Genomic DNA, 57,671 nt, shown 5'->3' on the forward strand with positions numbered 1-57,671 from the left:
GTCGCTGCCCCGGTTGGCGTCGCCGTCGCGCGGCGGGAAGTAATTGGCCAAGCCATCGCTGTCGAGGTAGGTGGGCAACTGCGCCACCACGGTCTGCCACAGCGCGCCATCACGCAGGCCCACGGCCTTGCTGGTCTTTTGCTCCAGGCAGGCAAACGGGTAGCGCGCCCACCAGTCGCGCACGCCGGGCAGGCCTTCGGCCAGCTTGGGCTGCAGCGACATCTTGAGGCCGCCCCGGCCGGGCAATGCGTCGGCAGGTGGGTTCACATCGAGGTTGTAGCTACCGTCCACCTGCACCAGCGTGGCCTGCTGCACCGTGAGCGGCACCGCCTGCACGATGCGCTGGCGGGCCTTGAGGGCGTCGCGGGCACCACTGACCTGGTCCTTGGCTTCGATCTCCCACAGGATGGCCTCGGCGCGCGTCTGCGCCAGCTGCGCTGGGGCCGTCACGTCCCAGGCCACCTCACGCGCCTCTCCCGCCGGGATGTCGATGGTCTGCGGCTTCAGGTCCAGCAGCGTAGCGCGTGGTGCCACCTCCACCTTCATGGCGGCCTTGGTGGTGTTGCGCAGCGTGATCTGCGCGCGGAACTGGTCGTCCTCACGCACCAGCGGCGGCAGGCCGCTGATGATCTGCAGGTCCTGCGTGGCGCGGATGCTGGTGCTGCCGGTGCCAAACAGCCCAGTGGACGCATCGGCCACCGCCACGATCTTGAAGGTGGTCAGCGCATCGTTGAGCGGCACGGTGACCTTGGCCTGGCCGTTGGCGTCGAGCTTGAGTGCGGGCTCCCACAGCAGCAGGGTGTCCAGCAACTCGCGCGTGGGCGACTTGCCCCCACCACCCCCAGCGGGCACGGCCTTCTTGCCGTAGTGGCGCCGGCCGATGATTTCCATCTGCGCGGTGGATGTCTCCACGCCCCAGCTGCGGCGCTGCAGCATGGCTTCCAGCAGGTTCCAGCTGTTGTTGGGCATCAGCTCCAGCAGCGCCTGGTCCACGGCGGCCAGGGCCACTTCGGCATTGGCGGCGGGCTTGCCGCCGGGCAGCGTGGCGGTGATGGTGACCTGGGCCTTGCCGCGCACGGCGTAGCTCTCCTTGTCAGCCTGCACCTTCACATCGATCTGGTGGGCCTGCGTGCCCACGCGGATTTCGGCCACGCCCAGGCGGTATGCGGGCTTGGACAAGTCCACCAGCGCCGTGGGCGCCTGGTATTCCTTGCCTTCGTACCAGAACGAGGTCCACCACTCGCGCGGCGCCTTGAAGCCCCAGGTGAAGAAGCTGTACCACGGCACTTCGCGCAGGCGGCCCCGCAAGGCCAGCACGCTCACGTACACGTTGGGTCCCCAGTCGGGCTGCACCTTCAGGCTCACCGTGGGGTCCTGGCCGTTGAGCTGCACCACCTGCGTGTCGATGATGCCCTCACGCTCCACGGCCACCAGGGCCGTGGCAAAGCGGAACGGCATGCGCACCTGGAACTTGGCGGTCTCGCCGGGCTGGTAGCTCTTCTTCTCGGCCAGCAGATCGATGCGGTCATGGTCTTCGCCGCCAAACCACAGCTCTCCCTGGCGCGTGACCCACACCGACGAAGCGGCCACGCTGGTGTTGCCGTCCTTGTCCGTGGCCGTGACCACCAGCTCCACCTCGCCCGCCTCGTCGAGCTTGGCCTCGCAGAGCAACAGGCCTCGCGCGTCGCTTTTGCCGCTGCACAGCGTGCCCAGGTCCTTGGTATCGGTCTGGTTGTCGTAGCTGTAGAAGCCACCCACCATGCGCTTGCGCGTGGTGGTGGTGATGCGGGCCAGGGCCTGCACCTGCAGCGCGGTGTCGGCCGCCGGCTTGCCGTTGTGCTGCAGCGCCAGCGCCTGGAAGCGGATCTTCTGGCGCGCAGACACCCAGCCTTCGGTCTTGATGCCCGCCACCACACCGGCGGGCCACAGCATCTGCGTGCTGCGAAGGGTCTGCACCTCGCCATTGGGGTCGGCGTAGGTGGCCTCCAGCAGCAGTTCCTGCGGCTGGCGGGCCTGGGGGACATTGTCGATGGTGACCTTGCCCGCACCGTTCTTGTCGAGGGTGAGCGGCAGCTTGTCGGCAATCACGCGTGCATCCTGACTGGCGGTGGCCTCTTCGTCGTCGCTGTTGGCGCTGCTCTGCTCGCGCTTGCGGGGCGGGTTGAAGCGGAAGGTGTCGTAGTCGCTGAACTCCAGGGACTTGCCACGCACCAGGGCCGACACGCGCACCGGCAGGTTGGCCGCGCCGCCACCGGCCACGTAGTTGATCTGCACGTCGGTGGGCACCGAACGCACGCGCACCAGCGCCTTTTTCTCGACCGGGGCGATGCGGCCTTCCAGCACGGGCAGGCGGAACTCCTCCACGCGGAACGAGCCGGACGCGATGTTGCCGTTCATCGTGCCATTGCCCGCAAACTCGACCTGGTACACGCCCAGCTTGGCTGCTGGCGGAATGGCAAAGGTGCTTTGCGCGCTGAGCCCGCCCGTGGCCGTGCCGCGCCACACCAGGGGTTGGGTGAACTGCTGGCCGCTGCCCAGGTGCGTGATGACAAGGGTGTCGGGACGCGATGCCGACAGGGCAAAACCCTGGCGCGTTTCGGCGCGCAGCAGGTGCTTCATCGACACGGTTTCGCCCGCGCGGAACAGCGTGCGATCGAAGATGGTGTGGACGCGCTCGTCCGGCGAGGGTGCCCGGCTGGTGGGCACATTGAAGCGCCAGGGCTCGATGCCCCGCTGCCAGTCGCTCCAGGTGAAGGCCATGTCCTCCACGCCATCCACCCCCTTGTGGCGCGCGCTCACAAAGTACGACTGGCCGACCTCGTCCTCAGAATTGGAATTGCAGCCGGGCGGTTCGGACGAAAGGCCCTCCACACGGGCAATACCCTGTGCGTCGGTCACGGCCTGCGCCAGTTCGTTGCCTCGGCAGTCCGACACGCGCACCGTGGCGCCCTGCACGGGCTGGCCCTTGTCCAGCGTGGTGACCCAGGCCATGGCGTTTTCGCGGCCCAGCTTGAAATGCACCCCCAGGTTGGTCACCAGCGCCGAGGTGCGCACGTACATCGTGCGGCCTTCGCCATGGCGGTCGTCCAGCAGCGAGGCGCCGAGCTTTTGCGACGCGATCTCCACCACATGGAAGCCGGGTGTGAGCGGAATGCCCACCACCTCGAACGGGCGCGGGTCGTTGCTCGATGGCTTGGGCAGGTCCAGCGTCTTGACGCCGCCCTTGCCTGCCAGCAGCGACAGCATGCGCGACTGCACGTATTCCTTGTCGTCATCCAGCACCTTGGGCAGGGGGCCGGTCACGTCCTGGCGCGCCTGCTTGCGGTTGACCACGTAACTGTCATAGCGCTGCACCTTGCGAAACCAGGCAATGATGTCCGCGTCGGTGCGGGGCTTGAGCGTGCTCACCTTGCCCGCCGGTGCGGTGGCTGTCGCAACACCCGCTTGCAGGCCCTGCACGCGCAGGGCAGCCTCCACGTTGCGCAGCGTCACGGGCAACAGCGCAGGCGGGTTGTCCGACGCGGGGCCTTCGGCAAAACGCTCCACGATGCCAAATGGCGCCGCTGCAAACTTGGCCAGCGGCGGCATGCCGCCAGTGGACACCTTGAGCGGGAAGTTGTCCGCATTGCGCAGCGCGCGGCCCGAGGCGTCCTTGAAATCCTTGGGCAGCTCGATGGTGAAAGCGGTGTTCTCGGCCAGCGGCGCGTTGAACTGCAGGCTGTTGACCAGGGCATCGGCCTGGGCACCTTCTGCGCCGCCATCGATCTGGGGCTTGAGGGTTTCCTTGGCGGACTTGAGGCGAATGGCAGCCGCCAGCTTGCGCGGCACGGGCGCGTTGAACGACAGCATCATCGGCCGGATCGGCAGGCAGGCTGCCTGGGCGTTTTCGCGCTCGCAGCTGAACTCGGCCGAGAACGGCTCACGCACCTTGAAGTCAAAGCGTTTTTCCACCGTGTTGGCGACTCCGCTGGGGGTGGCCACCCCCTTGCCGAACACGATCTGCATGCGCGAGCCCGAGGTGAACCGGCGGTTGCAGGCCAGCGTGGCAAAGGACAGGGGCTCGCGTGCTGCGTCTTTCTCCAGACCCAAGCCCTTGAGGATTTCGGCGCGCTGCGCCCCCTCGATCAAACGCACGGGGATGCGCTCGCCTACGCCCTCAGCCGTGCACCACACGTTGCTCTGCACGCTGGCCGTGGTGGCAGGACCATTGAGGAACAGCACAAAGAACTGCTCTTCGTCGATCTGCTCGTAGGTGCTGGGGCGGAGGTTCTGCACAAATGGCCCGCCGCTATTGAACTGATAGCTCTTGGCGCCCGTCAGTTCTGCGCCAGCGGGCGATTTGAAGCCCGGCTTGACGCCGGCGGTGCAACGCACGCCTGGCGGCAGGTCGCGCTCGAAGTCAAACACCCACTCGCGCTCGCCAGTCCAGCGGCCCGTGCCCTTGGTCACACTGGCGTCGCTGCAGCTCAGGCTCAGGGGTGTGGCCGCCTTGGGGTCCCCAAAATTGACCGCAGCAGCGTCGAACTTGGCCACCACCTGGCGCACGCGCGCCACCTCGCCCTGGGGCGAGAAGCTGGTGATCTGCAGGGCCTGGGCCCCCCAGGCCACCAGAGACAGGCTGGCGGCCAACATCCATTTTTTTGCGTTCACGCTATCCCCTCCGAAGGAACCAGCAAGCGTAACAAAGTGCCATGTCGCCCGGGTGTGTGTTGCAAGCACTTACGTATCGGTCGGGCAAGCAGTCATCACGCGCGCCCGACGACGCGCCGATGGGGCCATGTCCTACCCGCTGGGAACGCTCAGCGCCCAAAGATGGTGGCTTCGTTTTACCCCACGCACCACCCAGGAGCGCCCATGGCACGACCCCCTACCTCGCGCAGCGCGGCCCACAAATCGCCGTCTGCCCTGCCTTCTTCCACCCAGTCCGATAACTTTCGCGGCAACGCGGGCGAGCTGCAGCAACAGGCGGGCGGCAAACACCCGGTGCTGACCACGCAGCAGGGTATTCCGGTTGCCGACAACCAGAACTCGCTGCGCACTGCGCCGCGCGGCCCCACGCTACTCGAAGACTTCATCCTGCGCGAGAAGATCACGCACTTTGACCATGAACGCATTCCCGAGCGCATCGTGCATGCACGGGGCACGGCAGCCCATGGTTTCTTTGAACTCACGCACTCGCTCAAGAAGTACACCACCGCCAAGGTGCTGACCGACATCGGTGTACAGACCCCTGTATTCACCCGCTTTTCGACCGTGGCCGGGGGCGCAGGCTCGGTGGACACGCCGCGCGATGTGCGCGGCTTTGCCGTCAAGTTCTACACGCCAGAAGGCAACTGGGACCTGGTGGGCAACAACATCCCCGTGTTCTTCATCCAGGACACGATGAAGTTCCCGGACCTGGTGCACGCCGTGAAGATGGAGCCCGACCGGGGCTTTCCGCAGGCGGCCAGCGCGCACGACACCTTCTGGGACTTTGTCTCGCTGATGCCCGAAACCCTGCACATGGTGATGTGGGCCATGAGCGACCGCACCATTCCCCGCAGCCTGCGCATGATGGAAGGTTTTGGCGTGCACAGCTTCCGCCTGCTGAACGCGGCGGGCGAGAGCACGTTTGTGAAGTTCCACTGGCGGCCCAAGCTGGGCATCCAGTCCACCGTGTGGGACGAGGCCGTCAAGCTGCAATCGGCCGACAACGACTACCACCGGCGCGACCTGTTCGAAGCCATCGAGGCGGGCGACTTTCCCGAGTGGGAGCTGTCCGTGCAGCTGTTCACTGAGCAGGATGCCGAACGCTTTCCGTTTGACCATCTCGACCCCACCAAACTCATCCCCGAAGAACTGGTACCCCTGCAGCCCATTGGCCGCATGGTGATCAACCGCTGGCCCGACAACTTTTTTGCCGAGACCGAGCAGGTGGCGTTCTGCCCCGCCAACGTGCCGCCCGGCATCGACTTCAGCAACGACCCCCTGCTGCAGGGCCGCCTGTTCTCGTACCTGGACACGCAGCTGTCCCGTCTGGGCGGGCCCAACTTTGCGCAGATCCCCATCAATGCCCCCAAGTGCCCGTTCCACAACATGCAGCGCGACGGCCACATGCAGATGCAGGTGCCCAAGGGCCGCGTCAACTACGAACCCAGCAGCCTGCAGCCTGACACGCCCCGCGCCTCGCTGGCACAAGGCTTTCGCCATTTCGCGCAGGCCGACGATGGCGTGAAGGGCCGCGTGCGGGCCGAGAGTTTTGCCGACCACTACAGCCAGGCGCGCATGTTCTACCGCAGCCAGAGCCCGCTGGAGCAGGCCCACATGGCCTCGGCGCTGGTGTTCGAGCTGTCCAAGGTCGGCACACCCCATGTGCGCGAAGCGGTGGTGGGCCATCTGCTGCATGTGGACGCAGACCTAGCCCAGCGCGTGGCCGACGGCCTGGGGCTGCCGGCACTGCCCCCTGCACCGGCCACCACCGAGCCGGTGCAGGACCTGCCCCTGTCGCCCGCCCTGCGCATCATCGACCGCATGAAGCCCACGCTGCAGGGCCGCTCCATCGGCATTCTGGTGGCCGACGGCTCCAACGGCGGCTCGGTGGCCAACCTGCGCAAGGCGCTGGAGAAAGTCGGCGCCACCGTGAAGATCGTGGCCCCCAAGGTGGGCGGTGCCGTGCTGAAAGACGGCACGCTGCTGCCCGCCGACGGGCAGCTGGCGGGCACACCATCAGTGGTGTTTGACGCCGTGGCCTCCATCCTGTCGCCCGACATGGGCGCACAGCTGGCCAAGGAGGCGGCGGCCGTGGACTGGTTCCGCGACGCGTTCGGCCACCTCAAGGCCATTGCCGCCTGCAAGGGCACCCGGGCCATCCTGCAGGCCGGTGGTATCGAGCCCGATGCAGGCGTGGTGGACCCGGCCGACGCCCAGGGCTTCATCGCCGCTGCCCAGACCCGCCAGTGGGAGCGTGAACCCAAAGTGCGCACCCTGGCCTGAAGCCCCACCTTTTCGTTCACCCCACCACCCCAAGGAGCCCCCATGCCCAAAAGCCACTACGACAGCCACCAACTCGACGACCTCGTCCTGCAGATGATGGAGACCGAACTCGGCGGCGAACAGGTGTACCGCACTGCCCTCACCTGCGCCATCAACCCCGACCTGAAGAAGGAATGGCAAGGTTATCTGGAAGAAACGCTGGCGCACCAGAACGTGGTGCGCGGCATCTGCGATGCGCTGGGCCTGGACCCCGACACGCAGTCGCCCACGCGGGCCGTGGTCAAGCACATTGGCACTTCCTTGGTGCAGGCGATGCAGCTGGCCAAAAAGTCTGGCAGCCCCGACGCCGCACAGCTGGTGGCCTGCGAATGTGTGGTGCACGCGGAGACCAAGGACCACGCCAACTGGGAGCTGCTGGGCCAGGTCGCCAAGGTGGCCACGGGCGATGTGGGCCACACCCTCAAGGTAGCGCACAAGGCCGTGGAAAAAGACGAGGACCACCACCTGTACCACACCAAAGGCTGGTGCCGCGAGCTGGCCATTCAGGCCCTGGGCATGCCCGCCGTGCTGCCCCCGCCCGAGGAGGTCAAGAACGTGGAGACCGCCATTGGCGCATCGCGCGCCGAGCAACAGCGCACGGCCATGCTGTGACCGGGTTGCGGGGCTGCACGACGACAGGCCCCGTGGCAGCAAACGCTCCTAAAAATATAGCTGCAAGCGCTTTATGTACTAGCGCCTGCAGCTATTTTTGCTTGATTTCCATGCAAAACATGCTTCTCAGGCCAAGGGCGGGGTCTCCTGTGGCAACTCTGCAGCGCCGGGGGCTTCGGCCAATGTGGCCAGCCCTTTGCCGCTGCGCTTGCTGGTGTACAGCGCCCGGTCCGCCCGGTCCATGAGCGCGGGCATGGATTCCACAGCAGGGCCCTGGAACAAGGCGACCCCAACGCTTGCGCCGGTCAGCACGTGTTGGCCACTGTCGAGTCCAATGGGTGCCACCAGCGCTGCCAGCACCTTGTGGGCCAGTTCCATGGCGGCCTCCGGGGACGCCACAGCGTTCAGCACCAGTGCAAATTCGTCGCCGCCCAGGCGAGCGGCGGTGTCATTGGCACGAGCCAGCCCGGCCAGACGCTGCGCCACACGCACCAGCACCTGATCGCCACTGCCGTGCCCCAGACTGTCATTGACCGCCTTGAAACCATCCAGGTCCACCAGCAACAACGCGCCAGCGCGGTGGTCACGGTAGGCCGTCAGCACCGCCTGCGACAAGCGGTCTTCAAACAGGCGCCGGTTGGGCAGCCCTGTCAGGCGGTCATGGCTGGCCAGCGCCAGCACCTGCTGGTGGGCGCGCACCAGCCGAGCGCTCAACAGCCCCAGCACCAGCGCGAACGCGTAGGCCAGCATCACCACCAGCGCGGGTGCACGGCCTGCAGCCCCCCACCCGCCCGTGGGGACCGCGCCCAGGATCCAGCTGCCGCCACCCGGCAAGGGCACATCGAGCGTGGCCGGCTCCTCGTCGAACAACTGAGGGCGGCCGATGAACACCGCGCCCTGCGCGCCCATGGCGTCCAGTCCACGTGCCGCCACCTGAAAACCCATCTGGTCCGAGTTCAGGCCCACGTCGGCGAACAGGGTGTCGGCATTGACGGTGAGCGACACGATGCCCCAGTAACGGGGCCCGCCCACAGGTGCGCGCCCCGGCGGATGTGCCAGAAACACCGGCGTGCGGCTGATGATGCCGAGCCCCCCTTGCACCAGCGGAATGGGACCTGCAACGACGGTGCGGCGGGTCTGGATGGCCCGCTCCACCGCACCACGCTGCTGCGGGTTGTCCAGGTACCGCAGGCCAATCGCTCGCTCATTGCCCACGCGCGGGTACACATCGCTGATGACGTTGTCGGGCGCCAGAGCCAGGTTGCGGATATTGCGCTGGTGCTCCAGCAGGCGGCCCACCACGGTGGCAAAGATGTCGGGCGACATGCTGCCTTGTGCGGCAATGAAGGCGGACACCGTTTCGGGCACCGACAGCGTGCTCTGCAATTGCCTGTCCAGGCGGTCGCGGATCTGCAGCAGGTGGCTTTGCGCCTGCGCAGCAATCTCAGCGCGTGCCTTGGTGTGTGAGATATCGATGACCACCCAGGCCAGCGAGGCGGCCAGCATGCTGCTGCACACGCCCACCGCGAGGGGCAGGTACCGGTGATGGATCCAGTTCGAAGGGAGGCGGCTGGTGGGCATGAATGAGGTCCGGGATGGGTGCCGGATGGTGCCATGGTCTGTGCAGACCGGCCAGCACCGACTGCGCAGGGGATGGCCGCTTTGGAGACACCCAGGCCGGTCGGTGAGACAGCCCCTTGTGGCCACAGCCCCACGGAACGTACCGCACGTACCATACGCACAGCAAACACCGCTGGTGATGCGAATGCGGAGGGGGGCTGGGGTCAGGCGGCTTCGCAGCAGCCCTCCCCGTCCTTTATTGCGCTACAAACCCGCTGGTCTTGATGATGCGCGTCCAGGCCTCGGTGTAGGCCTTCTCGCGCGTGGCCAGCTGCTGGGGCGACATGTAGCCCACCGTCAGGCCCATGGCGGTGAGGTGCTCGCGCACATCGGGCTGGGCCACCACCTTGGCCAGCGCGTTCGAGAAGTCGGTGATGAACTTTTGCGGCGTGCCCGTGGGTGCGTAGATGCCGTAGTACGGCAGGTCTTCAAAGCCCTTGAGACCCATCTCGTCGAACGTGGGCACGTCGGGCATGGAGGCCTGGCGCTTGGTGCCCAGCACGCCCACCACGCGCACCTTGCCGGCCTTGTGGTTTTCCATGAAGTCCTGCACCGAGGCCACGCCCGCGCTGATCTGGTTGCCCAGCATGTCAGCCATCATGGGGGCGCTGCCCCGGTACGGCGCCGAGACCAGGTCCAGCTGGTACTTTTGCCCCACCAGCTTGACCAGAAACTCTGGAGTGGAAGCTGGCGCAGGAATGCCCACCGCGCCCTTGCTGCCACCGGCCGTCTTGACCCACTGCACGTATTCGGTGAACGACTTGGCCGGCGTACCGCCCGACACGGCAAACGCATTCACAAACGTGGCAAAACCGCCCACCGCCACAAAGTCGCGCGCGGGTTCGTAGCCGGGGTTCTTCACCACCTGGGGCAGGATGGAGACGGTGTGGTCGTGCGTGAGGAACAGCGTGGTGCCGTCGGGCGCCGAGGCCTTGAGTGCCTGCGCGGCAATCTGGCCGCCCGCGCCGGGGCGGTTTTCGACCACCACGGGCTGGCCCAGCTCATCCTTGAGCTTCTCGGACAGCGTGCGCGCAATGGCGTCCGTACCGCCGCCGGGCGGAAAACCCACAAGCAGGCGGATGGGCTTGGCCTGCTGGGCGGACGCCAGGCCCACGGCCAGCGCGGCGCCCACAAAAGCACCCGTGCGCACAAGGCGGGACAGCAGGCTGCGGCGAGAAGTTGTCATGAAAAAGCTCCAGTTTTTGAGATGCGTTGGTTGGCGACACGCCCTTGAAACGAGCATGATCCCTGCCAGTGGCCGCCGCGTAAGGGCCGCCCCGCCACGCTGGCGGCGTCCCCCTTCCCGCATTGCGCAGCAATGCGAGAGAAGGGGTGAAGGCGCGCAGCGCCACAGGGGGTTGTCATTAGCCTTCAGGCCAGGCGGGCGCGGTGGCGCGCCAGTTGGGCACGCACCTGCGCCGGGGCCGTGCCGCCCAGCGTGTTGCGGGCGTTGAGCGAGCCGCGCAGGCTCAGGCACTCGTACACATCCTTCTCGATGGCGGGGTGAAAGCCCTGCAGCACGGTCAGGGGCAGCTCCGACAGGTCACACGCATGGGTGGTGGCCGCCTTCACGGCGTGGGCCACCGTCTCGTGCGCATCGCGGAAGGGCAGGCCCTTCTTGACCAGGTAGTCGGCCAGGTCGGTGGCCGTGGCATAGCCCTTGAGTGCGGCCTGCTCCATGGCCTGGGCGTTGACGGTGATGCCGCCCTCTTTCTTGCCCGTGGCGGGGTTCAACTGGCCGCCGACCATCTCGGCGAAGATGCGCAGCGTGTCCTTGAGCGTGTCCACGGTGTCGAACAGCGGTTCTTTGTCTTCCTGGTTATCCTTGTTGTAGGCCAGGGGCTGGCCCTTCATCAGAGTGATCAGGCCCATCAGGTGACCGACCACGCGGCCCGTCTTGCCGCGCGCGAGTTCGGGCACGTCGGGGTTTTTCTTCTGCGGCATGATCGACGAACCCGTGGTGAAGCGATCCGCAATCTTGATGAAGCCGAAGTTCTGGCTCATCCAGATGATGAGTTCTTCGGACAGGCGGCTCACGTGCACCATGCACAGGCTGGCGGCGGCGGTGAATTCGATGGCGAAGTCGCGGTCGCTCACGGCGTCCAGGCTGTTCTGGCACACCACGGGGGACCCGTTCGCATCCACCATGCCCAGCGTCTTGGCCACGCGCTCGCGGTCCAGCGGGTAGGTGGTGCCGGCCAGGGCCGCGCTGCCCAGCGGCAGCACATTGGTGCGGCGGCGCACGTCGGCCATGCGCTCGGCGTCGCGCTTGAACATCTCCACATAGGCCAGCATGTGGTGGCCAAAGCTCACGGGCTGCGCTACCTGCAGGTGGGTGAAGCCGGGCAGGATCACCTCGACGTTCTGCTCGGCCACATCGACCAGCGACACCTGCAGCTCTTTGAGCAGGTCGCCGATCAGGTCGATCTCGCCGCGCAGCCACAGGCGCACGTCGGTGGCCACCTGGTCGTTGCGGCTGCGGCCGGTGTGCAGGCGCTTGCCAGCGTCGCCCACCAGCTGGGTCAGGCGGGCTTCGATGTTCAGGTGCACGTCTTCCAGGTCCAGCTTCCACTCGAAGGCGCCGGACTCGATTTCCGACGTGATCTGGGCCATGCCGCGCTGGATGGAGGCGTGGTCGGAAGCAGAGATGATGCCTTGCGCGGCCAGCATTTCGGCGTGCGCCAGGCTGCCTGCAATGTCGGCCTGCCACAGGCGCTTGTCGAAGAAAACGCTGGAGGTGTAGCGCTTGACCAGGTCGCTCATGGGCTCGGAAAACAGCGCCGACCAGGCCTGGGCCTTGGTGTCGAGCTGGTTGTGGGACGGCGCAGAGTCGGCGCTGGTGGCTTGGGCTTTGGACATAAGGAGGGCAATAATCCGGTGGTTCAGACACCCGGACTGTCCGGATGCCGCAATGCAAAACACCCAAATTTTATCGACCCAGCCCCCGCCGCCGGATTCCGCCCTGCCAGACAGGCCAGCGCGCAGCGTGCGGGCCGCTGCGGGCGCCGGGCCGGGCGGGCAGCCGCCACGTGGGCGGGCCCTGGTGTTCGATGCCTGCCAGGTCGGTGTGGTGCTGCGGGCCGTGCTGTTTGTGGAGGTGGTGGTGGGCGTGGGTGCCATGTATGGCGCCAGCAGCCCCGTCGAATGGCTGGCCAGCCTGGCGCTGCTGACCGGCGGCGCGCTGCCGGCCACGCTGGTGTGGCTGATCACGGCCTGCAGCCTCAAGACGGTGCTACAGCGCCTGTCCACCGCGCAGCAATATGCCGCCGGGGTGCTGCTGGGGGCCGTGGCCGGTGCCTATGCCTGCGCCATGCTGGCGCTGGTGGGCCTGTCGGCATCGCCGCCCTGGCTGGCCAGCGCAGCGACAGGCGCGTTGCTGGCGGCCATGCTGGTGGCTGCGCTGGTGCTGCGCGCCCGGGGCCGCACCCCGGCCGCCACCACCGCGCGCCTGACCGAGCTGCAGTCGCGCATCCGCCCGCATTTTTTGTTCAACACACTCAACAGCGCCATTGCGCTGGTGCGTGAGGAGCCGGCCAAGGCCGAGTCGCTGCTCGAAGACCTGTCGGACCTGTTCCGCGTGGCCCTCATCGAGCAGGGAGAATCGACCACGCTGGCCGAGGAGATCACCCTGGCGCGCCGCTACCTGGGCATTGAGCAGGTGCGCTTTGGCAAGCGCCTGCAGGTGCAATGGAACCTGGACCCACGCACCGACAGCGCGCGCCTGCCGCCGCTGCTGCTGCAGCCGCTGGTGGAAAACGCCGTCAAACATGGCGTGGAGCCCAGTGCCCGGGGCGGCAAGCTGCGCGTGCTGACCGAGCTGCGCGGCACCCGCGTGGTGGTACGCATCACCAACACCCTGCCCCCCAAAGAGGGCAAAACCGGCAAACACGACGAGCCCAGCACGCGGGGCCATGGCATCGCACTGGCCAACGTGCGCGCGCGGCTGGCCTTGCTGCATGACGTGCAGGGCGAATTCACCGCTGGCGTGCAGGACGGGCTGTACCAGGTGCGCATCACCCTGCCCGCCGCCGACCCCACCCCTGCCGCCCGCCCGCGCACGCCCTTGCGCGGGCGTGGCGACCTGCGGGGCGGCTACCGCCGAGGCGCGGTGGCCCCGACCGAACCTACCCCCTCCAAACCCCATGAACATCCTGATCGTTGACGACGAAGCCCTGGCGCGCAGCCGCTTGCGCACCCTGCTGTCCGACTGCTCGGACATCCAGCGCTGCACGGTGGCAGAGGCCTCCAACGCCGCCGAGACCATGGCGCTGCTGGGCCCCACCGGGGGACGTGGGTACGACCTGGTGCTGCTGGACATCCACATGCCCGGCCAGGACGGCCTGGCACTGGCCCATGCACTGCAGGCCCTGCCCCAGCCCCCGGCCGTGGTGTTTGTGACGGCCCACGCCGACCACGCAGTGAGCGCGTTCGAGCTGGATGCCGTGGACTACCTGACCAAACCCGTGCGCCGCGAGCGCCTGCAGCAGGCCCTGGCCAAGGTGCAGCGCACCAGCCGCCCCGCAGGACCCAGTGCCGTGCCCAGCATGCCCGAGGGCGAGACCCTGCTGATCCAGGACCGGGGCCGCACCGAACGCCTGCCGCTGACCGAGGTGCTGTACTTCAAGGCCGAGCAGAAATACGTGACCGTGCGCACCACCACGCGCAGCTACATCATGGACGGCTCGCTGAGCGAGCTGGAAGCCAAGTTTGCACCGCGCTTCCTGCGCATCCACCGCAATGCGCTGGTGGCGCGCCGCGCCGTGCGCGCGCTGGAAAAGCACTACGACCCTGAGGAGGGCGAAGGCTGGGCGGTGCGGCTGCAAGGCTCGACCGAACTGCTGGCGGTGTCGCGGCGGCAGGTGGCGGCCGTGCGCGAGGAGCTGGCGCGCTAGCAGCAGGGCTGCACAGGCCTTTGAGGGCCTTGGAACACCCCTACAGATATTTTTTGAGCCATTTTGGCCGCTAGCGCTAGTTCCATATGCCCTAGCAGCTATCAATGAGATAGCAAATCTCCTGTGACTGCAGGCGGTGCGGCCGCCAGCCGCCCCAGCGCCTCCACGCCCACAGGCGGCTGCGCCAGCCAGGGCAGCACGTAGGTGCGCTGCGCCAGGCCGCTGGCGATGCGTGCGGCCTGCTGTTGCTCGCCCGCCAGCCGGGCCCGCAGCAAGGGGTCGCTGGTGCCGGTGGCCGCCACACTTTTGTTGATGACCCAGGCCCAGGGCTCGATGCGGGCGCGGCGCAGGTCGTCCTGCAGCGCGGCGGCTTGGCTCACGGGCGTGACCTCGGGCAGCGTGACGATGACCACATGGGTCATATCCGCGTCCTGCAGGCGCATCAGCGGCGTGATGATGTGCTTGGAATTCGCGCTTCCTTCGTACTGCTGCGTCATCTGCCGGTGGTAGGCGCCGGTGGCGTCCATCAGCAACAGGCTGTGGCCGGTGGGGGCCGTGTCCAGCACCACAAAGGCGCTGCGCGCCTCGTTCACCACGCGGCTGAAGGCGTGGAACACGGCCACCTCTTCGGTACAGGGCGATTGCAGGTCTTCCAGCAGCAGGGCGCGGCCCGCGTCGTCCAGCGCCTTGCCGCGTGTGGCCATGATCTTGTCGATGTAGGCATGGGTCTCGGCGTGCGGGTCGATGCGCCCCACCTTCAGGCCCGGCAGGCTGCCATCGAGCTGGCTTTGCACATGGGCCGCCGGGTCGGTGGTGGTGAGGTGCACGCTGTGCCCACGCTGCACCAGGCCCACGGCCAGCGCGGTGGCGATGGTGGTCTTGCCCACGCCGCCCTTGCCCATCACCATGATGAGGCCGTGGCCCTTGGCGGCCAGCGCGTCGGCCAGGGACGAGAGGGGTTCGGCCTGCAACGACGCGCCGACAACGGCAGAGGGCGCGCTCAATGGCACCGCGCCACCCGCCAGCAAGGCCCTCAGCGCAGGCAAACCCACGGTGTCGAAGGCGCGCAGCGGCACCTCGTCGCGGGGCAGGTGCGCCAGCGCATCGGGCATCTGGTCCATGGCCTGACGGCCCAGGGCCTCGATGGCATCGGCCACCGCGTCCTGCCCCGGCTGGCTGGCATGGAACACGCCGTTGATGGCCAGGCGCTGGTTGGCCAGGCCCAGGGCGCGCAGCTCCAGCGCGGTGCGCGCGGCCTCTTGCATGGGGCGGGGGTCGGGGCGGGTGACCAGCACCACGGTGGTCAGGGCCGGGTCGCTCAGCGCAGCCAGGGCGGCGTTGAAGCGCGCCTCCTGCATCTTGAGCCCCGAGTGCGGCCCCAGGCACGACGCCCCCCGGTCGTTGCCCGCAAGGAATCCGGTCCAGGCCTTGGGCAGGCTCAGCAGACGCAGCGTGTGGCCGGTGGGGGCCGTGTCGAACACCACGTGGTCGAACACGTGGCCGGTGTCATTGCCCTCGCTGGCCAGCAGCGCGGCAAATTCGTCAAATGCAGCGATCTCGGTGGTGCAGGCGCCCGAGAGTTGCTCGCGCACTGTCGCGCGCTCATCGCTGCTGGCGGTGGCCTCCAGCTGCGCCAGCACACGCTGGCGGTAGGCCTCGGCGGCGGTATCGGGGTCGATGTTGAGCATGTGCAGCCCCGGCACCCCGGGCACGGCCACTGGCTGGTTGGACAGCGGCACGCCCAGCATTTCATCGAGGTTGGAGGCAGCATCGGTGCTGACCAGCAGCACCTGCCGACCAGCATCCGCCAGGGCAATGGCAGCAGCCGTGGACAGCGATGTCTTGCCCACCCCGCCCTTGCCCGTGAAGAAAAGGAAACGCGTGGGCTGGGCGAGCAGCCCGAGGGAGATGGGGGTAGCGTGTGGGGCAGTCATGGGCCCAGCATGGCAGAACCGTCCGGCACGGCCTTGAGCCAGGTCAAGTGCGTCAGTGCGCGTGCGCCGCCCCGCTCACCAGCGTGACCACCGCCATGCCGGCAATCAGCCAGGCAATCTGCAACACGGTTTCGCGCGCGGTCAGGCGTTTTTGCAGCTGGGGGATCAGGTCGGCGAGCGCCACGTACACAAAACTGCTCGACGCCACGGCCAGGAAGTACGGCAAAAAGTCTTGCAACTGCCCCACCAGGAAGTAGCCCACCACCCCGCCCAGCGCCGTCACGGCCCCCGCCAGCGACACCTTCACCAGCGCCATGCGGCGGTTGGGGCTGGTCTGGCGCAGCACCACCAGGTCGCCCATGTGGTGCGGCACCTCGTGCGCCAGCACCGACACGGCGGCAATCACCCCCAGGCGAATGTCGGCCATGAAGGCCGAGGCAATCAGGATGCCGTCGCCAAAACAATGCACGCTGTCGCCCGTGAGCACCGCCCAGCCTCCCGAGCGCGGGCCGTGATGGTGGTGCGCATGGCCGTGGTCATGGCCGGTTTCATGGCCATGGTCATGGTGGGCATGGCTATGGGCAGCGGTCTCTGCGTGGCTGTGCTCATGCCCGTGGTGCCACAGTTCGGCCTTGTCCAGCAAAAAGAAGAACACCACACCCACCAGCAGGGTGGCAAACAGGTCATGGGCGCCCGCCTGGCTCTCGAACGCCTCGGGCAACAGGTGCATGAAGGCCGTGGCCAGCAAGGCACCCGCGGCCAGGCTGAGCAGGTGCTGCGGCCCCACGCTGTCGCTCCGCCCACCCAGGCCCAGCCGCATAAGCAAGGCGGCCAGCCACACGCTGCCGATACCAGCGGCCAGCGTGGCCAGAATGATTGCTACCAAAGTCATAGCTTGTTGCGCTTTATCTTTAAGCCTTGGCTCATTTTTTATTCAGAATCTGCACGCCCGATGCAAGATGAAAAAAGCCGCCCCGGGTGTGGGGCGGCTGCGGGTGGCCTGGTGGGCCGGGGGTTTGTGCATCAAACCACACCGTGCGTCTTGAACCAGGCCAGCGTACGCTTCCAGCCGTCTTCGGCCGCTTCCTTGCGGTAGCTGGCGCGGTAGTCGGCATGGAAGGCATGCGGTGCATCGGGGTACACCACAAATTCCGACGCCTTGGCCTGTGGCGAGCCACTGGACAAGGCCGCTTTCATCTTATCAACCGTGTCAAGAGGGATGCCGGTGTCTTTTTCGCCATACAGGCCCAGCACCGGCGCCTTGAGGATGGGGGCCAGGTCCACAGGGTGCTTGGGGGTGAGCTCGCTCGCTTGCCCCACCAGCCGCCCGTACCATGCCACGCCGGCCTTGACGGGGCCGTGTGCGGCATACAGCCAGGTGATGCGGCCACCCCAGCAAAAGCCGGTGATCCCCACCCGGGCGCCATCGCCCCCGTTGGCTGCGGCCCATGCCACAGCGCCGTCCAGGTCGGCCATCACCTGGGCGTCGGGCACCTTGGACACCACTTCGGCCATCAGCTTGGCAATGTCGGTGTAGGCAGAGGCGTCGCCCTGGCGCGCGTACAGCTGGGGCGCAATGGCCAGGTAACCCGCCTTGGCAAAACGGCGGCAGGTGTCGGCGATGTACTCGTGCACACCAAAAATCTCCTGGATCACCAGCACCACGGGCAGGCCGGTCTTGCCTGCGGGCGCCGCGCGGTAGGCGGGCACCTTGAAACCGTTGACCGTGAAGCTCACCTCCCCCACCGTCAGGCCGTCTGCCGGCGTGGCAATGGCCGTCTGCGCCATGATGGGCGCGGCTGCGGCCGCATAACCCAGGCCCAGCGCTGCCTGCAGCGCAGTGCGGCGCGTGGCGCCCGCTTCGGTGGTGCGGCCGGGCAACAGCGCCTGGGCGTCGGCATGGAGGTCGTCATTGAACATCGGTTTTCTCCAAAAGAAGGGATGGGCAGGGGGTGAAAAGTGCCAGCCCCGGAGTCTATGGGGTTTGCACCGCCTCCGCATTTTCGGATACCGGAAAACGGGGAGCGCTGCTAGACTTTCTGCGAGCACCGTCGTCAGGGGCCTGCGTCCACGGACCGCCACCACCCAGACGTTTGCTCGCCCATCCCTTTATTGTTGATTTTTTCTCACCCCCACCCGCCCGACCACTTTCCGCAGACCCTCGCAACGGCCCCAGCGCATGCCCCCTCACCCCACCCCCCTCCCCCTGCGCGGACAGCTGCTGGTCCGGCTGGTCGCTGGGATTTGCGGCGCCGGGGGCATGGGGCTGCTGACCTGGGCCCTGGCCCGCCAGAGCATGGACCCCGCCATGCGCCTGGCCAGCGTGGGTGCCGGGCTGGGGCTGGTGGCCAGCGCCGTGTTGTGCTGGTGGCTCAGCCTGCGGCTGGTGGCCCTGCATGCCACCGCCAGGGCCGCCCAGGATGCTGCGCAGCGGGCCACCAACCAGCTGTGCGCCACGCTGGACATCCTGCCCGACGGGCTGGCCATCTACGACGCTGACGACCGCTTGGTGCTGTGCAATCCCCGGTACCGGGAAGTCAGCCCCGGCACCACCATGGCCGTCGATTACGGCACCCGCTTTGAAGACGTGCTGCGCCGCGCTGCCGAATCCGGCCACATCGTGGCTGCGCGGCAGGACACCAATGCCTGGCTGGCCGACCGCATGGCCCGCCATCGCTCGCCCGGCCAGCCCGAGGTGCAGGAGGTCGAGGGCGACCGCTGGATGCTCATCACCGAGCGACTGCAAGAGGGGGGCGGCATGGTGGTGCTGCGCGCCGACATCACGGACGCAGTGCACAAGGAACGCGCACTCAAGCAGGCCCTGCACGACGCCGAACGTGCCGAACGCAGCCTGCGCGAGGCCGTCAATGCCATGCCCGCCGGGCTGGACATCTATGACGAGCAAGACCGGCTGGTGCTGTGCAATGACCAGATGGCGCGCCTGCGTCCGCACCTGCCCGTGGCGGAGTCCCTGGGCAAGACGTATGAGGAACTGCTGCGCGAGGGCCTGCGCTACGGCATCCCCGAGGAGGCCAAAAACCAGGAAGAGCTCTGGCTGGCGCATGAGCTGGCCATCCGGGGCCATCGGCCCGGCCCCGAAGTGCGCCACTACCCCAACGGCACGTGGATGCACATGCACGAATGCCGCACCCCGTCCGGCATGACGGTGTGCGTGCGCCTGGACATCAGCGACCTGATCGAACAGCGCCAGAAGGTCGAGACCGCCCGACAGGAAAGCCAGCGCATGCGCCAGCTGCTAGAGCGCGCGGTGGAGGCCCTGCCCGTGGGCATCGAGATCTTCGACGAGCAGGACCGGCTGGTGCTCTACAACCAGCAGCTGTCCCGCATGTATCCGTACATCAACTATGCGGACCACCTGGGCAAGGGTTTTGTGGACATCCTGCGTTATTCGGTCTCGCGCGGCCTGATCCCTTCGGCCAAGGGGCGCGAGGAGGCATGGATCTCAGAGCGCCTGTCAGAGCACGGCAGCAGCACATCCACCCTGGTGCAGCGTCTGAGCGATGCCCGCTGGATCAACATCTACGAAACCCGCACCCCGGAGAACTACGTCGTGGCCGTGCGGCTGGACATCACCAACCTCATCGAGCAGCGCCAGGCCCTGGAGGCCGCGCAGCAAGCGGCGCAGCAGGCCCGCCAGCTGCTGCAAGACGCCGTGGAGTCCCTGCCAGAAGGCTTTGCCCTGTTCGATGCAGAAGACAAGCTGGTGGTGTGCAACGCCCAGTACCGGCGCCTGTACCCCATCTCGGCCCCCATGATCGTGCCCGGCAGCACGTTTGAACAGATCGCGCGCTACGGCGCCGAGCGCGGCCAGTACCCCGACGCCATTGGCAACGAAGAGGCCTGGCTCGCCCAGCGCATGGCCGACCACCGCGCGGCCAACCATGCCGTGCTGCAGCGCCTGCCCGAGGGCCGCTGGCTGCAGGCCGACGAGCGGCGCACCCCCCAGGGCGGCATCGCCGGTGTGCGCACCGACGTGACCCAACTGGTGCGCAAGGAGCAGGAACTGGCCGCCGCCAACGCCAAGCTGGCCCTTCTGTCCACCACCGACGGTGTGACGGGCATTGGCAACCGCCGGCGCTTTGACGAGCGGCTGGCCACCGAATGGATGCGCTGCGGGCGGCACCAGCTACCGCTGGCCGTGATCCTGATCGATATCGACCACTTCAAGCTCTACAACGACCACTACGGCCATCTGGCCGGTGACGAATGTCTGCGCCGAGTGGCGCAGCTACTGCAGGGCACCATCCGCCGGGCCGACGAGGTGGCCGCACGCTACGGCGGCGAGGAGTTTGTGCTGCTGCTGCCCGATGTGCCCCTGCCCGAGGCAGTGACGGTGGCAGAGCGCTGCATGGCCAGCCTGCGCGAGGCGGCCCTGGCCCACCCCCGCTCCCCCACGGCGCCCTACATCACGCTCAGCATGGGCATTGCCAGCCTGGTGCCACGCCCCGGCACCAGTTCTGACACACTTGTGCACGCGGCCGATGCGGCTCTGTACCGCGCCAAGTACGGCGGCCGCAACCGCTTCGAGGTCTTCACGCCTGCGCAGTGACGGTGTTGCCCTGCGGGGGTGGCGACGGCCTGAGCAGGTCCGCGCCGGGCCTTCCGGTTTTTGCACGCTTCACCTTCTTTGCAGGACGACGCTGATGAACATTTTGCTCACCGGCTCCACCGGTTTTGTGGGCCGCACCGTGGCTGCCGCACTCACCCGTGCAGGACACCAGGTGCACGGCGGCGTATCACCCCGGCACCGGTCACCCGGCGCCTTGCAGGTGCCCATGGACTTTGCGCGCGACACCTCGGCCCAGGCCTGGCTGCCGCGTCTGGCGGGTATCGATGCCGTGGTGAATGCTGTGGGGGTGCTGCGCGACAGCCGTGCGCGCCCCATCGACGCCGTGCACCAGCACACGCCCGTCGCGCTGTTTGATGCCTGCGCCCAGGTGGGTGTGCGGCGCGTGGTGCATGTCTCGGCCTTGGGCATTGAAGGCAGTGCCACCCGCTATGCCACCACCAAACGCGCTGCAGACACGCACCTGCTGGCGTTGGCCCAACAAGGGGCATTGCACCCCGCCATCCTGCGCCCCAGTGTGGTGTTTGGCAAAGGCGGTGACAGCAGCGCGCTGTTCATGAACCTGGCGCGCCTGCCGGTGGCGCTGTTCCCCGGCCCCATGCTCACGGCGCGGGTGCAGCCCGTGTCGGTGCACGATCTGGCCGCCGCCATCGTTGCACTGCTGGGGCCCGCCATCTCCACCCAGGGTATCGTCGAGTGCGCTGGGCCGGAGGCCCTGACCATGGGCGATTTCATTGCCAGCCTGCGCCAGCAACTGGGCCATGGCAAAGCCCATGTGCTGCGCCTTCCCGACCCGCTCACCCAGCTGAGCGCTCGCCTCGGCGACGCAGTGCCCAGCGTGCCTTGGTGCACCGAAACCCTCACCATGCTGGGCAGCGACAACGTGGGCAACCCTGCGGTGTTCGAGCAGCTGCTGGGCCGCAAGGCGGTGCACTACAGCCAGCTGGTGGCGACCTCCTGGCGCTGACGCGTACCGTCTGTGCCCTCGTCACTGGGGCACGAAGTCCGACGGATACCGCAGCGAATCCACCAGCAGGTGCGACATGCGCATGCCCAGATTGATGCCATGTGGAGGAATGGGCTGGGTGAACCACTTGTCGTACAGGCGGTGCAGCTCCCGCGTCTGAATGAGCCGCCGCAGCTCCGCATCGACCACTGCCTTGAGCGCAGGGTCGTTGCGCTCGAACGCCACCGCATAGGGCTCGATGGTCATGGGCTTGCCAATCACCTTCAGGTCTTGCGGGCGGGCATGGCTGGCACGCAGGCCATAGAGCAGCACATCGTCCATCGCAAAGCCGTCCACCCTGCCATCCACCACCCAGCCAAAGCCCTCGGCATGGTCGCGGGCGGGCTCGATCCGCAGGCGCACTGATTTGTTGGCAGCCTCGCGCGCCAGCGAATCGATGTTGGTGGTGCCCACCGTCGAAGCCACTGTCTTGCCGTCCAGGTCTTCGATACGCTCGAAGGGGCGCTGGCTTTGCACCACGATGCGTGATGACGCAATGAAGTGCGCAATGGTGAAAGCCACCCGCTGCCTGCGCGCAGCCGTGTTGGTGGTGGAGCCGCATTCCAGGTCCACATCGCCGCGCTCGATGGCCTCAAAGCGGTTGCCCGACGTGACCTGACGGTAGTCCACCCGCAGATCGCGCCGCTGCAGATGGCGACCGACGGCCTGTGCGATCTGCAGGCACACGTCCACGCTGTAGCCCACGGGCACCCCATTGGCCACATAGGACATCGGCAGAGAAGATCCGCGGTGGCCGATGACCACTCTTCCCGTGGCCTGGATGCGCTGCAGCGTCTGGCCCGGAGGCTCCGCTGTGCGCGCCAAGGCGGGGCTTGGCACTTCCGCCTTCGCAGAGGTCGATAAACCCGCAGCGGTCCCCGTGTTCTGCGCGATGACTCCCGCCGTCGCACACGCAGCGCAGGCAGCAGCCAGCGCACGCACCATCCCAAACCTCGCGGGGTTCGCTTCACATGTCATGGCTTGCCTCTTCGAAGTTTTCGTGATGCCACCTGGGCAATGGCCTGTGCGCTGGCTGGCGTACCGGGGCGCAGCGGCACCAGGACTCTACAGCGCTATACCGCAGCCCGCGAAGCTGAAGGCCCAGTGGGGGGCAGGGCTTCCATGCCCGTGTTTCCGTACGCATGCCGCGCCAAGGCAGCCGCCAGCACCATGGACGGGTTGACCAGCGTCAGCCCCTCCAGCCGGGGGTGCTCTGACAGTGCGAGTGGAATTTCTGTGCAGCCCATGATGAGCGTGGAGACCCCATAGCGCTGCTGCAGCACCAGCGACACGGACTCGAACCTCTGGCGGGCCAGCGCGTAGTTGCCGGCCTTCACACCGTCGTAGATACCCTGCATCAGCTCATCGCGCTCACGGGGTTCGGGCACAAAGCAGTCGATGTCGCGGTGCTCCAGTTCGCGCTGGTACAAGCCCGCCTCGTAGGCACCCTGCGTGGCCAACAGGCCCACGCCATGCACCTTGTGCAGCGCCAGGTCTGCAGCGACCTCTTGCACACCATGCAGCACCATCAACTGCGGAAAGCGCTGCTGCAGCAGGCCATGCCAGGCATGCGCCGTGTTGCAGGCAATGGCCACCACGCGCGCGCCCAGGGCCGCCAGGCGGCCCGTGGCCTGCAGCATCGGGTCTGCAGGCTGGTGGGCCCCGGGGCGGGTGTCGTGCAAGGCCGCCGTGCGGTCGGGAATGGGCACCTGCGCCAGCCAATGCTCAGGGTAAGCCTGGTCGTGCACAGGGATGCCCAGCGCCGCCATGCGGTCAGTGCAGGCCTGCACAAACAGGCGCACAAAGTCGGCACCCGCAGCAGGCCCCATGCCCCCCAGAATGCCCACCACCTGCGGGGCCGGAGGGCGCGGGGTGGACGGCAACATGCTCACACCCATCACAGCGCAGGCTTGTCGCTCTGGGCCACAAGGTTGTCGCGCAGCTCCTTGCTCATGGGCAGGTTGAGGTTCTGGCCGCGCGGGGGCACTGGCGACATGAACCACTTGGTGTAGAGCTTGTCGAACTCGCCCGACTTCATCATCCCGCCGATCACGCCGTTGACCAGCGTCTGGAACTGCGGGTCGTCCTTGCGCAGCATGCAGGCATAGGGTTCGACCTGCAGCGAGTCGCCCACCACCACCCAGTCGGCGGGGTTGCGCGTGTTGCCCATCAATCCAAACAGCAGGATGTCGTCCATGGCGAAGGCCTCTGCACGGCCGGTGTCCACCAGCAGCAGCGAGTCCTCGTGGTCCTTGCCCAGCACGATGTCCATGTCCAGGTTGTTGTCGCGGTTGTACTTGCGGATCACCTGCGCGTTGGTGGTGCCCGACGTGCTGGCCACCTTTTTCTTGGCGAGGTCGGCGTAGTTCTTGACGCCCGAGGCCTTCTTGGTCAGCAGCCGGGTGCCGGTGTAGAAATAGTTGATGGCAAATTGCACATCCTTGCCGCGCGCCGTGTTGTTGGTGGTCGATCCGCACTCCAGGTCCACAGTGCCATTGGTCAGCAGCGGAATGCGGTTTTGCGAAGTCACGGCCTGCAGCTCCACCTTGATGGCAGGGTTGTTCAACCGTTTCTTCACCGCATCGACCACGGCGTTGGAGATGTCCACCGACATGCCCACCGGGTTGCCCGGGCCTGCCAGATAACTGAAGGGCACCGACGATTCGCGGTAGGCCAGCGTGATCTTGCCGGAGTCGGCAATCTTCTTGAGGGTGTCGGCACTGGCCACGGTACTGGCCAGCACACCGGCGACCACGAGGACAGCAGCGGTGACAGCGGAGAGCTTCATGGGAATCCCTTTGCAAAAAATCAGGTGAACAGACAGTCGGACAGACGAGAAAGCAAGATGCAGGGGCACTGTAAAAATTTGCGGCCGTCTTGAACAATTCATTTGCACGGGTCCACCATGATGAAAAGTTATGGCTCTGTTTCGGTGCACCTCCGCGCACCATCGTGGATCGTCCTGCCTTCTTTGCGGCCCTTGCATCGCGGCACCCCCGCCCCTCTCCCGCCGGACCATCCTGAAAACACCAGGTGCTGACCAGTGCATAACTTCCTGGCATGGCAAGGCACTGCTTTGGCATTGTTCAGCAGGTGCACTGCCGCCTACATTCGTTGTCATCTCCTCCAACCGTTTCACTTTCTCCGATGCAGGTATGTGTATTGGGCGCAGGCATCGTCGGCCTGGCCACGGCATATGAACTTCAACAGCGCGGCCTGCAGGTCACCGTCATCGACCAGGCGCAGCCCGGCACGGGCGCCAGCGGTGGCAACGGCGCGCAACTGAGCTACAGCTATGTACAACCGCTGGCGGACGCCAGCATCTGGCGACAGCTGCCCCGGCTGCTGCTCTCGCCCACCTCCCCACTCAAGCTGCGCCTGCAGTGGGATACCCACCAGTGGCGCTGGGGGCTGGAGTTTCTGCGCGCCTGCAACCGGCAGACTTCCGAACGCAGCACCGCACAACTGCTGGCCCTGGCCGCCCTGAGCCGCCATCATTTGGAAACCATGCTGCAGGCAGAGTCTCTGGACTGCAATTTCTCCAGCACCGGCAAGCTGGTGCTGTACGACACCGCAGCCGGCCTGGCCGCTGCCCAACGCCAGATGGACCTGCAGCGCCAGTGGGGCAGCGAACAGCAGGCGGTTTCGGCCCAGCGTTGCGTGGAGCTTGAGCCCGCGCTGCTGCACTACCAGCCGCGCATTGCCGGAGCCATCTATACCCCCAGTGAATGCGCTGCCGACTGCCTCCAGGTCTGTCAAGGCTTGCAGGCCGTACTGGCCGCACGGGGTGTGCGCTTCATGCTGGGCGCCACGGTCCAAGGCTTTGTGCACGAGGGATCCCGCATTGCTGCGGTGCAGACCAGCGCAGGAGCCATCGAGGCGCAGCAGTTTGTGCTGGCCCTGGGCAGCCGCAGCCACCAGGCGGCGCAGACGCTGGGGTTGCGCTTGCCGGTATACCCTCTCAAGGGCTACAGCATCACGCTCGATACCACCCCCGCACCATCGGCAGCGCCTCGCGTCAATGTGACCGATGCTGCACGCAAGGTGGTGTTTGCGCGCATCGGCCAGCGCCTGCGGGTGGCGGGCATGGCCGAACTGGTGGGGCACGATGCACGCATACCTGCCGCGCGCATCCAGAGCCTGTGCGATGCCACCCGCACCGTTTTCCCGACCTGCCATCAAGGCGGAGAGCTGCATGCCTGGACCGGCATGCGCCCCGCCACGCCCACCGGGCTGCCGATCGTAGGCCGTTGGGTGGGGGCACCGGACAACTTGCTGCTCAACACAGGCCATGGCTCTTTGGGGTTCACGCTGGCGTTTGGCACGGCGGCGCAGGTGGCCGAGCTGCTGGCACCCCCCTGACCCTCCCGCACTCCCACGCTCCGCAGCCGCACAAGGCACCACCCGCCTCGGCAGGTGGCGCGTTCACTCCGCCTCGGGCTGCAGGCCCACCGCATCCAGAGTCTCTGCCACCGCCTGGCGCATGCATTGCGTCATGGCACTGGCCAGCAGTGAGCTGGGGCGGTTGACAGTACGCAGCGACTTGATGGGCACGGCAATGTGCGGCGCCAGCGCCAGTACATCCACCTTGCTGCGGTCGGCCGATGCCGCCGTGCAGGCGTCCACCAGCGCCACCGCGTGACCATGGTGCGCCAGCGCCAGCGCCGCATGGTAGGTCTGCACCGTGAACGCCGTCTGCAGGCCCACGCCCGCCTCGCGGCACGCATGGTTGACCACCGTGCCGATGGGGTCGCGTACATCCAGGCGCACCACCGGCGTGTCTGCCAGGTCGGCCAGATGCACCACCCCGGCCGCCACCAGCGCAGCGCCCAGCATGCCCTTGGGCGCCACACACACCATGCGCCCATCGGCCAGATGCTCCTGCGTGAGCGCGGGGTGGGCGATGGCGCTGAACACAAAGCCCACATCCGCCTCCTGCAGCACCAAGGCCGAGACGATCTGGGGCGAGTGCAGCGCGTCGATGGTCACCTGCACATCCGGGTGCTTTTTCCTGAAAAAACGCAACGCACGCGGCAGCACCTCGTAGCTCAGCGCCAGCACGCTGAGGATGTGCAACTCACCCTCACGCCGGTCGCTCTTGAGGCTGTTGGCCAGGCGCTGCACATCATCGAGCTGGGTGAACAGGCGCTCGATGTGCGGGTACAGGGTCTGTGCCTCGGTGGTGGGTACCAGCTTGCCCTTGAGCCGGTGGAACAACGGAAAGCCCAGCTGCAATTCAGCATGCGCCAGGATGCGGCTGACCGCAGGCTGCGTGACGTTGATGAGGCGGGCCGCCGCGCTCACGCTGCCGGTGAGCATGACGGCGTTGAAGACTTCTATGTGGCGAAGGCGCATAAGCTGACGATGCAAGGAATGGGCCGCAAGCGCAATCCTTGCATGTACCCATTGCGAAATCGCGCACTCAAACCGCGCGCCTCGCACGCGCTTGCAGCTAAAGCGACATCGACGGCCGCAGCGCCATGGCCGCACGCCAGCGCAGCAAGTGCGGGTGCTGCTCGCCGGGCTTGTGCTTGACCACACGCGCAAAGTCCACCGCCACCACCGCCGTGATGTCGGCCACGCTGAAGCGGTCAGTGGCAATGAATTCGCGGTCCGCGAGGCGCTCGTTGAGCAGCTGAAAGAACTGCCCCACACGCACCAGTCCACGCTCAGCCAGGGCCGGGATTTGCGGGTAGTCCACCGCGCCGGGCAATGCCCGGTTGGCCATGGCGGGCGCGCTGTTGCGCAGCGCCTCGGCAATGGCCTGCAGGCCCTCGAACTCCATGCGCCAGTTCCAGCTCGCAATCTCGGCCTTTTCTGCAGGCGTCTCGCCCAGCAGTGCAGGCTGCGGGTAGCGCGCTTCGAGATACGCCGTGATCGCCGCGTTGTCGGTCAGCAGCAGACCTTCTTCGCTGCGCAACGCGGGCACCGTGCACTGCGGGTTGATCTGGCGATACGCCTCGCCCAGTTGCTCGCCATTGCGCAGGTCCACCTGCACGGTGTCGTGGGCCACACCCTTTTCTGCCAGCAGGATACGCGCACGGCGCGGGCTGGGCGCCGTGGCGCAGTCATACAAAGTGATCATGGTGACGCCTTGCAAAAACACTCAGCGTACGGGGGAAGAAGCTGCTGCTGCCGCCGCCTCGATCTTGTCCTGCGTCTTCGTGTCAAAGTCGCTCGCGTCATGCCGCTCGCGCAACTGGCTGGCCAGATCGCCCTGCACGCGGTTCACCTTGCGCCCCCGCTGCACTGCCGGGCGCTTGGCAATCTGCTCGGCCCAGCGCACCACATGCGTGTATTCGTGCACCTGCAAAAACTCGCCCGCGTTGTAGGCCTGCCCTTTCACCAACAAGCCATACCAGGGCCAGATCGCGATGTCCGCCACCGTGTACTCATCGCCCGCCACGTACTCGGTCACGGCCAGGCGCTGGTTCAGCACATCCAGCTGGCGCTTGGCCTCCATCGCGTAGCGGTCAATCGCGTACTCGATCTTGACCGGCGCATAGGCATAAAAATGACCAAACCCGCCGCCCACGAAAGGTGCACTGCCCATCTGCCAGAACAGCCACGACAGGCACTCGGCGCGGGCCGCGCCGTCTTTGGGCAAGAAGGCGCTGCCGAACTTCTCGGCCAGGTACATCAGGATGGCGCCGGACTCGAACACCCGCACCGGGTTGGCAGGGTCGGTACGGTCCAGCAGCGCGGGGATCTTGGAATTAGGGTTCACAGACACGAAGCCGCTGCCAAACTGCTCGCCCTCGTTGATCCGAATCAGCCACGCGTCGTACTCCGCCCCGCTATGGCCCAGCGCCAGCAACTCTTCCAGCATCACCGTCACCTTCACACCATTGGGTGTGCCCAGCGAATACAGCTGCAGCGGGTGACGGCCTACGGGCAACTCTTTGTCGTGCGTAGCCCCGGCAACAGGCCGGTTGATGCTGGCGAACTGGCCGCCGTTTTCTTTGTTCCATTGCCAGATAGCTGGGGGGGTGTAGGAGGTAGATGTAGACATAAGGGCTCCGGGCCAATCGATGGAAGCTAGCGGATTCTCTAGCGGTTGCCGAATGAGTCTAGCGATGAGGGAGATTCAACGCAGAGCTGAGGCAAATGTCCTTCTGAAAACTAGTTATGCGAGCTAGGAGTCTGCGCCACTCAACACACATTTTTAAGGGCCTCGCAATAGTCATAGATTTTTTTGCAGGAGGTCGACTTGCACCATGGGCCAGGAAATTTAGGTCATCCGTTGCCGAAACCGACGGCCACCTGTCACAACTCCCTTTTCACATCATCCAACCCATTAGCATAGAGAAGTAGGCACAAATCAGTGGGATAGACAGCGACCAATCTAAACCTCTTGGGCAAGCCCCAACAGAGACCAACTAGTAGATAAAACGGGTGTAGCAAACATGGCTGGTTCAAGAAGGTTCGTCAAAGTGTTTCTTGCCTCCCCAGGCGATCTGTCTGAAGAACGCAAGATTGCGAAAACAGTCGTTGAAGATTTCAATAGTCAACTGGCAAAAGCTCTGGGGTATCAGATTGAGTTGGTCGGCTGGGAGGACACACTGCCAGGTGTCGGTCGACCTCAAGCGATCATCAATCGCGACCTTGACGGATGCGATCTTTTTGTTGGCATGCTTTGGAAGCGCTGGGGTACGCCGCCAGGCACCGAAGCCTATACGTCCGGCTTCGAGGAAGAGTTTCAGCGGTCAATGACACGAAACTCAAAGGAAGGGCGACCTCAAATACACCTGCTGCTGAAAGATCTTGACGCCGCGTCGCTCGCTGACCCCGGGGATCACCTCAAGAAAGTGATCGAATTCAAAAAGCATGTTTTTGCCGAGAGAAAGCTACTGGCAGGAACCTTCTCTGACACTCGGGACTTCGAAAGCAAGTTCCGCAAGTGCATTCAGGGATATGTCATCGAGCTTACGGACAAAGACAACACATCGGAATCCGAGAAAGATAAAGCACCAGCTTTAGAGGCTGAAACCCTACCTTCAAGTGAACCAGGTCCAACGACCCCGTTGTCGGTTGAGGGTGCCAAGTTTCTGCGAACTTTTTTACACACGGCTGAGAAAGCATCCGAGGAACATCCCCTCGCCGCCGACGACGTTGCGCGTTTCAGATTACTTTCAAGCATAGCGGCTGTCCACGGCAACGATCAGCAATCGCTGGGCTCTCACGACGCGAATCTCCTTTACAAAGCGCGAAACAAGTTCAGGTTTGGCAGACGCGAAATCAATGGACTCATTGACGATGGGTTCGCCCATCTCCAACATGAGAACGTTCCACTCTGGCACTGGATTGCTGCCGTCGACGGTTTCAAAGACAACATATTGCCCATCTGGTCTGTTGTCGGTACAGCCGAACGCCGAATCGGCGCTCTCAAAGCAATGCGACTGATATCGGAACCGATATTTGAGAAAGAGCAAATTGGCCGCCAGACGCTTGTTTCGCTGTGGTTTGTCAAAGACGTAGATACCGCTGTGCGCTTGGCTGCTTTGGAATATCTGAGTGAATGCGGCCAGCAGGCTGACCTACCTTTAATCAAAAAAGAGTTTGACCGCAATGAGACACCGACAAGCAGTGCAGCGGCTAACGCCATCATCTGCATAACACTACGTGACGATCGCCGCGCTGCTTTAGAAGCGCTTTATGCAATGCAGCCCAGCATCGTGGAGCAAGAGCTGCTGAATGCACTGTTCTGCAACGATACGGAATTCGAAAATGAAATTCTGGCTCGCGGCCTTAATCACAGCAGTGCATTGGTAAGAACAAAAGTAGTCAAGCTTCTGAGAAAACGGCATGCGCTCGCATTCAGCGTCGCCGAATCACTCTTGAACGATAGTTCTGCAGAGGTGCGCTTTGAAGCACTGCAGGCACTAGTCTCAGGAGGGAGAAATTACTCAATCGACCAAGCAAAAGACGTCCTAGTACGCAAAGGGCGAGCCACGACAGCAAGTGGATTTCTCGCAATGAGTCAGACAGATCGAGATGGCGAGGCCATGCTGGAGCGCTACGCCGAACAGCACTTTGACAGTTTGCCCAGTTCGGAACTCGAAGAAAAAGCCACACGAGCCATCTTTGACCAAAATGCTTACTTCGCGTTAGTCCGTCGAGACATTAGGCTACGTGGCGACGACTTACGTAAGGCCGTTGACAACGATTTTGTAGACCGTTTTGAGCTCCTACTCCAGGAGATGGCTAACCAATATGGGACTCAGACGGATCTGATCGAAAAAACCCGCTCACTTGCTCAATATTTGCGCAGCAAATTTACGCGTGAAGGTCTAGACATCATCTGCGCCAGACTAGATCCGACCGACCTACCACTTGTTCGATCCAAGTTGGAGAGCAATCACATGAGCCACTCAGCCGAAGATCTTCGATATCTGGCGAAGTTTGGCCAATGGCGTGATATCCCCCTGGTGATTGCATCAATTGAACGGCCTGATAACGGTCGGAAGTACACGTCGTTATTTTTGACGGTGAGTAGCACCAAATATGTCGATGCAGCGCATACGCTCCTTGCGCTCGGCAAGCACAGGCTTGCTGATCTTCTGGCCACCCCCATGCCTGCAAATCTGTTGGCACACATCATCCTTTTTATGCCCGCCAAAGCCTTTCACGGACTGGACGAATCGGTTATCCATTCCCTCATACAGTCAGAGGACGAAAACGTTCGGAAGTGGGCGGCACTCAAGTTTGTTCGAGCATTTCCACGACGTAAGGTGAAACAGTTGCTTGACAACTACTTGGCTGCCAATCAGTTCTACTACAACGTTATACATTGGCTCGACTTCGGCTTATCCGCCCCCAGAGACAGAGTGCTGCGCGCGGCACTGAAATTAATGATAGAGGCAAAACCATAGGTTGAGCTGGGGTGCAACACCTAGTTTTCAGAGGGCACACGCAGGCAGCGCCTGAGAGATTGTGCGGTGTAGTCTGTCCCACATGTAGCTCTCGAAGCCCAGCACATAAAGCTCAGATAAGGGTACCTGCCCCAAGCAAGACTCCTACCCCTGACTACAGCGTCGGCACCTCAATGCGCCTTATCCCAATTAGCCCCCACCCCCACCTCGGCCAATAACGGCACCTTCAGCGCCGCCACCTCAGCCATCAGGCGCGGGATGTGGGTCTTGAGCCAGTCCACCTCGCCCTCGGGCAGCTCAAACACCAGTTCGTCGTGCACCTGCATGATCATCTGGATATCCGGCTTGTGGGCGTCCAGCTCCTTTTGCACGGCCACCATGGCCAGCTTGATCAAGTCAGCCGCCGTGCCCTGCATGGGCGCGTTGATGGCGGCGCGTTCAGCACCGGCGCGGCGGGGGCCGTTGGGGGAATTGATTTCGGGCAGGTAGAGGCGTCGGCCAAACACGGTTTCGACATAGCCCATGGATTTGGCGGCGGCCTTGGTGTCGTCCATGTACTGCTTCACGCCGGGGTAGCGCTGGAAGTATTTGTCGATGTACGCGGCGGCGGCCTTGGTTTCTATACCCAGGTTCTTGGCCAGGCCAAAGCTGCTCATGCCGTAGATAAGGCCAAAGTTGATGACCTTGGCATAGCGGCGTTGCTCGCTGGTGACCTGATCCACCTCCACCCCAAACACTTCGGCAGCGGTGGCGCGGTGCACGTCCAGCCCGGCGTGGAAGGCGTGCAGCAGCGAGTGGTCGCCACTCAGGTGGGCCATGATGCGCAGCTCGATCTGCGAGTAGTCGGCACTCGCAATCACGCGGCCTGCGGGGGCTACGAAGGCCTCGCGCACGCGGCGGCCTTCCGGAGTACGGATGGGGATGTTCTGCAGGTTGGGGTCGTTGCTGGACAAGCGCCCAGTCACAGCCACGGCCTGCGCGTAGTGCGTGTGCACGCGGCCTGTGCGTGGCAGCGCCAGCTGGGCCAGCTTGTCGGTGTAGGTGCCTTTGAGCTTGACGAGGCCCCGGTGCTCCAGCAGTTTGGCGGGCAGGGGGTAGTCCTCGGCCAGCTTTTCCAGCACTTCTTCGTCGGTGCTGCGGGCGCCGGTGGCGGTCTTCTTGACCACGGGCATGCCCAGCTTGTCGAAGAAGATTTCGCCCAGCTGCTTGGGGCTGCTCAGGTTGAAGGGCTGGCCTGCAATCTCGTACGCCTCGGTTTCGAGCTGCAGGATGCGCTGGCCCAGTTCGTGGCTTTGGGCGGCCAGCGTGGGTGCGTCAATCAGCACGCCGTTGCGTTCGATGCGGTACAGGGCTTCGCTGCTGGCAATCTCCAGCTCGTAGATGAAGCGCAGTTTGTCATCCGCCTGCAGCAGCGGCCACAGGGCGTTGTGCACGTCCAGGGTCTGGTCGGAGTCTTCGCACGAGTAGGCAGCGGCCTTGTCCACCGGCACCTGGGCAAACGGAATCTGGTGCGCGCCTTTGCCGCACAGGTCTTCGTAGGTGATGCCTTTGCGGCCGGTGTGGCGCTCGGCCAGGCTGGTCAGGTTGTGGGGCTTGTGCACTTCGAGCACATAGCTTTGCAGCATGGTGTCGTGTGTGTAGCCCTGCACCTCGATGCCATGGTTGGCGAACACATGGCGTTCGTACTTGATGTGCTGGCCCAGCTTATGGTGCTTGGGGTCTTCCAGCCAGGGCTTGAGACGGGCGAGCACTTCATCCAACGGCAGTTGCGCGGGCGCATCGGGGCCTTCGTGGCGCAGGGGAATGTAGGCGGCCTCGCCGGGCTGTACGCTGAAACTGATGCCGACGATTTGTGCGCGCATTTCGTCGAGGGAATCGGTCTCGGTGTCGATGGCCGCGAGTGGGGCTTTGTGCAGGCGCTCCAGCCACTGGTCAAAGTCCGCCCAGTTCAGGATGGTGTCATACACCACGGTGCGGTGCTGGGCTTCTTCGGCCACGGTGCTGGCGGAGTGGTCGGCAAACAGATCGCCGCTTTGGCCGGGCATGGCGACGGTGGGGGCTGTGGTGGCGAGGGCCACGGCACCCTTGATCGCGCTGGCCAAGCCCTTGAAACCATACTTTTCGTAGAACGGCAGCAGGCCGGCGTTGTCCGGCGTGTCCAGCGTGATGTCATCAAACGCGGGCAACCCGGGGATGTAGTCGGCCAGCGCGCAATCGGTCTTCATGGTGACCAGCTGGCGGCTCAATGCCAGCTGACCACTGGCGATCGCCTCGCGCAGGTTGTTGCCTGCCACGCCTTTGATGGCGTCGGCGTTGGCAATCAGGTTGTCGAGCGAGCCGTACTCTTCCAGCCACTTGGCGGCCGTCTTGGGGCCCACCTTGGCAACGCCGGGCACGTTGTCCACGGTGTCGCCCACCAGCGCCTGGTAGTCCACCATCAGCGTGGGTGGCACGCCAAACTCTGCTGTCACGCCTGCCACGTCGCGGCGCTTGCCGCTCATGGTGTCGATGATGGTGATGTGCTCATTGACCAGCTGGCTCAAATCCTTGTCGCCGCTGGACACGATGACCTCAATGCCCTGTGCGGCCGCCACGTGGGCCAAGGTGGCGATCACGTCGTCAGCCTCCACGCCGGGCACGGCCACCACCTTCCAGCCCAGCAGGTCCACCACCTCATGGATGGGCGCGATCTGGCTGCGCAGGTCGTCGGGCATGGGCGAGCGCGTGGCCTTGTACTCGGTGTACAAGGCATCGCGGAAGGTGGGGCCCGAGGCGTCGAACACGCACACAGCGTAGTCGGCCACCACCTCTTTGCGCAGGGCCTGCATCATGTTGATCATGCCGCGAATGGCACCGGTGGCAGGGCTTGTAGGGTCACCCGGCACGGCCCGCAGGTCGGGCATGGCGTGGAAGGCGCGGTAGAGGTAGCTGGAGCCGTCCACCAGCACCAGGGTCTTTTTGTTGCTCATCCGGCAATTGTGCACGGGCAGCGCCCGCCGGGCGGCGCTCTACAATCGCTCGATGCGCGCTGTTCACCTTCTCCTGCTGCTGGGCATGGCCTGCGGCAATGCCCTGGCCCAAACCCCGTCCCCATCCCCTGCTGCCACCACCGCAGGCGCTGGTAACCAGCGCGATGCGCTGCCCGACCCCGAGCCCCTGTCTGGTCGCACCAACCAGCGCACGGAGCGCATCCAGATCGAAGACGCAGGCAGCCGTGTGGACGAGCTGCGGGTCGGCGGGCAAACCCAGAACATCTCGGTGCAGCCCAAGACCGGCAACCTGCCCGCCTACGAAGTGCAGTCGCCTGATGGCGCGCGCAGCCGCGCCGGTGGCAACAATGGCGCTGAAACCACCACGGCGCCACGCGTCTGGAACGTGTTCAAGTTCTGATGGGTGGCAGGGTGGCGCGCACGCACTGCGTTGCCACCGGTTAAGCCCCGCCCGTTGTCCCGCCCCTTCCCCTTCTTTTTTCTTCGACCCCCTGAGCGATGGCCGTTTTTACCGAAGTCTCCAATCCCGAGGCGCGCGAGTTGCTGCGCCGTTTGCAACTGGGCGAGCTGGTGGAGCTGCGCGGCATTGAGGGCGGCATCGAGAACACCAACTACTTTCTGACCAGCGACCAGGGCGAGTTCGTGCTGACACTGTTCGAGCGCCTCACGGCCGAGCAGCTGCCTTTCTACCTGTACCTGATGAAGCACCTGGCGCACGGCGGCGTGCCCGTGCCCGACCCGCGTGCCGACAAGAACGGCGACATACTGCACACCGTGTGTGGCAAACCCGCCGCCGTGGTCAACAAGCTGCGCGGCAAGAGCCAGCTGGCCCCGCAGGGCGTGCACTGCGCGGCCGTGGGCACCATGCTGGCCCGCATGCACCTGGCGGGCCGCGACTTTGACCGCCACCAGCCCAACCTGCGCGGGCTGCCCTGGTGGAACGAGACGGTGCCGGTGGTGCTGCCCCACATTGACGCTGCACAGGCCGCATTGCTGCGGTCCGAGCTGGCCTACCAGAACCATGTGGCCGCCAGCTCCGCCTATGCCGCCCTGCCGCGCGGGCCCGTGCATGCCGACCTGTTCCGCGACAACGTGATGTTCGAGGGTGAAGAGCTGACAGGCTTCTTCGACTTCTACTTTGCAGGTGTGGACACCTGGCTGTTTGACCTGGCCGTGTGCCTGAACGACTGGTGCATCGACCTGCCCACCGGCACGCATGACGCAGAGCGCGCCACGCGCATGCTCGACGCGTACCAGGCCGTGCGCCCGCTGACGGCCGCCGAACGCGAGCTGCTGCCCGCCATGCTGCGCGCCGGGGCGCTGCGGTTCTGGATCTCGCGCCTGTGGGACTTCTACCTGCCGCGCGAGGCCTCCATGCTCAAGCCCCACGACCCCACACACTTCGAGCGCGTGCTGCGCGGGCGCCTGGCACTGCCCGTGCACGCGGGCTGATCCCACCACGGTCGAGCAGCCTCTAACCCCTGGCCCAGCCACCGGTTTGGGGCGGTGGGGTAAATTCGGCCTTATTCGCCCACCCGACATCCGATGCTGCTCGGCGCCCCCTGTTGGCGCCAGGGCACACTTGCCAGTGCGGGCCTCTCCTCCTTTCCAACGTATTCATGAAACTCCACATCGTTCCCGCACGCACCGGCATGGCCTGGGTCAAGCTCGGCGTTCGGGCGTTCTGGCGGCAGCCCATGGCGCTGGCTGCGCTGTTCTTCATGACCATGGCGGCCATGTCGCTGGCCACGATGATTCCGCTGGTGGGGCCGGCCATTGCCCTCGCACTGCTACCGTCGGCCACGCTGGCCATGATGGTGGCCGCGGCGCAGGCATCACAAGGGCGGTTTCCGATGCCCACGGTGCTGCTGGTGGCCTTTCGCACCGGGCGCGAGCGGCTGCGCGACATGCTCACACTGGGTGTGCTGTATGCGGTGGCTTTTCTCGGCATCATGGGCCTGTCGGCCCTGCTGGACGGCGGCCAGTTTGCGCAGGTTTACCTGGGTGGCGCGCCCATGACCCGAGAGATTGCCGAGAACCCGGACTTCCAGCGCGCCATGTGGCTGTCGATGCTGCTGTACCTGCCCCTGTCGCTGCTGTTCTGGCATGCACCGGGCCTCGTGCACTGGCATGGCGTGCCGCCGGTCAAGGCGCTGTTCTTCTCCATCGTGGCCTGCGTGCGCAACTTTGGCGCGTTCCTGGTCTACGGGCTGGGCTGGCTGGGGGTGTTTTTGCTGGGCGGGCTGGTGGTCAGCATCGTGTCGGCCCTGCTGGCCGTGGCGGGGCTTGCGGGATCGATGGCCGGTGGCATCATGGTAGGCGCTGCCATGATGATGGCGGCCATGTTCTTCACCTCGGTGGTCTTCACCTTCCGCGACTGCTTCGAGCCCCCCTACACCCCCCAGCAAGAAGAGGCGCCCCATGACAACCCGCCCCCCAGCCCCCCTGGCGCACCACCTGCAGGGCCGCTCTGACGACGAGCTGGTCTGGTTCCAACGGCGCAGCGTGGTGCAGGCTGCCGCGCTGTGGGTGGCAGGCGGTGGCTGGTCGGCCGCCCATGCGCAGGCGCGCAGCAACATCGTGGAGGTGCGCGGCGATGTGCTGCGCAATGGCGAGCCCCTGACGGCGCAGCACACCATCACCGCCAACGACCGCATCGAGACCGGGCCGGGCGCCAGCCTGGTGTTCTCGGTGGGTGACAGTGCCTTCATGGTGCGGCAGAACTCACGCATGGCGATGGAGAGCGACACCCCCACGGCCGTCAAGCTGTTGCGCCTGCTCAGCGGTGCGGTGGCCACGGTGTGGGGGCGCGGCCCCGACCGGCAGATTGCGCTGCCCACCGCCACGGCGGGCATCCGCGGCACAGGGGTGTATGCCGAGGTATTTGCCGACCAGGACCAGCGCGGCTACCTCTGCAACTGTTATGGCACGGTGGAGCTGACGGCGGGCGGCGAACGCCTGGTGAGCCAGTCCAGCTACCACCAGTCGTTCTGGGCCGAGCCCGCGCCCCGCAATGGCCGGCTGCTGACACCGGCCGGTGCCATCAACCACACGGACGAAGAAATGGAATTTTTGGCGGGGCTGGTCAACCAGCGCACCGCGTGGCAGGTGTCGGGCCGCAAGGGCGTCAAGGACGGCAGCGGGGGCGCGGCTGCACCGGCCAACAACTACGGAACCGGCAACTCCTACGGCCCGCCCGGCTCCCGGGACTGAACGCTGCTCAGCGGTACTCAGCCGCACTGAGCCGCAGCGCGCGCCGCGATGGCTGCGCGGCGCGCATTGAGGTGCCGTTACGCCGTGCGCCAGGCACCGCGTCAAACAGTCACACAAACGTCAAACCACTGTCACGGGGCGTTCCTAGGATCGCGGGCTGGACTCCATGCCACCCGCCTACTACGCCTTTTCCAACAAGGCTCCCGGTCGGATCAGGGCGTGGCATGCCCGTTCGCATACCCACTTGGAAACACCCCGAAAATGACCCAACCGACGATGCCCACCCGCCGCAAGGCCCTGCAACTGCTGGCCGGCGTTCCCATGCTGCCGCTCAGCGCCAGCGCCTCGGCCGCACTGCTGACCGCCTGCGGTGGCGGCGACTCCGCCGCGCCCGGCTATGTGTCGGCCAGCTTCACGTCGATGGCAGCCCCCACCCTGGCCAACGCCGCTGCCATGGCCACCACCACCGTGGGCTCCACGCTCAACATCAAGCTCAGCGACGACTCGGTGCGCTCGTACCAGCTGGCTTACCAGCCGTTCTTCGTGACGGGCGACATGGTGTCCGACGGCAAGGGCGGCACCATCCTGTCGGGCGGCTACTACGACATCAACAACAAGCCCATCATCGACGCCACAGTGGCTGGCAAGGAGCGCCAGTATTTCTCGGACTCGCCCGACGGCACCTCGCTGCTGACCGTGGCCAACCCTACCGTGACCGGCCTCAAGGGCAAGGCCGTGTTTGCCGTGGTGCAGTTTGAATACACCACCTGGGCGCAAGACGGCAAGACCGACATGTACGGCAAGCTGCCCTCGCCCATCGCCGTGCTGACGCTGGACCAGGACCAGACCACCGGCAAGCTGAGCCTGGTGAAGTACCACAACGTGGACACCTCCAAGGTGCACGGCCTGTGGATCACCTGCGGCGCGAGCCTGTCGCCCTGGGGCACCCACCTGTCGAGCGAAGAATACGAACCCGATGCGTTCAGCATCGCCAGCAACGCCATGTTCAAGGCCTACAGCAAGAACCTGCTTGGCGACGAAACCAAGGCCAACCCCTACCACTACGGCCACATGCCCGAGGTGACGGTGAACCCTGACGGCACCGCCAGCATCAAGAAGCACTTCTGCATGGGCCGCATCTCGCATGAACTGGTGCAGGTGATGCCTGACAACCGCACGGCGCTGATGGGCGACGACGCCACCAACAGCGGCTACTTCGTGTTCGTGGCCGACAAGGAAAAAGACCTGTCGTCCGGCACGCTGTACGTTGCCAAGGTGGGCAGCGGCTTCTCCATCGACCCGAAGGTGGGCACAGCGGCACCCCTCACCTGGATCAAGATGGGCTCGGCCACCAGCGCCGAGATCGAGAACCTGGCCAACACGCTCAAGCCCACGGACATCATGACCGTGAAGACCACCGACCCGGCCGACGCCAGCTACACCAAGATCGTGGCCAACGGCAAGACCGAGTGGATCAAGCTGAACCCTGGCATGGAAAAGGCCGCTGCCTTCCTGGAAACCCACCGCTACGCCGCCTACCTCGGCGCCAGCCTGGGCTTCACCAAGATGGAAGGCACCACGGTCAACGCCAAGGACAAGATTGCCTACTCAGCGCTGCAGAACATCCAGTCGTCCATGGTGGCAGGCAACGCCGCCAACGTGCCGGGCAACGGCATCTCGGTGCCCAAGCAACTGGTGGCCGGCGCCGTGATGGCGCTGAACCTCAAGGGTGGCCAGAAGGACACCGCTGGCGGCACCATCAACAGCGAATGGATGCCCGTGGACACCAAGGTGCTGCTGGCCGGTGAAGACATCACCGCCGACGCCCTGGGCAACACCGCCAACCCCAACAACATCGCCAACCCGGACAACCTCAAGTTCTCCGAAAAGATGCGCACCCTGTTCATCGGCGAAGACAGCAGCCAGCACGTCAACAACTTCCTGTGGGCCTACAACGTGGACACCAAGCAGTTGTCGCGCGTGATGTCGATCCCCTCGGGCGGCGAGTCCACCGGCCTGCACGCCGTGGACGAGATCAACGGCTGGACGTACATCATGAGCAACTTCCAGCACGCCGGTGACTGGGGCGCCATCCACAGCGTGGTCAAGGACACGCTGGACCCGATGATCAAGGCCAACTACAAGAACAAGAACGGCGCGGCCGTGGGCTACCTGACGGCAGCGGCCAAGCAGCCCAGCCTGAACCAGGCCTGAACTCAGCCTGAGCGAAGGGCCAACAGGGCTGCACCCGGTGCGGCCCGCTTCAAAAACCAACGGGGCCTCAGGGCCCCGTTGTCACTAGCGGCCCCGGCTTGCTATATAAACAATAGCTAACAGGGCATAAGGTACTAGCGCTAGCAGGCGATTTGGCTCAAAACGCGCTATTCGACCACCGTCAGCTTGGCCACCGACAGCGCCAGCCACTTGGTGCCGTGGCGCGGAAAGTTGACCTGTGCACGTGCGTCGTCGCCGGTGCCTTCAATGGCCAGCACCTTGCCCTCGCCAAACTTGGTGTGGAACACGGCAATCCCCGCGCGCAGGCCGTGCGATGGTGCCGCCTTCTGCACAGGCACCGGGGGGCTGGCAAACGTCTCGGATTTGAAGCCAAATTGGCCTCTAGCGCTAGATCCATATACACCACCAGCTCCTGAATTAGTAGCAAAACTAGGCGCATACGAGCCAAAGCCCTGCTGCTTGGGCGTGATCCACTTGAGGGCCGCTTCGGGCAGCTCGTCAAAAAACCGGCTCTTGATGTTGTAGCGCGTCTGCCCGTGCAGCATGCGCGTTTGCGAGTGGCTCAGGTACAGGCGCTTGCGCGCGCGGGTGATGGCCACGTACATCAGGCGGCGCTCCTCCTCCAGGCCGTCGCGGTCGCTGGCGGAGTTCTCGTGGGGGAACAGGCCCTCCTCCATGCCGCCGATGAACACGCAGTCAAACTCCAGCCCCTTGCTGGCGTGCACCGTCATGAGCTGCACAGCGTCCTGCCCAGCCTGGGCCTGGTTGTCGCCCGCCTCCAGCGCGGCGTGGGTCAGGAAGGCTGCCAGGGGCGAGAGGGTTTCGCCGGTGTCGGCGTCCACGATGCCGGGCACAGCGGGTTTCAAAGGCTCGTCGAGCACCGGCGCGTTCGGGTCCAGCCCTTGGCTCACCGGGCTTTGCACGCTTTGGATGAGCGGCGTGCCGTGCTCGTCCAGCGGCAGCGCCACCGCGTCACGGCCAAAGCCCTCTTGCGTGACAAAGCTCTCGGCGGCGTTGACCAGTTCCTCCAAGTTCTCGATGCGGTCGGCGCCTTCCTTCTCGGTGCGAAAGTGCTCCACCAGCCCCGTGGATTCGAGCATCTGCTCGATGATGCCGCGCAGGTTCAGGCCCTGGGTCTGCTCGCGCAGCACATCCACCATGGCCACAAACGCGCCCAGGTTGGCCCCCGCCTTGCCGGGCACGGCGCTCACCGCATCGTGCAACGAGCAGCCTGCGGCGCGGGCCGCGTCCTGCAGCACCTCGATGCTGCGCGCGCCAATGCCGCGGGGCGGGAAGTTGACGACGCGCGTGAAGCTGGTGTCGTCGTGCGGGTTCTCCAGCAGGCGCAGATAGGCCAGCGCGTGCTTGATTTCGGCACGCTCAAAAAACCGCAGGCCGCCGTACACACGGTAGGGGACGCTGGCATTGAACAATGCCGATTCGATCACCCGGCTTTGCGCATTGCTGCGGTAGAGCACGGCGATTTCCTTGCGCTCAAAGCCGTCGTTGCGCACCAACTGCTTGATCTCGTCCACCATCCACTGCGCCTCGGCCAGGTCAGAGCTGGCCTCGTACACGCGCACGGGCTCGCCAGCGCCTTGGGTGGTGCGCAGGTTCTTGCCCAGGCGGCGGCTGTTGTGGCTGATGAGGTGGTTGGCCGAGTCGAGGATGTTGCTGTAGCTGCGGTAGTTCTGCTCCAGCTTGATCTGGCGCTGCACATCGAATTCGCGCACAAAGTCGGTCATGTTGCCCACGCGCGCGCCACGGAAGGCGTAAATGCTCTGGTCGTCGTCGCCCACGGCGATCACGCTGCCACGCGCTTCGTAGCGCCCGCCCACCTCGTTGCCCGCCAGTTGCTTGAGCCAGGCGTACTGCAGCTTGTTGGTGTCCTGGAACTCATCGACCAGGATGTGCTGGAACCGGCGCTGGTAGTGCTCGCGGATCGGGTCGTTGTCGCGCAGCAGCTCGTAAGACCGCAGCATCAGCTCGCCGAAGTCCACCACGCCTTCGCGCTGGCATTGCTCTTCGTATAGCTGGTAGACCTCGACCTTTTTGCGGGCGTCGCTGTCGTGCGTGGGCACGTCGCCGGGACGCATGCCTTCTTCCTTGCAGCTGGCGATGAAGTACGACAGCTGCTTGGGAGGAAAGCGCTCCTCGTCCACGTTGTGCTGCTTGCACAGGCGCTTGATGGCCGAGAGCTGGTCTTGCGTATCCAGGATCTGGAACGCCTGCGGCAGCCCCGCTGCCTTGTGGTGCGCGCGCAGCAGCCGGTTGCACAGGCCGTGGAAGGTGCCAATCCACATGCCACGCACGTTGACCGGCAGCATGGCCGACAGGCGGGCCACCATCTCCTTGGCCGCCTTGTTGGTGAATGTGACGGCCAGAATGCCGCCGGGCGTGGCGTAGCCGTTTTGCAGCAGCCAGGCAATGCGGGTGGTCAGCACCCGGGTCTTGCCCGACCCCGCCCCCGCCAGGATGAGCGCATGGCCTGCGGGCAAGGTCACCGCAGCCAGTTGTTCATCGTTCAGGTGGGCCAGAAGGGGGGATGCGGCCGAGGGCGCACCGGAGTGTGGGGGCACCAGGGCATCTGGCGCACCCGAAAACGGGTCTTGTGGGAACATCCAGCCATTGTAGAAAGCACCCTGCCCCACGCCGCCTCGCACCATGAAAAACATTGCCCTCACCCTGGCCAGCCTGTGGCTGGCCCTGGCGCACGCCCCCCAGGCGATGGCCCAGGCCAGTTGCAGCAGCGACGGCACCCCCAGGCCTGTGGCCGTGTTCGAGCGCTTCATCAGCGCCGACTGCGAGTCCTGCTGGGGCGATGCGGCCACCCCGGCACCGTCAACCAAGGCAGGTGCCTTGGTGCTGGACTGGATCGTGCCGGGCAAGGCGGGCGACGACGCCCCCCTGTCGGCTGCGGCCTCGACCGACGCGCTGACCCGCCTGCAAGCCCTGGGGCGCAAGCCCCCCATCTCCACCGATGTGTACGTCACCCCGGTCGATTTAGCAGCGCGTGGCCGGTTGCGTGTGGCCCATGGGGTGGCGTTCAATGACTATGTGGGCACCGGCATCGCCTTCACCCCCTCCCCTGCCGCGCCACAGCGCACTGCGACTGCCACGCCCCTCGCCTTTTACCTGTTGCTGGTAGAGGCCATACCCGCAGGTACTGACGGCACCGTTGTGCCCCGTTACATCGTACGCAATCAGTTCGAGGGCACCTGGCCCCTGGCCCAGCGGCCCGCACGCAGCAAGGGCAAGCCGTGGGCATGGATGGAAACCCGCTCCATGCGCATCCCCGATGGCGCACAGGCCGACAGGCTGCATCTGGTTGGCTGGGTGCAGGATGCCTCGGGCAGCATCGTGGCGGCTGCCCAATCCGTATGCAGGTAATACCGGTGCCGTTATGACGGCCCTTTGGCAGGCGGGTAGAATCAATCACCGGGCCCAAGTTTCTTGACGCCCGGTTTTTTGTGCCTGCGCTCAGCAGGGTTCGGAGTGACTGTCACGTCCACTCCCGCAAAGCCGGTCTGACAGCCAAGCGCCCACCGCCGTCGAAATCGTTTGGCGGCGTCCCTTTATGGAGCTTGGAACCTCATGGAAATCTTCGACTACGACAACATCCTGCTGCTGCCCCGCAAGTGCCGCGTGGAAAGCCGCTCGGAATGCGACGCCAGTGTGGAGCTGGGCGGTCGCCGCTTTCGCCTGCCGGTGGTGCCCGCCAACATGAAGACCGTGGTGGACGAAACCATCTGCACCTGGATGGCACAGAACGGTTACTTCTACGTCATGCACCGCTTTGACCTGGACAACATCCAGTTCGTCAAGGATATGCATGCCAAGGGCTGCTATGCATCGATCTCGCTCGGTGTGAAGCAACCCGACTACGCCACCGTGGACCAGTTGGTGGCACAGGGCATCACGCCCGAGTACATCACCATCGACATTGCCCATGGCCATGCCGACAGCGTGAAGAACATGATCGGCTACCTGAAAAAGCACCTGCCGCAGTCGTTTGTGATTGCTGGCAACGTGGCCACGCCCGAAGCCATCATCGACCTGGAAAACTGGGGCGCCGACGCCACCAAGGTGGGCGTGGGCCCGGGCAAGGTGTGCATCACCAAGCTCAAGACCGGTTTTGGCACGGGCGGCTGGCAGCTCAGCGCGCTGAAGTGGTGTGCCCGCGTGGCCACCAAGCCCATCATTGCCGACGGCGGCATCCGCAGCCACGGTGACATTGCCAAGAGCATCCGCTTTGGCGCCAGCATGGTGATGATCGGCTCGCTGTTTGCGGGCCACGAGGAATCCCCCGGCAAGACAGTGGAAGTGGACGGCGCGCTGTTCAAGGAGTACTACGGCTCGGCCAGCGACTTCAACAAGGGCGAATACAAGCATGTCGAAGGCAAGCGCATCCTGGAGCCCATCAAAGGCAAACTGGCCGAAACGCTCATCGAGATGGAGCAGGACGTGCAAAGCTCCATCAGCTACGCGGGCGGCACCAAGCTGATGGACGTGCGCAAGGTGAACTATGTGATCCTGGGCGGCGACAACGCAGGCGAGCACCTGCTGATGTAACCCCCCGGGCGCGAGCCGCCGCCCGGTTAGGAGAACCTGTTCTCAGGCCCGCAGCAGGTTCTGCGCCATGTGGTGCAGGTCATGCCCGGGCTTGGCCAGGGCATCGACGATGCTGAAGTGGTTCAACCCCGGCAAGGCCACGCTGCGGGGTACAAAATGGCTGCCCCAGGCATCCTGCATGAGCTGGTTCTGGCGCAGGAACTCGGGGCTTTCATCCGCCCCGACGGCGCAATACAGCGTGCCGGTGGGCGGCTCCAGCAAGCGCGCGGGGCTGCATTGCAGCACCTGCTGTTCGGTCAGGTGCAACACCGACTGGTACATGGGCGTGTGCATGATGGGCTCTAGGTCGTGCACCCCCGAGATCGACAGCGCATTGCGCACCAGGCCATCGGGCAAACCCTTTCCGATGAGCGGCCACACGCTGGTCAGCAGCAGCGCCGCCAGTTGCCCGCCGGCAGAGTGCCCTGCTACGGTGATCCGCCGGGGGTCCCCACCATGGGCGGCGATCTGGTGCCACACCCAGCCCAGCGCCTTTTCCATCTGCCGCGCGATGTGGGGAATGGTCACCGGCGCGTCCGGGGTGCCCGGGCACAGCGCGTAGTTCACCACCACCACACAAAACCCGGCCTGGGTGAAAGGCGGCGCGATGAAAGAGTGATCCGATTTGTCGAGTGACCGCCAGTAACCGCCGTGGATGAACACCAGCACGGGCACCGCCCCACCCCCGGCACGGGCGGACGGAAACACGTCCAGGGTTTCCCCGGCACCCGTGCCATAGGCCACATCCAGCGCACAAGGGACAGTGGCTCGCACCTGGGCAGAGTCTTGAGCCCAACGCTCGAAGTAGTCCATGTGGTCAGGGACCAGGGCGCGGTTGTTGTACATGCGCTCCAGCCAGGCAGGGTCGTACAGGGGCAAGGTCATGGGCAAGGGTCTCCGATTTATGTGGGCTGCCTTCGGTGCCATACCGCAGACCGGCCAACAGGCTCGGCAGACGCAGGAACGGCGCTGGCGCTGCAGAATCATCTGGCCAATCGCCATACGCTGCAAGCTCCGTGACAGACTGGAGCGCCAAAAAGGCACATGATGACAACAGAGACGCCCTTGAATTCCTCTTTGCAGCAGAACAACGCCATGACCACCACACCGCTTCGCATCGCCGTTCTTGGCATTGGCATGATGGGGTTGCCCATGGCCAAGCGGCTCAGCGAAGCAGGCCACAGGGTGCACGCCTGGAACCGCACCCGCGCCAAAGCAGAACCGCTGGCGCAGTGGGGTGTCACCGTGCACGGCAGCCCTGCCGATGCCATCAAGGACGCGGACATTGTCATCAGCCTGCTCGAAAACGGTCCTGTCGTGGGCCAGGTTCTCTTTGAACAGGGCGCCGCGCGGGCAATGCGCCCGGGTGCTCTTTTCATTGACATGGCCTCCATTCAGCCCAGCGAAGCCCGTGACCACGCAGCCCGCCTGGGCGAGCTGGGCCTGACCCACCTGGATGCACCGGTATCTGGGGGCACCGTTGGCGCCGAAGCCGGCACTCTGGCCATCATGGCCGGCGGAAGGCCCGAGGACTATGTCCGCGCCCAGCCCGTGTTTGCCTGCCTGGGGCACGCCACGCATGTGGGGCCACACGGTGCCGGGCAGCTGGCCAAACTGGCCAACCAGATGATCGTGGGCATCACGATTGGCGCCGTGGCCGAAGCGCTGCTGTTTGCCGCCAAGGGTGGTGCCGACATGGCCAAGGTCCGCGAGGCCATTAGCGGCGGTTTTGCCGACAGCCGTATCCTGCAACTGCATGGGCAGCGGATGGTGGAACGCGACTTTGCCCCCAGGGGCCGGATGGCGGTCCAACTGAAGGACATGCGCAATGCGTTGGCCACCGCCCGGGAAACAGGTTTCGACGCCCCCATCACTGCCCTGTTTGAGGCCTTGTATGCCGAAGGTGTGGACCACGGCCTGGGCGAACTGGACCACAGCGGCCTCTTCGTCGAGCTGGCCAGCCGCAACGCAATGCAATAATTTTTGGACGCGACTTGCAGAGTGTCCAAAAACTAGTGCATAATTCGAGGCTCTGCAGCGATGCAGACAAATTTTAAAGATTTGGGTTCTTAGCTCAGTTGGTAGAGCAGCGGACTCTTAATCCGTAGGTCGAGTGTTCGAGTCACTCAGGACCCACCAAATCAAGCCGCAAGGCACAAAAAGCCTGCTACCCATAAGTAGCAGGCTTTTTTGTTTCCAGACCGATTGTTTCTCCGCTCGCGGCAACCCGGCCCCCAGGCCCGGAGTCGTCCGCCGGCAGCACCATCGTCTGGCCGCCTGGGGCCCACGGCCCCGGTGTCCACCTTCCACGGGTGGCAACGGATGTGTCTTTGCAAGAACCACCGCGTGTTCTGTCCGCCGTCAGCCCGCCAGGGAGCATGCCATGCGCCATGCCATGGTGACCAGACAGTGCTACAGACGCGCACCGTTTTTTCGAACCATGAATCCAGGCAATTACTCTTCACGTACCTGCTGCAGTCGGGCAACAACACTGCTGGCAAAGCAATTGCAAACAAATGTCCTGCGAAGCGGCACAACCCGGCCCCATCGATACACTTTGTCACACAAGTGACACCACCCAGGCATGGGTCCGATGCGCCCCATCCTTCAGGTACGAGCCAGCAAAAAAGAACACTGTGAAATCCACTTCTGCAACCCGCGCGCTCCCTCTTTTTGTCGCGCTGATCACTGCCGGGCTGATCTCAGCCCCCGCCCCGCAAGCCAACGCCCAGACCAGCAAGGCCCGCAGCGCTGTGGCCAAGGAAAAGGCTCAGACCCGCCAGGAGCGCGAGTCAGCACGTGCAGTGCAGGCCAACGACAGCGCGATCGGAGCCAGCCCATCGGACACTCCTACGCTGCCCGCACGGCAGTGGAAAGTCAGCCTCAAGGAACTGGGCGTGGGGCGCCCTGTTTCTTTGCGCGGCGTGGAGAGTGAGGCCAGTGTGGGTGTGGGGGTGCGGCGCGACGAGATCGTCGAAGCCGCCAAGCTGCGCCTGACCTTCACACTGTCACCTGCGCTGATCCCGTCACTGTCGCATCTCAAGCTGATGCTCAATGACGAAACCCTGCAGACCGTGGTGCTGGACAAGGAGCGCCTGGGCACCCCGCAGACGGTCGAGCTCAACATCGACCCGCGCTACTTCACGGATTACAACCGGTTCCGCTTCCAGTTCATCGGCCACTACACGATGGAATGTGAGACGCCCACCCACTCCAGCCTGTGGGCCACCATCAGTAACGACAGCCAGCTGGAGCTTTCGTTGCGGCAGATTCCTCTGCGCAATGACCTCGCGCTGCTGCCTGCGCCGTTTTTCGACCCCCGGGACAACCGCCCCGTCAAGCTGCCGTTTGTGTTCGGCGATCAACCCAGCACCGGTACGCTCAAGGCGTCAGGCTCCATTGCCAGCTGGATCGGCATGCTGGCAGGCTACCGAGGCAACCAGTTCCCGGTGCTGGAAAACCAGCTGCCCCGCTCGCACGCCGTGGTGCTGGCCACCAACAGCCACCGTCCCGCGTTCCTGCAGGACATGGCACCTGTGACCGAGCCCACGATCTCGATGGTCAACCACCCCGAAGTGCCAGGCGCCAAACTGCTGCTGGTGCTGGGCAAAGACGATGTTCAGCTGCAGATGGCGGCAGATGCCCTGGCCCTGGGGAAAGCGGTTTTGTCCGGGCAAACCATTGCTGTCAAATCGCTGGACTATCCCGCGCTGACCAAGCCCTATGACGCCCCTCGCTGGATCACCACCCAGAGGCCCGTGAAACTGGCCGAGCTGGTGGGCAGTCCTTCGGACCTGCAACTGCGTGGCACGGTGCTCAACGACACGGTGAACATCTACACCCGCATGGCCCCGGACCTGTTCACCTGGAACGCCAAAGGCGTGCCGCTTGACCTGGCCTATCGCTACACCCCCAGCAGCGTTTCGGACCATGGCAGTCTGAACATCTCCATCAACAACCAGTTCATCCAGTCCTATCCACTGCAGTCGCGAGACGAGCGCACCAGCGGCAAGAACACGGTGATGTTGCCCCTGTTCGATGACGGGAACGCCCAGAACCGTTCGGACCTGAAGATTCCTGCCTTCATGATTGGCGGCGACAACCAGTTGCAGTTCGCGTTCCAGATCCCCCCCAACGACCTGGGCCGCTGCAAGTCCGCGCCGCCGACCGAACTGTTTGCGGCCATCGATCCGCAGTCCACCATCGACCTCACGGGTTTTCGCCACTACCTGGCCATGCCCAATCTGGCGGCCTATGCCAACAGCGGCTTTCCGTTCACCCGGGTGCCCGACCTGGCCCAGACGTCCATCATCCTGCCCAACCAGCCCAGCACCGCAGACATCGAGGTCTTCCTGACCTCCGTGGGCCGCATGAGTGCATCGACCGGTTATCCAGGTACCCGCTTTCAGTTGCTGCGCGCCGCAGACGCCAACAAGGCGGGCGACACGGACATCCTGATCGTGTCGCAGGCCGACGCCGATGGTTTGCTGGAGCAATGGAAGAACCATCTGCCGGCGCTGCTGGCCGCTGGCGCACGGTCCGTCCAGCCCCTGGAGCGGGCCCTGGGATCATTCATTGAGCTGTTCAACCTGGAGTCCGAACACCGCCTCTCCGCGTCCGGCGGGCAAGCCGTGCTGCAAGGCACAGGGCCGCTGGCTGCCGTCACCGGTTTTGAATCGCCCTTGCACAGTGGGCGCAGCGTGGTGGCGCTCACCGCCACCGACAAGGAAGCCATGGGGCTGCTGAGCCAGAGCCTGAACGATGCGGGCAAGATCAAGAGCCTGCGCGGAGATCTGGGCTTGATGCGCGGCGACGCCATCGAAAGCTTCCGCATCAAGCCTGTGTACTACGTGGGCGACCTGCCATGGTGGCAACGCCTGTGGTTCCACCTGCACAGCCACCCCTTGCTGCTGGCCTTGGCGGGCATCGCCACCGGCCTTCTGCTGACCTTTATCGTTTATGGCGCTTTGCGCACCATGGCGCGCCGCCGACTGGCATCCCAGCATGACTGAGTCCCTTCGTCGGCGCACGGCCCTGCAGGCTGGCGGCGGTGCTGCACTGCTGTCCTGGCTGCCAGGCCTTCGCGCGCAACCCCAATCCACGGCAGAACGCCCCGGGTGGCCCGCCTGGGAAGCGTTCAAGGCGCAGTTCATCAACGAAGGCGGCCGCGTCATCTCGGATGATGCGGGAGGAGGACAGACCTACTCCGAAGGCCAGGCATACGCCTTGTTCTTTGCCTTGGTGGCCAATGACCGAACCACCTTCGACAAGCTGCTGCGCTGGACGGAAAACAACCTGTGCGACGGCGATATGACCGCCCGCCTCCCGGCCTGGCTATGGGGTAAACGCCCCGATGGCACTTGGGGTGTCATCGACAGCAACGCCGCCTCGGACGCCGACCTCTGGATAGCCTACGCGCTGGGCGAGGCAGGCCGCCTGTGGAACGTGCGCACCTACCGCGCACTCTCTGCCTTGCTGGCGGCCCGCATCCTGCGCGAAGAAACCGCGCAACTGCCCGGCCTGGGACTGACCCTTCTGCCAGCGCCCCAGGGCTTTGCACAGAAGGACGGACGCTGGCGCCTGAACCCCAGCTACATGCCCATGCACCTCATGCACTGGCTGGCAGCAGAGGACCCCCAGCCCGAATGGAGGCAACTGGTGGACAGCTCGCTCAAGGTCATCCAGGGCGCTTCACCCAAGGGCTTCACGCCCGACTGGACCGTGTACGACCCTAAACAGGGCTTTCTGGTGGATGACAAGGGCAAGGAAAAAGGCCAGGGCAGCTACAACGCCATCCGCGTCTATCTGTGGGCGGGCACGTTGCACGCCAACGCTCCCGGTCGCAAGGCCTTGCTGGATACCCTGCAGCCTATGGCACGCTTCGTGCGCGAACAGGGATACCCGCCTGAGTCCATCGACATCCTGACAGCCCAAGCCTCGGGCCCCGCACCCTCGGGGTTCTCGGCTGCAGTCCTGCCATTTTTGCGGGCAGTGGGCGACGACCGCACTCTGCAATCGCAGCGCATGCGCCTGGAGGCCCGCCCCTTGCGTCCCACGGCTTACTACGAGCAGGTGCTCGGCTTGTTTGGGCTGGGCGCCATGGAGGGGCAATATCGCTTCACTGCAAACGGCCAACTCACTGTGCGATGGAAACCGTGAAACGCCGTACACACCGCTGGCTCCCCTCCCTGACCTTGCTCGCCGCCGCCTGCCTGCCCGGGCAGCACGGCGTGCACGCCAGCACCCCACCCGCCATCGAAGCTGAGCTGCTCAGCGGCGCCCGCCTGTGGGCCAGCAAAAACCGGCCGGATATGGCCCGCCAGCTGGTGGACAAGCTGCTGGCCATGGACCCGAACTCTCCCGAAGGGCTGGCGACGCTGGGAGACTTAGCGCTGCGCGAAAAGAAAAGCGACGAGGCCCAGCGCGTGCTGGCCACCTTGCGCGCACGCCACCCCGGCCATGTGCTGACCCAGGAACTGGAAACCCTGGTACGCGTGTATGGCCCCGACCGCGAAAAACTGGCCCAGATGCGCTTGATGGCGCGCGCAGGCCGCAAGGCCGAGGCCGCCGACTTGGCGCGCGAGCTGTTCCCGCAAGGCCCGCCCACGCTCGGCGGACTGGCGCTGGAATACCACCAGATCATGGGCTCCACCGCCAAGCAGAGCACCGAATCCCAGCGCCAGCTAGCCAGGCTGTACCAGCAGACCAGGGAGTCCCGCTACCGGCTGGCACAGCTGGAGCTGCGCATGTACCAGGGGGGCAACCCGACGGCCGTGGTGCAGGAGATCGAGGCCCAGGCAAAGCAGCCCGATACGAACGCCCCACAGCTGCAAGACCTTTGGCGTCGCGCCCTGGACCGGCTGGCCAACACCCCAGCGAACCTGCCCCGCGTGCGCGCATTTCTGCAGCGCTACCCGGCTGATAGCGCCATGGTGGAACGATTGGCCGCCATGCAACAGGCGGTCGAGCGCGCAGAGCGCGCGGCCCGCGACCCCGCCAACATCGCCCGCCAGGCAGCGCGCACGGCCCTTGACCAAGGCGATATGGAGTTGGCGGAAGAGCAGATCCAGGCGACGCTGGCTTTGCGCCCCCAGGACGGAGAAAGCCTGGGAAACCTGGGGTTGATACGCCTGCGCCAGGGCCAGCATGCGCAAGCGCAGGACCTCTTCAGCCAGGCCTATGCGTTCACACGCCAGAGCCGCTGGAAGGACTTGCAGGCCACTGCCAGATTCTGGGGACTGCTGCGACAGGCCGACAGAGCCGTCGAACAGAACGAACTGGTCACGGCAGCCAGCCTGGCCGAACGCGCGCTGCAGATGCAACCCCAAAGTGCTGACGCATTGACCACCCTGGCGAGCATTCGCGACCTGCAAGGGGACCATGCGCTGGCAGAGAATTTCTACCAACAAGCCATCCAACAGGAGCCCAACAGCACCTCCGCCCTCAAAGGCCTGGCAAGTCTCTATGCCCGCACCGGGCGGGTGACCAAAGCGCTGTCCCTGCTGGCCGAGGCTGCCGCACGTGACACCACACTCTCAGAAAAACTCGCCAGTGCCCAGGCCGACGTGCTGGTGGCCCAGGCGGAGGACGACCTGCAGGCCCAGCGCCTGGGCCCCGCACTGCGTGCCTTGGAGTCGGCAGTGGTACTGACCCCCGACGATGCCTGGATAAGACACCGCCTCGCACGTATTTACATACGCCTGGGCCGCCCCCAAGAAGCACTGCACGCCATGGATGAGGGTGTGGCGCGTATTCCGTCCGGCGCCGTCGGTGCCGAGATGTTGTATGCCCGCGCCCTGATACGTTCTGCCCTGGACGAAGACAGCGCTGCCCTCGCGGACATGCAGCGGATACGCTCCGCCGATCAGACAGACGCCATGCGCTCGCTGGTGCGGCGCTCTCAGGTCAAGTCGCTCGTCACTCAGGCCCTGAAACCCCTGCCTGCCGCAGAGGTCAAGGCACTGCTACAACAAGCGGAACAAGAAGCGGGCAATGAAGCAGACCTGCTCTACAGCGTTGCCAATGCCTGGTTTCGCCGCGCACAGCCCGCGCGGGGCGTGGCAGTCTTCCATCGCCTGGCAGCGCGTGTCCCCACGCTGGCGCCAGACACGCAGCTGGACTACGCACAGCTGCTCAACCGGGCGGAGGACGATGCCGGCCTCGCCGAGCAATTGCCTCGTCTGCTGCAAGCCAAGGGCTGGAGCGCGGAGCAGGAAGACCGGCTGGTAGCGCTGTATGCAGCGCACCAAGAGCGGCTCATCGAGAAGCAGCGGCAGGCCGGACGTACCAACGAAGCCTCGCGCCTGGCACGCCAGGCGACACCCCTGCCGGACACACTCTCCACACCACGCCAACGCAGCCTGGCCCAGGCACGGTTGCTCATGGCTGCAGCCGAATATGCCGATGCCGCCCAGTTGCTCAAGCCTTTGGCATCCGCACAACCGGATGATCTGTCTGTTCGCATGGCGCTGGCGGACACCCTGTCACGACTGCAGGACACCGGAGACCGGCGGGCTGCGGCCAATGAGGCCGACTGGTTGAAAGACCGCATCCCTCCGAGCGATGTGGGGCAGCAACTGGCACTGCTACGCATCTGGCAACGTATTGGCCGCATGGACGAAGCGCGTGCATTGGCGACCCGTCTGCTGGACGGTTTTCCGCAAGACAGTGACGTGCTGCTGCATGCAGCGCGCCTGGAGCGGGCCAACCGCAACTACGCACAGGCCATGGTGTTCTTCCGCAGTGCGCTCATGCTGGAGACGCGCGGAAAGATCGCCCCCCCTGCTGCAACGGCCCCAGAAAGCCAGGCCCCGGTGCCGATTGATTCCGACCTACCACTGGCTCTCCAGCAGAGTTACACACTGTCCGTCCCCGCCGACCCGGCCGTCGTTGCCAAGATCCAGGGCGAGATCGATGCCATCGAGGCACGGCGTCAGCCTCGGATCGAAGCGGGACACCAGGCGCTGAGCAAGCGCTCCACGGACGGAATCTCCAGCCTGCGCGGCTGGGAACGTCCTGTGGTGGCGTGGATGCCGCGTGCCTACGACGGGCACTATTTCTTGCACGTGGATCGGGTGCAGCTGGATGCGGGCGATCTCCCCGCCGATGGTCCAGACCTGCTCACTTACGGGCAGGTGGCGGCACTACCACCGGGGTCCTCCTTTGCCACCGAGCGACGCCAACGGGGCCAGGGCACCAACCTGGGTTTCGGCTATGTGGGAGACGATGTCCAGTGGGACATCGGAACCACTGGGGTTGGATTTCCGGTGACCAATGTCGTAGGGGGCCTGTCCAAAACCGGCGATCTGGGCCGCTACAGCTACAAACTCGAAGCGTATCGGCGCCCCATCACTGGCAGCCTGCTGTCGTACGCAGGGGCACGCGATCCCATCACAGGCCAGGTATGGGGCGGCGTGGTAGCAACGGGCGCTGCAGGCCGTCTTTCTACCGACATTGGGCCCTACAGCACCTCGCTGAGCCTGAGCCTGGCCGCCCTCACCGGCAAAAATGTGGCAACCAACACCCGCGCCCAGCTGCGGTGGGCACTGGACCGCGATGTATGGCGCCACAGCGATAGCGTGGTCAACCTCGGTGTTGCCGTCTCAGCTTGGCACTATGGCAAAGACCTGTCCGAATTCAGCTTCGGCCACGGCGGCTATTACAGCCCACGCAACTACGTATCCGTCGCCCTGCCACTGGAATGGAGTGGACGCCGCGGCGCACTGACCTGGCTGGCACGCGGGTCCGTCTCTGTATCGCGCAGTAGCAGTGGCGACAGCGACTATTTTCCGCAGAGCGCACTCCTGCAGGCACTGGCACGTGCGCGGCTGGCGGCCGACGGTGGCGTTCCGGTGTACGCGGGCAGTTCGGGCTCGGGTTTCGGGCGTTCGTTCCGGGGGGCACTGGAATACCAGGTCACACCCCATCTCGCACTGGGTGCACAGCTGGAGCTGGATCGCTCGGCCTACTACGCGCCCACCAATTTCATGGTGTATGGCCGCTACCGCTTTGAGCCCGGGAACGCTCCACTGGACAACCGCCCACGGCCGGTGCAGACCTATTCCAGCTTCTGACATGTCCTCTGCCGCTTCATCCTCACGCAAGAGCCCACCTGCAACCAGTGTGCTGCACTCGCTCGCCCAGCGCCTTTGGCCCTCTTTGGGTACAGCCAGCGCCATCCAGCGACCGACAAGCATCGGCATCGCAGGCCTGCCAGACGGCATTGGCCAGTTGCCATCCCATGTGCCCGTCTCTTTGGTTGCCGCCGACAGCAGAAGCGCTGCGGCATGGTTTCCCGCGCTGATCGAAGACGCTTTGGCCGCTGGCCCCTTGGGGCTGGTGGCGTCCAGCACGCAGTGGCTGGACGAGTTGCTGGAGTACCCCGAGCTACGAGCGGCTTACCGCGCTGGTCGGCTCAAGCTCTGGGCGCTATCGCCTGGGTTGCAGGCGCAAGTACAGCGCCATGGACTCAGTCCACTCGTGCAGGAGCTTGAACGGACCGGTCTGCTGCCACAGCACGCGCTGTATCTGTGCGACACACAGAACCTGCTGTCCGGACTGAACATTGCCCAACTCGCACATGTCAGCGACCAGCTCAGCGCCCTGTGCCGCCAACGGCAGCGCCCGGTGGTACTGGGGTTCACCCCGCCGCTGGATGCCACTGCCCTTTTGCCAACGCTGCGCAACCTGTGCCAGATGTCCATGCACATCGCCACCTTGCATGCTGACGCTGACCGCTGGCGCCTGAGCCTGGACCGCTGGGGTTCGGACACCGGGGCGCTGTTTCAGACCGGCTTTGGCCTGGTGCAAGACGCCAGCACACACCGACTGACTGCCGACGGCACGCGCACCCAAGGCGCTACCCCCGAACTGGTCACTGCAGCCGACCAATGGGGCGTGCTGGCAACCCGGGCATCGGTGGAGGGGCAGCGCGGTATCCCTGGCCACTGGCGCATCGTCGATGGGCTGGAGGACATCGAAGTGGCTGCTGCGACCTGCGTGGCCTCCACGGTGCTGATCGACGCGGGCTCTGCGGGGGATTTTGAATCCCGCGCACGCCTGGTGCACCACCTGCGTCTCTCGCGCCCCCCAACGCTCAAGATTGTGGTGCGCGAGAACCTCGGCAAGTTGCGCACCCACAGCGAACAGGCACTGCTGCAACTGGGCGCCAGCGCGGTGGTCTACAAAGAGGTGGGTTTCTCGCGACTGCTGCAACTGCTGCAGGACATCAACGCTCAGAGCCACACCCGCAAAGTCCACCCCGACTACGCTCAGGCGCTCGACAGCTTCATGCCCCCCCGCGAGCGGGGCTACCAGGCCCCGGGACGATTCTGTACGTTGGTACGCGGCATGCTCGACCGCACCCATGACATTGGCCTGTCGCACAGTCTGATACGGCTCAACATGCTGGACCGGATGCCGCACCTCGATGCTTTGCGCGCCTGCCACACCTCGCGCGATGGCGACTTGTTCACGGCCGACCACGAAGCGATCTACGTGTTCCTGTTCGCCTGCCGGGAGCCCGATGTAGAGCTGGCACTGCAACGGGTATTCGCGCTGCCGCTGACCCAGCTTTTCACTTCGCAAGCTACGGACTGCTCAGCGCCGGGCATACGCGCGATGACTGAACAGTTGCAAGAATCCCTGCGCAAGGGCTTACCTGACTACAGTGCCATCTTGGCAGCAGTCAGCGCCCCCACACCTGCCGCCCTGGAGGCTCCTCCTGCCACGCCCTTGGCGCAGTTAAGAGAGGATGCGCTGGCACTGCCAAAGCACACCAACGTAGAGAGCCAACAGTCCGCGGCCTCGCCGCTCGTTGTGACAAGACCGCAAATGCGACCACGCCCTATCGGACAGCGCGCCGCGCCACGCCCCCTTGGAAGGACGTCTGCATGACGGCATGGATGCTTGTTTACGTGCTGCTGGGCGTCTTGCTGGCTTGGCCGTGTGGTTGGCTGCTGCGCCGCGTGCTGAAGGGGCGCCAGCCGTTACGCTGCGTGCAGCCCTATCGGCCAAACCTTCCGCAAAGCGAGTCGCCCATTACCCAAAAAGGTGGGATGACCAAAGCCCCATGAACAAAGAGTTTGCATGCGCGTGATTGCTGTCGTTTCGCCGCTCGGCGGGTCCGGGCGTACCACCATGGTCGCCCACCTGGCGTCCATTGGCGCCCGTCAAGGCCAACACACCTTGGCCGTAGAACTCTGTGCCCAGAATCTGCTGGGCATACACCTGGGCATGCCCCGCCCCGCCAGTCAGGGATGGGCAGCACTTGCCGCCACAGACTCTTGGTGGGCAGACGGCAGCTTCGACAACACGGACGGCGTCTGCGTTCTGCCCTTTGGCCCAGCGGCACCAGAAACCATCACGACGCTCCACCAGTTGCTCGCTGCCAACCCACAGTGGCTGCAAGACCAGGTGGAACTGCTCGACGTACCAGAGGATTGCACGATAGTGCTGGACACACCGCAATGGCCTTCGCCGCTGGCCCAGGCAGCGCTGCGCTGCGCAGATGCGGTGTTGGTGGTCATGGAAGCGTCTGCGCGCGGATGTGCCAGCACGGACGCCGTACGCGCCATGCTGCAGGCGTCGCCAGCAACGCCCAACGTGCAGGGCATCGCAGTCACGCGTTTTGACCCGCGCCGCGTATCGCAACGGGAGGCGCTCAGCACATTGCGCCAGCAGTGGGGAAGCCAATTGCTGCCCTATACCGTGCATGAAGACGAGAACCTCTCACGTGCACTGGCCGCATCGCAATGCGTGAACGGCATGGCACCGCATGCACAGTCCGCGCACGATCTCCAGGGCATCTTCCACTGGCTGTCGGCAGTGCCTCCGTTGGCGCCGCTGCCTGCGCCCGCAGCTGGAGTGGTTGCACCATGACAGACCAGGCGCCCTCGGGCACCACCACACCCACACCGGCCACCGAACAAGCGGACGCACTGGTGCCCACTCGCAAGGCACTGATGTGGCTCGGGCGCCAGCTTGAGGTCGGGCATGAGGCTCCCTGGTGGATGTGGTTGTGGCGCTGTTTCGTTCTGCCACCCTCGCCACAGCGCGCATTGCGCCCCTGGTTGCTACGCCCAGTGCG

General features: G+C 65.1%; 39 protein-coding genes and 1 tRNA gene (2 of these 40 running past the window's edge). 24 read left to right on the forward strand and 16 right to left on the reverse strand.

Annotated features, from left to right (window positions below):
* A protein-coding gene (locus ATF69_RS13395; protein ID WP_146871337.1) for an alpha-2-macroglobulin family protein crosses the window boundary here: on the reverse strand, positions 1-4,632 show its 5' portion. Its footprint begins 1,353 nt before the window's first position; the window shows 4,632 of its 5,985 coding nt (coding positions 1-4,632); it begins with the start codon at positions 4,630-4,632; its stop codon lies off the left edge, out of view.
* 222 nt (positions 4,633-4,854) lie between these two features.
* On the opposite strand from ATF69_RS13395, the gene ATF69_RS13400 reads away from it, so the two are divergent.
* Both ATF69_RS13400 and ATF69_RS13405 read left to right on the forward strand, forming a co-directional pair.
* Positions 4,855-6,972, forward strand: coding sequence for a catalase (locus ATF69_RS13400; RefSeq protein ID WP_146871276.1), 2,118 nt, complete (start codon positions 4,855-4,857; stop codon positions 6,970-6,972).
* 42 nt (positions 6,973-7,014) lie between these two features.
* Positions 7,015-7,623 carry a hypothetical protein gene (locus ATF69_RS13405; protein ID WP_056061194.1) on the forward strand — a complete coding sequence of 203 codons (609 nt, stop codon included), beginning with the start codon at positions 7,015-7,017 and terminating at the stop codon, positions 7,621-7,623.
* 126 nt (positions 7,624-7,749) lie between these two features.
* Here the strand turns inward: ATF69_RS13405 and ATF69_RS13410 are convergent, their stop codons facing one another.
* The 3 genes from ATF69_RS13410 to argH all read right to left on the reverse strand — a co-directional run bounded on the left by ATF69_RS13410 (position 7,750) and on the right by argH (position 12,102).
* Positions 7,750-9,204 (reverse strand): diguanylate cyclase domain-containing protein, encoded by a 1,455-nt coding sequence (locus ATF69_RS13410; protein ID WP_146871277.1) that lies wholly within the window; start codon positions 9,202-9,204, stop codon positions 7,750-7,752.
* A gap of 235 nt (positions 9,205-9,439) precedes the next feature.
* Entirely contained in the window at positions 9,440-10,429 is a 990-nt protein-coding gene (locus ATF69_RS13415; protein ID WP_146871278.1) for a Bug family tripartite tricarboxylate transporter substrate binding protein, read from the reverse strand.
* Between the two features lie 185 nt (positions 10,430-10,614).
* On the reverse strand, positions 10,615-12,102 hold the full coding sequence (argH, locus tag ATF69_RS13420; RefSeq protein ID WP_146871279.1) for an argininosuccinate lyase: 1,488 nt from the start codon (positions 12,100-12,102) through the stop codon (positions 10,615-10,617).
* Between the two features lie 52 nt (positions 12,103-12,154).
* On the opposite strand from argH, the gene ATF69_RS13425 reads away from it, so the two are divergent.
* Complete coding sequence (locus ATF69_RS13425; RefSeq protein WP_056061180.1) at positions 12,155-13,405, forward strand: sensor histidine kinase; 1,251 nt, start codon at positions 12,155-12,157, stop codon at positions 13,403-13,405.
* Positions 13,386-14,135 carry a LytR/AlgR family response regulator transcription factor gene (locus ATF69_RS13430; protein WP_146871280.1) on the forward strand — a complete coding sequence of 250 codons (750 nt, stop codon included), beginning with the start codon at positions 13,386-13,388 and terminating at the stop codon, positions 14,133-14,135. Before ATF69_RS13425 ends, ATF69_RS13430 begins: the two co-directional genes overlap by 20 nt.
* A 101-nt stretch (positions 14,136-14,236) precedes the next feature.
* Here the strand turns inward: ATF69_RS13430 and arsA are convergent, their stop codons facing one another.
* The 3 genes from arsA to ATF69_RS13445 form a co-directional block, all read right to left on the reverse strand.
* Positions 14,237-16,069, reverse strand: a complete 1,833-nt coding sequence (arsA, locus tag ATF69_RS13435) for an arsenical pump-driving ATPase (protein WP_146871281.1) — start codon at positions 16,067-16,069, stop codon at positions 14,237-14,239.
* Positions 16,070-16,121: 52 nt separating this feature from the next.
* Positions 16,122-16,961, reverse strand: coding sequence for a ZIP family metal transporter (locus ATF69_RS13440; protein ID WP_056747512.1), 840 nt, complete (start codon positions 16,959-16,961; stop codon positions 16,122-16,124).
* 131 nt (positions 16,962-17,092) lie between these two features.
* Complete coding sequence (locus ATF69_RS13445; protein ID WP_146871282.1) at positions 17,093-17,989, reverse strand: dienelactone hydrolase family protein; 897 nt, start codon at positions 17,987-17,989, stop codon at positions 17,093-17,095.
* A 259-nt stretch (positions 17,990-18,248) separates the two neighbouring features.
* Here ATF69_RS13445 and ATF69_RS13450 point away from each other — a divergent pair, with 259 nt between their 5' ends.
* Both ATF69_RS13450 and ATF69_RS13455 read left to right on the forward strand, forming a co-directional pair.
* Positions 18,249-20,639, forward strand: a complete 2,391-nt coding sequence (locus tag ATF69_RS13450; protein WP_146871283.1) for a sensor domain-containing diguanylate cyclase — start codon at positions 18,249-18,251, stop codon at positions 20,637-20,639.
* 94 nt (positions 20,640-20,733) lie between these two features.
* Positions 20,734-21,624, forward strand: a complete 891-nt coding sequence (locus tag ATF69_RS13455; RefSeq protein WP_146871284.1) for an NAD-dependent epimerase/dehydratase family protein — start codon at positions 20,734-20,736, stop codon at positions 21,622-21,624.
* A gap of 21 nt (positions 21,625-21,645) precedes the next feature.
* Here ATF69_RS13455 and ATF69_RS13460 read toward each other — a convergent pair whose 3' ends face one another.
* The 3 genes from ATF69_RS13460 to ATF69_RS13470 all read right to left on the reverse strand — a co-directional run bounded on the left by ATF69_RS13460 (position 21,646) and on the right by ATF69_RS13470 (position 24,451).
* Entirely contained in the window at positions 21,646-22,488 is an 843-nt protein-coding gene (locus ATF69_RS13460; protein ID WP_244303726.1) for an amino acid ABC transporter substrate-binding protein, read from the reverse strand.
* Between the two features lie 248 nt (positions 22,489-22,736).
* On the reverse strand, positions 22,737-23,549 hold the full coding sequence (locus tag ATF69_RS13465) for an aspartate/glutamate racemase family protein (protein WP_146871286.1): 813 nt from the start codon (positions 23,547-23,549) through the stop codon (positions 22,737-22,739).
* Positions 23,550-23,560: 11 nt separating this feature from the next.
* On the reverse strand, positions 23,561-24,451 hold the full coding sequence (locus ATF69_RS13470; RefSeq protein WP_056061154.1) for an amino acid ABC transporter substrate-binding protein: 891 nt from the start codon (positions 24,449-24,451) through the stop codon (positions 23,561-23,563).
* Positions 24,452-24,810: 359 nt separating this feature from the next.
* On the opposite strand from ATF69_RS13470, the gene ATF69_RS13475 reads away from it, so the two are divergent.
* Complete coding sequence (locus tag ATF69_RS13475; protein ID WP_208758728.1) at positions 24,811-26,025, forward strand: D-amino acid dehydrogenase; 1,215 nt, start codon at positions 24,811-24,813, stop codon at positions 26,023-26,025.
* 63 nt (positions 26,026-26,088) lie between these two features.
* On the opposite strand, the gene ATF69_RS13480 is transcribed toward ATF69_RS13475, so the two are convergent.
* The 3 genes from ATF69_RS13480 to yghU form a co-directional block, all read right to left on the reverse strand.
* Positions 26,089-27,018 (reverse strand): LysR family transcriptional regulator, encoded by a 930-nt coding sequence (locus ATF69_RS13480; RefSeq protein ID WP_146871287.1) that lies wholly within the window; start codon positions 27,016-27,018, stop codon positions 26,089-26,091.
* Between the two features lie 97 nt (positions 27,019-27,115).
* Positions 27,116-27,748, reverse strand: a complete 633-nt coding sequence (locus tag ATF69_RS13485; protein WP_108498740.1) for a glutathione S-transferase family protein — start codon at positions 27,746-27,748, stop codon at positions 27,116-27,118.
* Between the two features lie 21 nt (positions 27,749-27,769).
* Complete coding sequence (yghU, locus tag ATF69_RS13490; RefSeq protein WP_146871288.1) at positions 27,770-28,675, reverse strand: glutathione-dependent disulfide-bond oxidoreductase; 906 nt, start codon at positions 28,673-28,675, stop codon at positions 27,770-27,772.
* Positions 28,676-29,096: 421 nt separating this feature from the next.
* Here yghU and ATF69_RS13495 point away from each other — a divergent pair, with 421 nt between their 5' ends.
* Complete coding sequence (locus ATF69_RS13495) at positions 29,097-31,535, forward strand: DUF4062 domain-containing protein (protein ID WP_158641487.1); 2,439 nt, start codon at positions 29,097-29,099, stop codon at positions 31,533-31,535.
* A gap of 170 nt (positions 31,536-31,705) precedes the next feature.
* On the opposite strand, the gene polA is transcribed toward ATF69_RS13495, so the two are convergent.
* Positions 31,706-34,504 carry a DNA polymerase I gene (polA, locus tag ATF69_RS13500; protein ID WP_146871290.1) on the reverse strand — a complete coding sequence of 933 codons (2,799 nt, stop codon included), beginning with the start codon at positions 34,502-34,504 and terminating at the stop codon, positions 31,706-31,708.
* Positions 34,505-34,556: 52 nt separating this feature from the next.
* On the opposite strand from polA, the gene ATF69_RS13505 reads away from it, so the two are divergent.
* The 5 genes from ATF69_RS13505 (at position 34,557) to ATF69_RS13525 (ending at position 39,952) form a co-directional block, all read left to right on the forward strand.
* Positions 34,557-34,925, forward strand: a complete 369-nt coding sequence (locus tag ATF69_RS13505) for a hypothetical protein (RefSeq protein WP_056747503.1) — start codon at positions 34,557-34,559, stop codon at positions 34,923-34,925.
* Between the two features lie 98 nt (positions 34,926-35,023).
* The gene (locus ATF69_RS13510; RefSeq protein ID WP_146871291.1) at positions 35,024-35,977 is read left to right on the forward strand and encodes a homoserine kinase; all 954 of its coding nucleotides are present in this window, start codon (positions 35,024-35,026) and stop codon (positions 35,975-35,977) included.
* Between the two features lie 167 nt (positions 35,978-36,144).
* Positions 36,145-36,999 carry a BPSS1780 family membrane protein gene (locus tag ATF69_RS13515; protein WP_121943488.1) on the forward strand — a complete coding sequence of 285 codons (855 nt, stop codon included), beginning with the start codon at positions 36,145-36,147 and terminating at the stop codon, positions 36,997-36,999.
* The gene (locus tag ATF69_RS13520; RefSeq protein ID WP_146871292.1) at positions 36,947-37,738 is read left to right on the forward strand and encodes a FecR domain-containing protein; all 792 of its coding nucleotides are present in this window, start codon (positions 36,947-36,949) and stop codon (positions 37,736-37,738) included. Before ATF69_RS13515 ends, ATF69_RS13520 begins: the two co-directional genes overlap by 53 nt.
* Before the next feature lie 261 nt (positions 37,739-37,999).
* Complete coding sequence (locus ATF69_RS13525) at positions 38,000-39,952, forward strand: PhoX family protein (RefSeq protein WP_146871293.1); 1,953 nt, start codon at positions 38,000-38,002, stop codon at positions 39,950-39,952.
* A 167-nt stretch (positions 39,953-40,119) separates the two neighbouring features.
* Here the strand turns inward: ATF69_RS13525 and ATF69_RS13530 are convergent, their stop codons facing one another.
* Positions 40,120-42,594, reverse strand: a complete 2,475-nt coding sequence (locus ATF69_RS13530; RefSeq protein ID WP_146871294.1) for a UvrD-helicase domain-containing protein — start codon at positions 42,592-42,594, stop codon at positions 40,120-40,122.
* Between the two features lie 43 nt (positions 42,595-42,637).
* Here ATF69_RS13530 and ATF69_RS13535 point away from each other — a divergent pair, with 43 nt between their 5' ends.
* Complete coding sequence (locus ATF69_RS13535; protein ID WP_146871295.1) at positions 42,638-43,363, forward strand: hypothetical protein; 726 nt, start codon at positions 42,638-42,640, stop codon at positions 43,361-43,363.
* 204 nt (positions 43,364-43,567) lie between these two features.
* Positions 43,568-44,545: a GMP reductase gene (locus ATF69_RS13540; protein WP_056061124.1), complete on the forward strand. Its 978-nt coding sequence runs from the start codon at positions 43,568-43,570 to the stop codon at positions 44,543-44,545.
* A gap of 42 nt (positions 44,546-44,587) precedes the next feature.
* On the opposite strand, the gene ATF69_RS13545 is transcribed toward ATF69_RS13540, so the two are convergent.
* On the reverse strand, positions 44,588-45,469 hold the full coding sequence (locus ATF69_RS13545) for an alpha/beta hydrolase (RefSeq protein ID WP_099729621.1): 882 nt from the start codon (positions 45,467-45,469) through the stop codon (positions 44,588-44,590).
* Positions 45,470-45,679: 210 nt separating this feature from the next.
* On the opposite strand from ATF69_RS13545, the gene ATF69_RS13550 reads away from it, so the two are divergent.
* The 9 genes from ATF69_RS13550 to bcsA all read left to right on the forward strand — a co-directional run.
* On the forward strand, positions 45,680-46,564 hold the full coding sequence (locus ATF69_RS13550) for an NAD(P)-dependent oxidoreductase (protein WP_099732032.1): 885 nt from the start codon (positions 45,680-45,682) through the stop codon (positions 46,562-46,564).
* An 83-nt stretch (positions 46,565-46,647) separates the two neighbouring features.
* Positions 46,648-46,723, forward strand: a tRNA-Lys gene (locus ATF69_RS13555).
* Between the two features lie 497 nt (positions 46,724-47,220).
* Entirely contained in the window at positions 47,221-49,596 is a 2,376-nt protein-coding gene (bcsB, locus tag ATF69_RS13560; RefSeq protein WP_233193706.1) for a cellulose biosynthesis cyclic di-GMP-binding regulatory protein BcsB, read from the forward strand.
* Positions 49,589-50,743: a cellulose synthase complex periplasmic endoglucanase BcsZ gene (bcsZ, locus tag ATF69_RS13565; RefSeq protein WP_099729620.1), complete on the forward strand. Its 1,155-nt coding sequence runs from the start codon at positions 49,589-49,591 to the stop codon at positions 50,741-50,743. Before bcsB ends, bcsZ begins: the two co-directional genes overlap by 8 nt.
* Positions 50,740-54,657 (forward strand): cellulose synthase subunit BcsC-related outer membrane protein, encoded by a 3,918-nt coding sequence (locus ATF69_RS13570; RefSeq protein WP_158641488.1) that lies wholly within the window; start codon positions 50,740-50,742, stop codon positions 54,655-54,657. Before bcsZ ends, ATF69_RS13570 begins: the two co-directional genes overlap by 4 nt.
* A 1-nt stretch (position 54,658) precedes the next feature.
* Positions 54,659-56,479, forward strand: coding sequence for a BcsE family c-di-GMP-binding protein (locus tag ATF69_RS13575; protein ID WP_158236066.1), 1,821 nt, complete (start codon positions 54,659-54,661; stop codon positions 56,477-56,479).
* Positions 56,476-56,658 carry a hypothetical protein gene (locus ATF69_RS13580; RefSeq protein ID WP_143227243.1) on the forward strand — a complete coding sequence of 61 codons (183 nt, stop codon included), beginning with the start codon at positions 56,476-56,478 and terminating at the stop codon, positions 56,656-56,658. Before ATF69_RS13575 ends, ATF69_RS13580 begins: the two co-directional genes overlap by 4 nt.
* Positions 56,659-56,671: 13 nt before the next feature.
* A complete protein-coding gene (bcsQ, locus tag ATF69_RS13585) occupies positions 56,672-57,463 on the forward strand; it encodes a cellulose biosynthesis protein BcsQ (protein ID WP_146871297.1) in 792 nt (263 codons plus the stop codon).
* Positions 57,460-57,671, forward strand: the start of a protein-coding gene (gene bcsA, locus ATF69_RS13590; RefSeq protein ID WP_233193705.1) for a UDP-forming cellulose synthase catalytic subunit. It continues 2,299 nt past the right edge of the window; the window shows 212 of its 2,511 coding nt (coding positions 1-212); it begins with the start codon at positions 57,460-57,462; its stop codon lies off the right edge, out of view. Before bcsQ ends, bcsA begins: the two co-directional genes overlap by 4 nt.

The sequence above is a fragment of the Acidovorax delafieldii genome (assembly GCF_007993815.1).
Classification (GTDB): Bacteria; Pseudomonadota; Gammaproteobacteria; order Burkholderiales; family Burkholderiaceae_C; genus Acidovorax; species Acidovorax delafieldii.

Coding starts and splice junctions, on each gene's coding strand:
- ATF69_RS13400 (WP_146871276.1), top strand. CDS start 4,855: ATGGCACGACCCCCTACCTCGCGCAGCGCGGCCCACAAATCGCCGTCT.
- ATF69_RS13405 (WP_056061194.1), top strand. CDS start 7,015: ATGCCCAAAAGCCACTACGACAGCCACCAACTCGACGACCTCGTCCTG.
- ATF69_RS13410 (WP_146871277.1), bottom strand. CDS start 9,204: ATGCCCACCAGCCGCCTCCCTTCGAACTGGATCCATCACCGGTACCTG.
- ATF69_RS13415 (WP_146871278.1), bottom strand. CDS start 10,429: ATGACAACTTCTCGCCGCAGCCTGCTGTCCCGCCTTGTGCGCACGGGT.
- argH (WP_146871279.1), bottom strand. CDS start 12,102: ATGTCCAAAGCCCAAGCCACCAGCGCCGACTCTGCGCCGTCCCACAAC.
- ATF69_RS13425 (WP_056061180.1), top strand. CDS start 12,155: ATGCAAAACACCCAAATTTTATCGACCCAGCCCCCGCCGCCGGATTCC.
- ATF69_RS13430 (WP_146871280.1), top strand. CDS start 13,386: ATGAACATCCTGATCGTTGACGACGAAGCCCTGGCGCGCAGCCGCTTG.
- arsA (WP_146871281.1), bottom strand. CDS start 16,069: ATGACTGCCCCACACGCTACCCCCATCTCCCTCGGGCTGCTCGCCCAG.
- ATF69_RS13440 (WP_056747512.1), bottom strand. CDS start 16,961: ATGACTTTGGTAGCAATCATTCTGGCCACGCTGGCCGCTGGTATCGGC.
- ATF69_RS13445 (WP_146871282.1), bottom strand. CDS start 17,989: ATGTTCAATGACGACCTCCATGCCGACGCCCAGGCGCTGTTGCCCGGC.
- ATF69_RS13450 (WP_146871283.1), top strand. CDS start 18,249: ATGCCCCCTCACCCCACCCCCCTCCCCCTGCGCGGACAGCTGCTGGTC.
- ATF69_RS13455 (WP_146871284.1), top strand. CDS start 20,734: ATGAACATTTTGCTCACCGGCTCCACCGGTTTTGTGGGCCGCACCGTG.
- ATF69_RS13465 (WP_146871286.1), bottom strand. CDS start 23,549: ATGTTGCCGTCCACCCCGCGCCCTCCGGCCCCGCAGGTGGTGGGCATT.
- ATF69_RS13470 (WP_056061154.1), bottom strand. CDS start 24,451: ATGAAGCTCTCCGCTGTCACCGCTGCTGTCCTCGTGGTCGCCGGTGTG.
- ATF69_RS13475 (WP_208758728.1), top strand. CDS start 24,811: ATGCAGGTATGTGTATTGGGCGCAGGCATCGTCGGCCTGGCCACGGCA.
- ATF69_RS13480 (WP_146871287.1), bottom strand. CDS start 27,018: ATGCGCCTTCGCCACATAGAAGTCTTCAACGCCGTCATGCTCACCGGC.
- ATF69_RS13485 (WP_108498740.1), bottom strand. CDS start 27,748: ATGATCACTTTGTATGACTGCGCCACGGCGCCCAGCCCGCGCCGTGCG.
- yghU (WP_146871288.1), bottom strand. CDS start 28,675: ATGTCTACATCTACCTCCTACACCCCCCCAGCTATCTGGCAATGGAAC.
- polA (WP_146871290.1), bottom strand. CDS start 34,504: ATGAGCAACAAAAAGACCCTGGTGCTGGTGGACGGCTCCAGCTACCTC.
- ATF69_RS13505 (WP_056747503.1), top strand. CDS start 34,557: ATGCGCGCTGTTCACCTTCTCCTGCTGCTGGGCATGGCCTGCGGCAAT.
- ATF69_RS13510 (WP_146871291.1), top strand. CDS start 35,024: ATGGCCGTTTTTACCGAAGTCTCCAATCCCGAGGCGCGCGAGTTGCTG.
- ATF69_RS13515 (WP_121943488.1), top strand. CDS start 36,145: ATGAAACTCCACATCGTTCCCGCACGCACCGGCATGGCCTGGGTCAAG.
- ATF69_RS13520 (WP_146871292.1), top strand. CDS start 36,947: ATGACAACCCGCCCCCCAGCCCCCCTGGCGCACCACCTGCAGGGCCGC.
- ATF69_RS13525 (WP_146871293.1), top strand. CDS start 38,000: ATGACCCAACCGACGATGCCCACCCGCCGCAAGGCCCTGCAACTGCTG.
- ATF69_RS13530 (WP_146871294.1), bottom strand. CDS start 42,594: ATGTTCCCACAAGACCCGTTTTCGGGTGCGCCAGATGCCCTGGTGCCC.
- ATF69_RS13535 (WP_146871295.1), top strand. CDS start 42,638: ATGAAAAACATTGCCCTCACCCTGGCCAGCCTGTGGCTGGCCCTGGCG.
- ATF69_RS13540 (WP_056061124.1), top strand. CDS start 43,568: ATGGAAATCTTCGACTACGACAACATCCTGCTGCTGCCCCGCAAGTGC.
- ATF69_RS13545 (WP_099729621.1), bottom strand. CDS start 45,469: ATGACCTTGCCCCTGTACGACCCTGCCTGGCTGGAGCGCATGTACAAC.
- ATF69_RS13550 (WP_099732032.1), top strand. CDS start 45,680: ATGACCACCACACCGCTTCGCATCGCCGTTCTTGGCATTGGCATGATG.
- bcsZ (WP_099729620.1), top strand. CDS start 49,589: ATGACTGAGTCCCTTCGTCGGCGCACGGCCCTGCAGGCTGGCGGCGGT.
- ATF69_RS13575 (WP_158236066.1), top strand. CDS start 54,659: ATGTCCTCTGCCGCTTCATCCTCACGCAAGAGCCCACCTGCAACCAGT.
- ATF69_RS13580 (WP_143227243.1), top strand. CDS start 56,476: ATGACGGCATGGATGCTTGTTTACGTGCTGCTGGGCGTCTTGCTGGCT.
- bcsQ (WP_146871297.1), top strand. CDS start 56,672: ATGCGCGTGATTGCTGTCGTTTCGCCGCTCGGCGGGTCCGGGCGTACC.